The organism is Orrella sp. JC864, from assembly GCF_037026685.1.
Classification (GTDB): Bacteria; Pseudomonadota; Gammaproteobacteria; order Burkholderiales; family Burkholderiaceae_B; genus Orrella.
Genome location: NZ_JBANET010000001.1, coordinates 335,160 through 385,717, shown reverse-complemented (window position 1 = coordinate 385,717; position 50,558 = coordinate 335,160). Strand labels below are relative to the sequence as shown.

Annotated in this window: 39 protein-coding genes and 1 pseudogene (1 of these 40 only partly in view); 13 read left to right on the top strand and 27 right to left on the bottom strand. The window is 70.9% G+C overall.

Translation table 11 applies throughout. From position 1 onward, the window contains the following. Positions 1-560 (bottom strand): annotated as a pseudogene (locus V8Z80_RS01705) (MFS transporter); the annotation flags it as partial. 241 nt (positions 561-801) lie between these two features. On the opposite strand from V8Z80_RS01705, the gene dusA reads away from it, so the two are divergent. After that, the gene (gene dusA, locus V8Z80_RS01700; RefSeq protein ID WP_442951923.1) at positions 802-1,749 is read left to right on the top strand and encodes a tRNA dihydrouridine(20/20a) synthase DusA; all 948 of its coding nucleotides are present in this window, start codon (positions 802-804) and stop codon (positions 1,747-1,749) included. Here dusA and V8Z80_RS01695 read toward each other — a convergent pair. Next, the gene (locus tag V8Z80_RS01695; protein WP_155192491.1) at positions 1,739-2,221 is read right to left on the bottom strand and encodes a CBS domain-containing protein; all 483 of its coding nucleotides are present in this window, start codon (positions 2,219-2,221) and stop codon (positions 1,739-1,741) included. The genes dusA and V8Z80_RS01695 overlap by 11 nt on opposite strands. Next, complete coding sequence (locus V8Z80_RS01690; protein WP_155192490.1) at positions 2,205-3,572, bottom strand: YihY family inner membrane protein; 1,368 nt, start codon at positions 3,570-3,572, stop codon at positions 2,205-2,207. Before V8Z80_RS01690 ends, V8Z80_RS01695 begins: the two co-directional genes overlap by 17 nt. Before the next feature lie 17 nt (positions 3,573-3,589). Between V8Z80_RS01690 and V8Z80_RS01685 the strand changes: the two genes are divergently transcribed. The 3 genes from V8Z80_RS01685 (at position 3,590) to V8Z80_RS01675 (ending at position 6,524) form a co-directional block, all read left to right on the top strand. Then, positions 3,590-3,973, top strand: a complete 384-nt coding sequence (locus V8Z80_RS01685; protein ID WP_155192488.1) for a DUF2069 domain-containing protein — start codon at positions 3,590-3,592, stop codon at positions 3,971-3,973. A gap of 67 nt (positions 3,974-4,040) precedes the next feature. Further along, positions 4,041-5,603 carry a protein adenylyltransferase SelO gene (locus tag V8Z80_RS01680; RefSeq protein ID WP_155192486.1) on the top strand — a complete coding sequence of 521 codons (1,563 nt, stop codon included), beginning with the start codon at positions 4,041-4,043 and terminating at the stop codon, positions 5,601-5,603. A gap of 216 nt (positions 5,604-5,819) precedes the next feature. After that, positions 5,820-6,524 carry a response regulator transcription factor gene (locus V8Z80_RS01675; protein WP_155192582.1) on the top strand — a complete coding sequence of 235 codons (705 nt, stop codon included), beginning with the start codon at positions 5,820-5,822 and terminating at the stop codon, positions 6,522-6,524. Here V8Z80_RS01675 and V8Z80_RS01670 read toward each other — a convergent pair. The 4 genes from V8Z80_RS01670 to V8Z80_RS01655 form a co-directional block, all read right to left on the bottom strand. Continuing rightward, entirely contained in the window at positions 6,506-7,708 is a 1,203-nt protein-coding gene (locus V8Z80_RS01670) for a sensor histidine kinase (RefSeq protein ID WP_336060822.1), read from the bottom strand. The two genes, V8Z80_RS01675 and V8Z80_RS01670, sit on opposite strands and share 19 nt — an antisense overlap. Beyond that, complete coding sequence (locus tag V8Z80_RS01665; RefSeq protein WP_155192483.1) at positions 7,701-9,641, bottom strand: bifunctional diguanylate cyclase/phosphodiesterase; 1,941 nt, start codon at positions 9,639-9,641, stop codon at positions 7,701-7,703. Before V8Z80_RS01665 ends, V8Z80_RS01670 begins: the two co-directional genes overlap by 8 nt. Positions 9,642-9,760: 119 nt before the next feature. After that, on the bottom strand, positions 9,761-11,038 hold the full coding sequence (locus tag V8Z80_RS01660) for a GGDEF domain-containing protein (RefSeq protein WP_336060821.1): 1,278 nt from the start codon (positions 11,036-11,038) through the stop codon (positions 9,761-9,763). A gap of 34 nt (positions 11,039-11,072) precedes the next feature. After that, positions 11,073-11,621 carry a molybdopterin-dependent oxidoreductase gene (locus tag V8Z80_RS01655; RefSeq protein ID WP_155192479.1) on the bottom strand — a complete coding sequence of 183 codons (549 nt, stop codon included), beginning with the start codon at positions 11,619-11,621 and terminating at the stop codon, positions 11,073-11,075. Between the two features lie 578 nt (positions 11,622-12,199). Between V8Z80_RS01655 and V8Z80_RS01650 the strand changes: the two genes are divergently transcribed. Continuing rightward, positions 12,200-13,549: a putative bifunctional diguanylate cyclase/phosphodiesterase gene (locus V8Z80_RS01650; RefSeq protein ID WP_336060820.1), complete on the top strand. Its 1,350-nt coding sequence runs from the start codon at positions 12,200-12,202 to the stop codon at positions 13,547-13,549. A 58-nt stretch (positions 13,550-13,607) separates the two neighbouring features. After that, a complete protein-coding gene (gene aroC, locus V8Z80_RS01645; protein WP_155192477.1) occupies positions 13,608-14,678 on the top strand; it encodes a chorismate synthase in 1,071 nt (356 codons plus the stop codon). 42 nt (positions 14,679-14,720) lie between these two features. On the opposite strand, the gene V8Z80_RS01640 is transcribed toward aroC, so the two are convergent. Then, positions 14,721-17,033, bottom strand: a complete 2,313-nt coding sequence (locus V8Z80_RS01640) for a putative bifunctional diguanylate cyclase/phosphodiesterase (protein ID WP_336060818.1) — start codon at positions 17,031-17,033, stop codon at positions 14,721-14,723. A gap of 140 nt (positions 17,034-17,173) precedes the next feature. On the opposite strand from V8Z80_RS01640, the gene V8Z80_RS01635 reads away from it, so the two are divergent. Further along, positions 17,174-17,998, top strand: coding sequence for a M48 family metallopeptidase (locus V8Z80_RS01635; protein WP_336060817.1), 825 nt, complete (start codon positions 17,174-17,176; stop codon positions 17,996-17,998). A 19-nt stretch (positions 17,999-18,017) separates the two neighbouring features. Here V8Z80_RS01635 and V8Z80_RS01630 read toward each other — a convergent pair whose 3' ends face one another. Together V8Z80_RS01630 and V8Z80_RS01625 are read right to left on the bottom strand one after the other, a co-directional pair. After that, positions 18,018-19,178, bottom strand: coding sequence for an alginate O-acetyltransferase AlgX-related protein (locus V8Z80_RS01630; protein ID WP_336060816.1), 1,161 nt, complete (start codon positions 19,176-19,178; stop codon positions 18,018-18,020). A gap of 7 nt (positions 19,179-19,185) precedes the next feature. Further along, positions 19,186-20,595 carry an MBOAT family O-acyltransferase gene (locus tag V8Z80_RS01625; RefSeq protein WP_336060815.1) on the bottom strand — a complete coding sequence of 470 codons (1,410 nt, stop codon included), beginning with the start codon at positions 20,593-20,595 and terminating at the stop codon, positions 19,186-19,188. A gap of 70 nt (positions 20,596-20,665) precedes the next feature. Between V8Z80_RS01625 and V8Z80_RS01620 the strand changes: the two genes are divergently transcribed. Beyond that, entirely contained in the window at positions 20,666-21,538 is an 873-nt protein-coding gene (locus V8Z80_RS01620; protein WP_336060814.1) for a polysaccharide deacetylase family protein, read from the top strand. 26 nt (positions 21,539-21,564) lie between these two features. Here V8Z80_RS01620 and V8Z80_RS01615 read toward each other — a convergent pair whose 3' ends face one another. The 11 genes from V8Z80_RS01615 to bcsD form a co-directional block, all read right to left on the bottom strand. Continuing rightward, positions 21,565-22,242, bottom strand: a complete 678-nt coding sequence (locus tag V8Z80_RS01615; RefSeq protein WP_336060813.1) for an alginate O-acetyltransferase AlgF — start codon at positions 22,240-22,242, stop codon at positions 21,565-21,567. Beyond that, on the bottom strand, positions 22,239-22,898 hold the full coding sequence (locus tag V8Z80_RS01610; RefSeq protein WP_336060812.1) for an SGNH/GDSL hydrolase family protein: 660 nt from the start codon (positions 22,896-22,898) through the stop codon (positions 22,239-22,241). Before V8Z80_RS01610 ends, V8Z80_RS01615 begins: the two co-directional genes overlap by 4 nt. Positions 22,899-22,909: 11 nt before the next feature. Beyond that, positions 22,910-23,569 (bottom strand): SGNH/GDSL hydrolase family protein, encoded by a 660-nt coding sequence (locus V8Z80_RS01605; RefSeq protein ID WP_336060811.1) that lies wholly within the window; start codon positions 23,567-23,569, stop codon positions 22,910-22,912. 27 nt (positions 23,570-23,596) lie between these two features. Then, the gene (locus V8Z80_RS01600; protein WP_336060810.1) at positions 23,597-27,742 is read right to left on the bottom strand and encodes a cellulose biosynthesis protein BcsC; all 4,146 of its coding nucleotides are present in this window, start codon (positions 27,740-27,742) and stop codon (positions 23,597-23,599) included. Beyond that, complete coding sequence (gene bcsZ / locus V8Z80_RS01595; protein ID WP_336060809.1) at positions 27,718-28,971, bottom strand: cellulose synthase complex periplasmic endoglucanase BcsZ; 1,254 nt, start codon at positions 28,969-28,971, stop codon at positions 27,718-27,720. Before bcsZ ends, V8Z80_RS01600 begins: the two co-directional genes overlap by 25 nt. Positions 28,972-28,991: 20 nt before the next feature. Then, positions 28,992-31,349, bottom strand: coding sequence for a cellulose biosynthesis cyclic di-GMP-binding regulatory protein BcsB (bcsB, locus tag V8Z80_RS01590; RefSeq protein ID WP_336060808.1), 2,358 nt, complete (start codon positions 31,347-31,349; stop codon positions 28,992-28,994). A gap of 30 nt (positions 31,350-31,379) precedes the next feature. Then, positions 31,380-33,746 (bottom strand): cellulose biosynthesis cyclic di-GMP-binding regulatory protein BcsB, encoded by a 2,367-nt coding sequence (bcsB, locus tag V8Z80_RS01585; RefSeq protein ID WP_336060807.1) that lies wholly within the window; start codon positions 33,744-33,746, stop codon positions 31,380-31,382. Further along, positions 33,743-35,965: a UDP-forming cellulose synthase catalytic subunit gene (gene bcsA, locus V8Z80_RS01580; protein WP_336060806.1), complete on the bottom strand. Its 2,223-nt coding sequence runs from the start codon at positions 35,963-35,965 to the stop codon at positions 33,743-33,745. The genes bcsB (V8Z80_RS01585) and bcsA overlap by 4 nt, the downstream gene beginning before the upstream one ends. Next, positions 35,962-36,735 (bottom strand): cellulose biosynthesis protein BcsQ, encoded by a 774-nt coding sequence (gene bcsQ / locus V8Z80_RS01575; RefSeq protein WP_336060805.1) that lies wholly within the window; start codon positions 36,733-36,735, stop codon positions 35,962-35,964. Before bcsQ ends, bcsA begins: the two co-directional genes overlap by 4 nt. Before the next feature lie 9 nt (positions 36,736-36,744). Then, positions 36,745-37,389 carry a cellulose biosynthesis protein BcsP gene (bcsP, locus tag V8Z80_RS01570; protein WP_336060804.1) on the bottom strand — a complete coding sequence of 215 codons (645 nt, stop codon included), beginning with the start codon at positions 37,387-37,389 and terminating at the stop codon, positions 36,745-36,747. 67 nt (positions 37,390-37,456) lie between these two features. Then, complete coding sequence (gene bcsD / locus V8Z80_RS01565) at positions 37,457-37,912, bottom strand: cellulose biosynthesis protein BcsD (RefSeq protein WP_336060803.1); 456 nt, start codon at positions 37,910-37,912, stop codon at positions 37,457-37,459. Positions 37,913-38,511: 599 nt separating this feature from the next. On the opposite strand from bcsD, the gene V8Z80_RS01560 reads away from it, so the two are divergent. Together V8Z80_RS01560 and V8Z80_RS01555 are read left to right on the top strand one after the other, a co-directional pair. Further along, the gene (locus tag V8Z80_RS01560; protein ID WP_336060802.1) at positions 38,512-39,930 is read left to right on the top strand and encodes an undecaprenyl-phosphate glucose phosphotransferase; all 1,419 of its coding nucleotides are present in this window, start codon (positions 38,512-38,514) and stop codon (positions 39,928-39,930) included. 61 nt (positions 39,931-39,991) lie between these two features. Further along, the gene (locus V8Z80_RS01555) at positions 39,992-40,783 is read left to right on the top strand and encodes an SGNH/GDSL hydrolase family protein (protein ID WP_336060801.1); all 792 of its coding nucleotides are present in this window, start codon (positions 39,992-39,994) and stop codon (positions 40,781-40,783) included. A 37-nt stretch (positions 40,784-40,820) separates the two neighbouring features. On the opposite strand, the gene V8Z80_RS01550 is transcribed toward V8Z80_RS01555, so the two are convergent. Both V8Z80_RS01550 and V8Z80_RS01545 read right to left on the bottom strand, forming a co-directional pair. After that, complete coding sequence (locus V8Z80_RS01550; protein WP_336060800.1) at positions 40,821-42,128, bottom strand: hypothetical protein; 1,308 nt, start codon at positions 42,126-42,128, stop codon at positions 40,821-40,823. Then, complete coding sequence (locus V8Z80_RS01545) at positions 42,125-42,913, bottom strand: WecB/TagA/CpsF family glycosyltransferase (RefSeq protein WP_336060799.1); 789 nt, start codon at positions 42,911-42,913, stop codon at positions 42,125-42,127. The genes V8Z80_RS01550 and V8Z80_RS01545 overlap by 4 nt, the downstream gene beginning before the upstream one ends. A gap of 137 nt (positions 42,914-43,050) precedes the next feature. Here V8Z80_RS01545 and V8Z80_RS01540 point away from each other — a divergent pair, with 137 nt between their 5' ends. After that, positions 43,051-43,926 (top strand): SLBB domain-containing protein, encoded by an 876-nt coding sequence (locus V8Z80_RS01540; protein WP_336060798.1) that lies wholly within the window; start codon positions 43,051-43,053, stop codon positions 43,924-43,926. 28 nt (positions 43,927-43,954) lie between these two features. Here the strand turns inward: V8Z80_RS01540 and asnB are convergent, their stop codons facing one another. Beyond that, positions 43,955-45,850 (bottom strand): asparagine synthase (glutamine-hydrolyzing), encoded by a 1,896-nt coding sequence (gene asnB / locus V8Z80_RS01535; RefSeq protein ID WP_336060796.1) that lies wholly within the window; start codon positions 45,848-45,850, stop codon positions 43,955-43,957. 177 nt (positions 45,851-46,027) lie between these two features. Here asnB and V8Z80_RS01530 point away from each other — a divergent pair, with 177 nt between their 5' ends. Beyond that, positions 46,028-46,972: a glycosyltransferase gene (locus V8Z80_RS01530; protein WP_336060795.1), complete on the top strand. Its 945-nt coding sequence runs from the start codon at positions 46,028-46,030 to the stop codon at positions 46,970-46,972. Between the two features lie 54 nt (positions 46,973-47,026). Then, a complete protein-coding gene (locus V8Z80_RS01525; protein WP_336060794.1) occupies positions 47,027-47,734 on the top strand; it encodes a polysaccharide deacetylase family protein in 708 nt (235 codons plus the stop codon). Between the two features lie 15 nt (positions 47,735-47,749). On the opposite strand, the gene V8Z80_RS01520 is transcribed toward V8Z80_RS01525, so the two are convergent. The 3 genes in view from V8Z80_RS01520 to V8Z80_RS01510 are tightly spaced (each overlapping or abutting the next) and all read right to left on the bottom strand, a layout consistent with a single transcriptional unit that may run on beyond the window. Beyond that, positions 47,750-48,946: a GNAT family N-acetyltransferase gene (locus V8Z80_RS01520; RefSeq protein ID WP_336060793.1), complete on the bottom strand. Its 1,197-nt coding sequence runs from the start codon at positions 48,944-48,946 to the stop codon at positions 47,750-47,752. Continuing rightward, complete coding sequence (locus V8Z80_RS01515; RefSeq protein ID WP_336060792.1) at positions 48,943-49,884, bottom strand: glycosyltransferase family 2 protein; 942 nt, start codon at positions 49,882-49,884, stop codon at positions 48,943-48,945. The genes V8Z80_RS01520 and V8Z80_RS01515 overlap by 4 nt, the downstream gene beginning before the upstream one ends. Further along, positions 49,881-50,558, bottom strand: partial view of a lipopolysaccharide biosynthesis protein gene (locus tag V8Z80_RS01510; RefSeq protein WP_336060791.1) — the 3' portion only. 600 nt of this gene lie beyond the right edge of the window; only the last 678 of its 1,278 coding nucleotides appear in the window; its start codon lies beyond the right edge, outside the window; it ends in the stop codon at positions 49,881-49,883. Before V8Z80_RS01510 ends, V8Z80_RS01515 begins: the two co-directional genes overlap by 4 nt.

Genomic DNA, 50,558 nt, shown 5'->3' with positions numbered 1-50,558 from the left:
GCGCGCAGGGCCAGGCCGCCCAGCACCGCCAGGGCCGAGGAGGCGCCCAGCACCGCGTGCCAGCCCAGCGCCGCGCCCAGGCCCTGGACCAGGTGCGGAAAGGCCGTGCCCAGCACGAGCGCGCCGGTCAGGTAGCCCAGCGCCATGCCCAGCCCCTGCCCGTACCAGCTGGCGGCGATCTTGATGCCGACTGGGTAGATGCCGGCCAGGGCCGCGCCCACCAGCAGGCGCAGCAGCATATGGACCGGCCCGGCGTGTTCCTGCAGAAGCAGCTGCGCCAGCGCGGCCAGCGGATAATTGCACAGCGCGCCCGCCAGGCAGCAGGCCAGGAACAGGGTGGCCGGGTTGTGGCGGTCGGCCAGGCGCAGGCGCGCCGAGGCCAGCGTGCCGGCCACGAAACCCAGCTGCACGGCGCTGGCCAGCCAGGCCGGGTGCAGGCCGCCGGGCAGATCGGCCGCAGCCACGTTGCCGGCGAACCACAGCGAGGTGCCGGCGAACTGCGAAAAGACGATCAAGGGCAGCAGGGCCCTGGGCCGGGCCGGCGCGTGGCCGTTTTCCATGGAAGGCGTCTCCCCGTTTTTTGTTATGCCCGGACGGCCGCGTCCGGGCCGCTGCGACATTAGCACGGCGGGCCGCGCCGCGCCGGGCCGCCCGCCCGCGGCCGGGGCCCAGCAAATTTTTCGCCGCCACGGTACATTGTCGGGTTCCGCGGGCCGCTGCCGTGCCGCCCGCCGTGCCCGCCATCCATCCATGACCCCGATTTCCTTCGCTGCCGACGCCTGGCGCCTGAGCGTGGCGCCCATGATCGACGTGACCGACCGCCATTGCCGGTATTTCCACCGGCTGCTGGCGCCGCGCGCGCGGCTGTACACCGAGATGATCACCACCGGCGCGCTGCTGCACGGCAACGTGCCGCGCCACCTGGACTTCGACCCGGCCGAGCATCCCGTGGCGCTGCAGCTGGGCGGCAGCGAGCCGCGGGCGCTGGCGCAGGCGGCCCGCCTGGGCGAGCAATGGGGCTATGACGAAATCAACCTCAATTGCGGCTGCCCTTCGGAGCGCGTGCAGAAGGGCGCTTTCGGCGCCTGCCTGATGGCCGAGCCGGCGCTGGTGGCCGATTGCATCCGGGCCATGCAGGATGCCGTGCAGGTGCCGGTCACCGTCAAGCACCGCCTGGGCCTGGACTACGACGAGTCCTATGGCTTCGTGCGCGATTTCGTCGGCACGCTGTACGAGGCCGGCTGCCGCGTTTTCATCGTGCATGCGCGCAATGCGGTGCTCAAGGGGCTTTCGCCCAAGGACAACCGCGAGGTGCCGCCGCTGCGCTACGAAGCGGCGCTGCAGATCAAGCGGGATTTTCCCGATTGCGTGGTGGTGCTCAACGGCGGGCTGGCCGACGCCGGCCAGGCGATCGCCCGGGCGCAGGGGTTCGACGGCGTGATGCTGGGCCGGGCGGCCTGGCACCAGCCGCGCGTGCTGTCCGAGCTGTCGCACCACTGGTGGCCGCACGAGCGGCTGCGCGAGGACGCCGGCGTGGTCGATGCCATGATGGCCTATGCGGCCGCGCAAGTGGCCGCGGGCGTGCCCCTGCGCGTGATCGTGCGGCCCATGCTGGGCCTGGTCAACGGCCGTGCCGGCGCGCGCGGCTGGCGCCGGCTGCTGTCCGATCCGGCGCGCCTGGCCGCCAACGATCCCGAGCTGATCTGGCACGCCTGGCGCAGCCTGCGCTACGGCGAATTCACAGCATAGGCCCGGCGGGCTTGCCGGCCTCGGCGCCGCCTTCCTCGACCGGCCAGTCGCGGATGTAGGCCTTGAGCATGTTGTTCTCGAATTGCTGGGCCGCCACGATGGCGCGCGCCATGTCGTAGAACGAGATCACGCCCAGCAGCACCGGCCCGTCCATGACCGGGATGTAGCGGGCGTGCTTCTCGAGCATCAGGCGCTGCACCTCGTCGGCGCTGGTGTTGGGCGTGACGCTGACGGGCGCGTCGTCCATGATGGCGCGCACGGTGTAGTCGCCGAAGTCGCCCTGCGCGCGGTGGATGTGCCGCAGGATTTCGCGGAAGGTCAGCATGCCGGCCAGCATGCCGTGCTCCATGATGACCAGCGAGCCGATGTCCTGCTCGCTCATGGTCTGGATCGCCTGCGACACGGGCATGTCGGGCGTGGCGGTGTACAGGGTATTGCCCTTGACCCTCAGGATTTCACTGACTCTGAGCATGGATCGTCTCCGTGGAACCGGTGGCCGGTTCGGGTTTTGCCTGCGCGCTGACCGGGGCCTTCGGTTCGAGCGGCGGCTCGGCGGGCGGCGCAGTATCGATGATGGTTTCCAGTACGGCAGCCTTGCCGCCGACCAGCAGCGGCGCGATGGCTTCCAGGATTTCGGGCTCGTTCTCCAGGCGGCGCTGATTGCGGTCGATCAGGAAGCGATCGACCAGCGGCGCCAGCGTGGCGGTCCGGGGGTCGCAGCTTAACACCCAGACATCCCTGTTGCGAGCCTGTCCGCGCGCCACCAGGCCCATCTCGGAAAGCGATTGCAGCACGTCGGCCAGCTCGTCCTGGTGCAGCCGCAAGGTGGCGGCCAGCGTCTTGCCGTCCAGCCCGGCGGGCACCTGGCCGCGCACCGCGTACAGCGCGCGCAGCACGCCCACCGCGTCGATGAACTCGGCCCCCGGCCGGCGCGAGATGTTCCAGCGTCCCAGCCGGATCAGGGGCAGCGAGGCCGCCATCGAGGCGCCCAGCAGCACCGCCAGCCACGATACGTAGATCCAGAGCAGGAACACCGGCACCGTGGCGAAGGCGCCGTAGATGACCGTATAGGTGGGAAAGTTGGTGATGTACAGGGCGAAGCCGCGCTTGGTGATCTCCAGCAGCACCGCGGTACAGAGGCCGCCGGCCAGCGCGTCCTTCCATTCCACGCGCCGGTTGGGCACCACCACGAACAGGGCGGCAAAGCCCAGCGCCGTCAGCAGCACCGGCAGGAACGACAGCACGATCTCGGCTGCGCGCGACAGCTCGCCGACCAGCCCCATGGATTCGCGCGCCAGCATCGAGGTGGCCCACAGGCTGGCGCCGGCCAGCACCGGCCCCAGGCTGAGCACGGCCCAGTAGACCAGGGCGCGCTGCGGCAGGGGCCGCTGGCGCGTGACGTGCCAGATGTCGTTGAAGGCCATGTCGATGGTCATGATCAGCATGATGGACGTCACGATCAGGAACAGGCCGCCGATGGTGGTCAGGCGCGAGGCCTGCATGGCGAACTGGTTCAGGTAGTCCATGATGTTGTCGGACACGGCCGGCGGCATCAGGTTGTTGGCCAGGAAGGTCTCCAGGGCCATGCGAAAGTCGTTGAAAAGGGGAAAGGCGGTGAACAGCGAGAGCACCACGGCCAGCATCGGGACGATGGCCAGGACGGTGGTGAAAGTCAGGCTGGAGGCGACCTGCAGGAGTTTTTCCTGGCCGGCGCGCGCCAGCGCGAAACGCAGCAGTTTTCCCACCCGGCGGTGCCAGGGCAGCGAGACGTGGGCCTTGGGAACGGCAAGAGTCCGATGGGACGGCGCCGAAGCTTGTTCCATCGGGCGATAATAGCAGTATGCAAGTCGAACTCAACCCCGCTTTGCGGCGGCTGGCCACGGGCAGCCTGCTGGCCCTGTTGCTGCTGTGCGTAGCCTGGGAAACCGTGCTCGCGCCGGTGCGTCCCGGCGGCTCCTGGCTGCTGCTCAAGGCCCTGCCGCTGGCCTTTCCCCTGCGCGGGGTGGCGCGCGGCAGCGTATACACCATGCAGTGGGCCAGCATGCTGGTGCTGCTTTACCTGATGGAAGGCGTGGTGCGGGCCATGTCCGATCCGCCCGGCCTCTCCGTGGCGCTGGCCTGGCTCGAGATCGTCCTGTCGTTGGTCTTCTTTTTCTCCGCCATTTTCTACGTGCGTCCGGCCAAGCAGGCCGCCCGGGGGCGCAAGCCGCCGCGCGCGCCCTAGCGGTCCGCGCAAAGGCCGTCCGCGCGCCGCAGGCCCTGACGCCGGCGCGCAATGCCAAGGAGGCACCATGAATGCAACATCGCTGCAGGCGCTGCGCACCGTCAACAGTTTTGCCGCGCTGCCCGAGGATTTCTACACCCGGCTGGCGCCCCAGCCCTTCAAGCACCCGCCGCGCCTGCTGCATGCCAACGCAGCCGCCGCGGCGCTGATCGGGCTGGACCCTTCGGCGCTGCGCACGCCCGAGTTCCTGGCCGTGGTCTCGGGCGCGGCGCCGCTGCCCGGCGGCGATACGCTGGCGGCCGTCTACAGCGGCCATCAGTTCGGCGTCTGGGCCGGCCAGCTGGGCGATGGCCGCGCGCACCTGCTGGGCGAGGTCGCCGGTCCGCACGGCGATTGGGAGCTGCAGCTCAAGGGCAGCGGCCGCACGCCGTACTCGCGCATGGGCGACGGGCGCGCCGTGCTGCGTTCCTCGGTGCGCGAATACCTGGCCGGCGAGGCCATGCACGGCCTGGGCATCCCCACCACGCGGGCCCTGGCCCTGGTGGTGGCCGACGATGCCGTGGTGCGCGAGACCGTCGAGACCGCGGCCATGGTGACCCGCATGGCGCCCAGCTTCGTGCGTTTCGGCTCCTTCGAGCATTGGGCCGCGGCCCGGCGGCCCGACCTGCTGCGCACGCTGGCCGACTATGTCATCGACCGTCATTATCCCGAGTGCCGCCAGGCCGGGCAGGGCAGCCCCGTGGCCGCGCTGCTGGCCGAGGTGTCGCGGCGCACGGCGCGCCTGATGGCCGACTGGCTGTCGGTGGGGTTCTGCCACGGGGTGATGAACACCGACAACATGTCCATCCTGGGCCTGACGCTGGACTACGGGCCCTATGGCTTCATGGACGGCTTTGACGCCGGCCATATCTGCAACCATACGGATACCGGCGGGCGCTATGCCTGGAACGTGCAGTCCTCGGTGGCGCACTGGAACCTGATCCGGCTGGCCTCGGCCCTGCATGCCATCGAGCCCGACCAGGATGCCCTGCGGGCCGCGCTGGACGGCTACGAGGCCGCCTTTCTCGAACACTGGCACGCGCGCATGGCCGGCAAGCTCGGACTGGCCGCCTGGCAGCCCGGCGACGAAACGCTGCTGGACGACCTGCTGCGCCTGATGCACGAGTCGCGGGCCGACTTCACGCTGTCGTTCCGGCGCCTGGACGGCTTGCCCGAGAACTGCCCGGAGGCCGCCGAACCGGCCGGCCGCGGCGCGGCGGCGGGCCAGGACCAGGGCGGCGAGCAGGGCGGCGAGCAGGGCGGCGGCGCGCCGTGGCGCCGCTTCCTGGACCTGTTCGTCGACCGCCAGGCCGCCGCGGCCTGGGCGCGGCGCTACGTCCAGCGCGTCAGGCAGGACGGCCGACCCGCGCGGGACCGGGTGGCCGCCATGCACCGGCACAACCCGCTCTACGTGCTGCGCAACCACTTGGCCGAGCAGGCCATCCAGGCCGCCGCACGGGGCGATGCCAGCGAAATCGAGACGCTGATGCGCCTGCTCGCCGACCCCTGGCGCGAGCACCCCGGCATGCAGGCCTATGCCGAGCCGGCGCCGGATTGGGCTGCGGAACTGCAGATCAGTTGTTCTTCCTGAACATCTGTTGCTTTTCCTGGACAAGGATGCCAATCGGGGAAAAAAGCGCGGTTCCCCCGCCATGATCGGGGGCTGCCGGACGCGGCCTGACGGCCGGTGGCTGATAGAATTCGTCATCTTTCCTTGCTTGGCGTAGGCAAGAACATGTCGTGGCGGACGTGCGGCTTGTCAATCTGAGGATAAATCCGGCTCGTGCAAGCTCATTTTTCCGAAGACATGTTGCGTATCGGCCTCCTCGAGGACGACGACGACTTTCGCGAGGAACTCGCGCTCGGACTGGGCGGGTTCGGCTTTCACGTGGCCTTCGCGGCCCCCGACTCGGCCCGGTTCATGGCGCAGTTCGAGCAGGACTCCTGTGACGTCGTGCTGCTCGATGCCAACGTGCCCGGCGAGGACGGCTTTGCCGTGGCCACCCGCCTGCGGGCGCGCTACCAGGTCGGCATCGTCATGCTGACCGCGCGCGGGGCGCTCGAGGACCGCGTGCGTGGCCTGGAAGGCGGGGCCGACATCTACATGACCAAGCCGGTCGACATGCTGGAACTGAGCTCGGTCATCCGCAGCCTGTCGCGCCGCATGCGCATGTCCGGGGTGGTGCGGCCCGCGCCGGCGGCCGGGCCGCCGGCCCGCCCGGCCCAGGCCTGGAGCCTGCAGGAAGGCGGCTGGATCCTTACCTCGCCCGAAGGCGCCAGCCTGCACCTGAGCGCCCAGGAGCGCATTTTCATCGGGGCCCTGCTCAAGAGCAGCGGCAGCGTGGTCAGCCGGCAGGCGCTGGCCGAGCTGTTCAGTCCCGGCGATTCCAGCGAGTTCGAACTGCGCCGCATCGACGTGCTGGTCAGCCGGCTGCGGGCCAAGGCACAGGCCGCGGGCATGAAGATGCCGGTCCTGTCGGTGCGCGGCCAGGGCTACGTCTTCGCGGCCTGAAGGCGGATCTCGAAGACCGAGCCGTCCGGTCCGCTGCGCATCAGCACCAGGTCGCCGCCTTGGCGCCGGCACATCTCGCGCGAAAGATACAGCCCCACCCCGGTGCCCTGGGTGTTGCGGTGGATCGAGCGCCGATAGTGGGGGTCGAAGATGCGCTCGCGTTCGGCATCGCTGATGCCCGGCCCGCGGTCGGACACGGACACCGCCACCCGGGCGGCCCGCGCGTCGGCGGCCACCCGCACCAGGATGGGCTGGTCGGCCGGCGAATACTTCACCGCATTGTGCAGCAGGTTGCGCAGCGCCTCGGCGCAGAGCCGCGCGTCGGCCCAGGCCAGGGCCGGCGGCCCGGGCTCGACTCGCAGCACATGGGCGGTATCGGCCTGCATGCGCGCGGCCAGCCCCTGCGCCAGCGCCTGCATGTCCACGGCCTCGCATTGGGGCTGCAGCAGCCGCTCGCCCAGCTTGCCGCTGCCCAGGAAATCGTCGGTCAGTTCGGTGATGCGCTTGACGGCGCGGCGCATGCGGGCCAGCCGGGCGTGGGCGTGCAGGTCGTCTTCGGACGCCGCCAGCGCCAGGGCCTGGGCCGCGGTGTCCAGCGTGGCCAGGGGGGCGCGCAGTTCGTGGGCCAGCAGGCTGCTGGCCTGCCGGTGCGCGTCGATGGCCGCCTGCCATTCCTGGGGCGCGGCGACCGGGCCCGCGGGCGCGGCGGCATCCGGCCCGGGCAGGGCGGGCGGGCGCGCCGGTCCGGCCGGCCGCGGCAGCGGAGCGCCCAGGTAGAGCAGGGCCCGCAACAGCAGGCCGCACTGCCACAGGAAGCCGGCCTGCACGGGCAGCGCCAGCGCCAGGCCGGCAGCCTGCAGCAGCGCGGGCAGGCTCAGCAGGTGGCTTAGCGCGGCCGGCACGATCCAGCGCCGGGGCGGCGCGCCGGCGGCGCAGGCCAGCAGCGCCGTGGCGGCGGCCAGGCCCGGCGCCACCAGCACCAGCGAGAAGTAGGTTTGCGGCGCATCGCCGTACAACGCCAGCGTAAGCAGTTCGACCAGGGCCAGGCCGGCCAGGCTCAGCGCGGCCTGCGAACGCGCCGCCTGCGCGCGCGCCAGCTGCGCCAGGGCGGCGGCGGCCAGCAGCCCCGGCAGCAGCCAGGCGGCCAGCAGGCCGGGCGCAAAAAGCGGGGTGCCGCTATCCAAGGGCTGCCCCGGCCGGGTCAGCCGGCACCGCCACCTCTTGCAGCAGGACCACGTGCAGCGGCGCCAGCCAGTCGCGCAGGAAGGGAATGCCCGGGTCCATGGCATAGACCGCGATGCCCAGGCTGTTGGCGGTATGGGCCACCGAGGCGGCCAGGTGCTGGCTGCCCGGGCTGTCCTGCAGGCCCTGCACGAAATCGTCGTCCAGCCGCACGTAGCTCAGCGGCAGGTGGTGCATGTGCGCCATCGCGCCGAACTGCCGGGTCAGGCGGCGCAGGCCTACCCGTACGCCCGTGGCGCGGGCGATCTCGCACAGCGCCCGCACGTCGGCGTAGTGGTCGATCAGGCCGTGCGCGTCGATCTCCAGCAGCAACCGGCCGGCTTCCTGGGGACTGGCCTGCAGCAGCTCGCGCAAGCGCGGCAGGAACTGCGCCTGGCCCAGCGAGGCCAGCGACAGCAGGGCCGAGAGCTCGCCGTCGTGGCCGCGCAGCCAGTCCAGCGCCAGGCGCATGGCCTGCATGTCGCAATCGGCCGCCAGGCCCAGCCGGATGGCCGGAGGAATGAAGCTTTGCGCGGGAAGCTGCTGGCCGGTGACCGGATCGTGCAGCGACAGCATGGCGCGATGGCACAGCAGGCTGCCGTCCTGCCGGAGCTGGCGGGTCAGCGCCAGCGAGAAGCGGTGCTGGTCCAGCGCCGTCAGCAGCACGTCCTTCCAGGCGTATTCGCCGCTTTCGCCGCGCGGCGGGCGGGCCTTGGCGGCCGCGATGGTCTCGGGCTCGGCGTTTTCGGACTGCATCAGCCCGTGGTCCAGGCGTGCCAGGACGCGGGCCGGCTCCTCGCCGGGCTCGTAGGCCGTCAGGGCCAGCGCCCAGCGGCACAACTGCCCGCTGTCGTCCAGTTCGATGCGGCTGCCGCGCAATTCGCTGCGCAGCACTTCGGCCAGCCGCAGCGCCTGGGCCGGCTCCATGCCCGGCAGCAGCACGCCGAAGTCCGAGCCGTTGAGCCGGGCCAGCACGTTTTCCTGGCCGGGCCGCTGCAGCTGCGCCTGCACGCGCTCGGCCACGCCGCGCAGCCACTGGTCCGTATGCCGGCGCGGCATCCGCCGGTTGATGAAGGCCAGGTCGCGCTGGCGGAACATCAGCACGTGGCCGCGCGCCCCGGCCCCGGCGCGCAGCGCCAGCTGCAGCGCGGCCACGAAGCGCTTGCGGTTGGGCAGCCGGGTGACCGGATCGAGCGCGAGCTCTTCCTGCAGGGTCTCGATGGTGCGGGTCTGCTGGGCCAGGCGCGCGCCGGCCCGGGCCCGCAGCGCCTCGAAGGCGGCTCCCAGGCCGGCCAGCTCGGGGGGCAGGCGCTCGGCCAGGGTGGCGTTGTCCTGGGCGCTCCAGTCCTGGACCTGGTCGCCGATGCGCGAGAGCGTGCGGGCGAGCAGCATGCGCGCGGCCAGGGCGAGCAGCACGGCGGCCAGCATCACCAGCGCGGCCAGCAGCGCCAGGCTGCGCGCCGCCTGCCAGAGCGCCTGGCGCGCCAGCAGTTCGCCGGGCGCCAGGCCCAGCCGGCCCTGGGCCAGCGGCCCGGACGGCACGGGCTGGAACACCGGGGTGGCGCCCACCGGCACCAGGCGTTCGAACCAGCCGGGCAGCGGCGCCTGCGCCGCGGGCCGCGAGGCGCGGAACACCAGTTGTCCCTGGGCGTCGTGCAATTGGGCCCAGCGGTAGCCGTGGGCATCGAAACTGGCCTGCATCACCCGGGCGGCGGCGGCCGGGTCGGGCAGGGCGCCGAGCTGCTCGGCCAGCAGGGCGGCCTCGGCGCGCGTGCGGTGCTCGAGCGAGTCCCGCACAAAGCCCTGCACGGTGCTCAATCCGAGGACGAAGGCGCCGCAGGCCAGCGCCCCCGCCAAGGTGGCGATGCCCAGGGTCAGGTCTCGGAATATGGTCATGACGTGATTATCTCTGCCGCGCGCGGCCCGGTTAAGCGATTTTGCCGCCGCCCGCGGCGGCGCGGCACGCCAGGGCGGTCGATCCGCCTGGGCGGGGCCGGGCGCGGGCCCCCTTTGCACTAGGCGGCGTCGCCGGGGGAGGACAATTCCGTGCCGAAGGCGCGGACGCGGTTGCGTCCGTCGTGCTTGGCCCGATACAGCGCCAGGTCGGCATGCATGACCAGGATGTCCAGCGACATGTCATGCCTGAAGTCCGCCACGCCGATCGAAATTGTAAGGTTGATCGGCTCCTGGCCGGGAACAGGGATCCTCAGGTCCGCCGCCGCCAGGCGCAGCCGCTCGGCCGCGCGCAGGGCGGCGTTCAGGTCGGTGTGCGGCATCAGCACCGCGAATTCCTCGCCGCCCAGCCGCCCCGTGACGTCGGTCTCGCGCAGCGTCGCGGTCATGGCGTCGGCCACGCGGCGGATGGCCGTGTCTCCCAGGTGGTGCCCGTAGCGGTCGTTGATGCTCTTGAAGTGGTCGATGTCGATCAGCAGCGCCGACAGGGGATAGGGGTAGCGGCGGCACTGGATGACCAGCGCCTCGCCGGCTTCCATGAAGGCGCGCCGGTTCTTGAGCTCGGTCAGCGGGTCGGTGTTGGCCAGCCAGGCCAGCTCGTGCGTGCGCTGGGCCACCGCCGATTCGAGCCGCGCGTTGGCCTGGGCGAGCTTGGCGCCGAACTGGCGCGACTGGTGATTGAGGATGAGCAGCCATACCGACAGCACGATGCTGCCTGTGATCAGCCCCGCGATGGTCCATTCGAGCTTGTAGAAGCCGCCGTGCAGGCGCAGCCGGTTCTGGTCCTGGATGTTGCCCTGCTGGCGGTGCACCAGGCTGACCAGCCGGTCCGAGAGCGTGCGCAGCATGGCGGCCTCCCCCAGGATGTCCTGCGCCACCTCGCGGTCGGCCTGCTCCTGCACGGCGGTCTGCAGCCGGGCCAGCCAGGGCATGACCAGGCGCGCGAGCTGTTCGATCAGCTCGCGCGCCTGGGGCAGGCTGTCCAGCAACTGCGTATAGGCGCGCGGGGCCGTGGGCACCGGCTCGATCAGGCTGGCCAGCAATTGCAGCCGCAGCATGAGCTCGCCCGTCCCGCCTTCGCGCGCCTGCACCGAGCGCGCGGCGTCGATCAGCATGTTCAGTTCGGTGGCGATCTGGTAGGAGACCAGGAAGTCGCTGTTGAGCCGCGGCTCGGCCAGTTCGCGCGCATGGTCGCGCAGGCTCACCGTCGCCAGCACCGTGAGCACCGCCATGGAAATCAGCAGCGCCGAGAGCACGACGGTCAGCCAGCGCGGATGCCGCAGCCCCTCGGGCGGGGGCGGCGGAGCCGGTGCGGGATGGTGTCGGGACGGGGAGGGCATGTCGGGACGAGGCGAGGCCGTGTACCTGGGCCGTTCACAGGGCGGTCAGGGACCGGACCTGCCAGACCGTGCGCTGCAGGTAGTGGATGTCTTCGCGCAGGGCGGGGTGATCGTCGAAGGGGTAGATCACCAGCAGCGGCCCGTTGCCGCGCACGCTCATGGGCTTGCCGTTGCGCAGCCAGGCCAGGATGGGGTCGAAGCGGCTCAGGTCCGTGGCCGGCACCAGCGCGCCGTAGCCGCTGAGCGATTCGGCGTAGACGCCGCTGTCGCAGCGCAGATCCTGGCTGCGCAGCACCTCGGCCAGCGTGGGGCCCTGCCAGTGCACGCTCTCGCGCATCTGGAAGTTGGCCGGCAGGGACGTGCGTATGCCGGTCTGCGGCAGGCTGCGCAGCTGCTCCAGGGTCAGCGCCGCCGCCAGGCGGCGGGCCTGGGCGTCCTGGCCGTACAGGCTCAATATCGGACACGCCGCGGCCTGCGCATCCTGCGTCAGCAGGGTGCTGCGGCAATCGGCCCGTGCGGTCCGGCTCCAGGCCAGGGGCAGCACCGACGCGCCTGCAAGCAGCACGGTCCTTCGGGTCGTCACCACTGCTACCTCCATGAGATACCGTCTGGCGGCTGTGGCCAGGCTGGCCGCAGCATCGTCCCGCCGATGCGCGGCGGATCGGCCGCATCGCGCGGCGATGATAGGGGTGGCGGTGGGGGCCGCCCGCGGAAAAACGCCTCTTGCGCGGAAGACACGTCCTGCCTGGGCCGGCGTGTGTGTCTGGTCCGCGCAAAAAGCATCCATTGGTTTCCGCAACCCGGCATTCTGTTACGGTTTGATGGATGGGATCAACAACGGAAAATTTCTTTTTGTTGCATGGCGGGCAGCGGGCCACGCCGATCATTGCCGATTCGCCGGGTAAATCTCCCGTTTGTGACTATTCCTTCCGTTTAATATGACCGCAAAGTCGTGCATAATGGGCTGTTACATACTGCCGCGTACCAGCCAGGCGACGCTGGGATGCCGCCCCGCCACGGACCGTTTTCCATGCAGGTCCCCCGGGGTGGCATCCCAGCGTCGCCTTCTGGCAGGCGCCGGCCGAAAATAAATTTCGGGGCGTATATTTGAGCACGGCCGACTTATCCGCCTTGTGGTTGCTGTTGATGCTGATAGCGGGATTGGCCGCTTTGCTCTGCTGGCAGCATGGCAAGCTGCGGCGCATGCACCGCTCGTTCATCCAGGACAGCCTGACGGGGGCGCTCACCAACGAGGAGTTCCTGCGGCGCCTGCGCCGCTGGATGCAGGAGCATCCCGGCGGCGGGCCGGGGCAGGGTGCGGTCCTGCTGGTCAACATGGACCGCTATACGGAATACAGCTCGCTGCTGCGCCTGGAGCAGGCCGGCGAGCTGCTGCGCCAGATCGCGGACCGGCTGGCCCTGCAGGCCCAGGCCACGCCCGGCGGCATGGTGGGCCGCTGCTCGCAGGACGAATTCCTGGTCTTTCTGCCGCTGACCGGCGGCGACTGGGTCTACGACCGCGTCGCGCAGCTGCACGAATCGCTGGGCTGTCCCTACCTGCTCAGCGGCCAGCGCCTGCTGGTCACGTTCGGGGTGAGCATGGCGCTGTTTCCCGAGCACGGCCGCACCGCCGAGGCGCTGCTGCGCAACCTCTATGTCACCATGCGCCATCTCAAGAGCCAGGGCAGCAACCGCTGGCAGCTCTTCGAGCCGGAGATGCTGGTGCACCAGGGCGAGCAGCAGTCGCTGGAACAGGCCCTGCGCCAGGCCGTGGCCGACGAGGCCTACAGCCAGTTTTCCCTGGATTACCAGCCCATCTGCGAGACGCGCAGCGGCCGGGTGATCGGCTGCGAGGCCCTGCTGCGCTGGCGCCATCCCGAACGCGGGCCGGTTTCGCCGGGCGAGTTCATCGGCCTGGCCGAAAGCACCGGGCTGATCATCCCGCTGGGCTACTGGGTGCTCGAGCAGGCCTGCCAGCGGGCGGCGCACTGGCCGGTGCCCTGGCGCGTGCACGTCAACCTGTCTGTCTGCCAGATGCAGAACGACGAACTGCCCGAGCGGGTGGCCGCCATCCTGACGCGTACCGGCCTGGCGCCGTGGCGCCTGGTCCTGGAGGTCACCGAATCGCTGCTGATCGCGCACTACGACCGGCATGCGCGCATGCTCGAAACCCTGCGCGCGCGCGGGGTAAGCATCGCGCTGGACGACTTCGGCACCGGCTATTCCAGCCTGACCCACCTGCGCAAGCTGCCGTTCGATTGGCTCAAGCTCGATCTCATGTTCATCGCCGAGCTCGAATCGGACGGCAACAGCCGCGAGGTCGTGGCCGCGCTGCTGTCCATGTGCCACGCCCTGGGCCTGTCGGTGGTGGCCGAAGGCGTGGAAACCGACGCCCAGCGCCGCATCCTCGAGAGCCAGGGCTGCGAGGCCATGCAGGGCTACCTGCTGGGCCGCCCCATGTCCGGGGCCCATATCGACGCCATGGCCCAGCGGGCGCTGGCAATGCCATAATCCGGGTTCCGTCCTTCTTCCCGCGCGCGGCCCGCCCGCGCCGCCACGCATCCATCCCATGTCCGGCAATACCCTAGGCAAGCTTTTCTGCGTCACCAACTTCGGCGAATCCCACGGGCCGGCCATCGGCTGCGTGGTCGATGGCTGCCCCCCGGGGATGGCGCTGTCCGAGGCCGACATCCAGGCCGAACTCGACCGCCGCCGCCCGGGCACCTCGCGCCACGTCACGCAGCGCCAGGAGCCCGACCGGGTCGAGATCCTGTCCGGCGTCTACGAAGGGCGCACCACCGGCACGCCCATCGGCCTGCTGATCCGCAACACCGACGCGCGCAGCAAGGACTACGGCAACATCGCCGATACGTTCCGGCCGGGCCATGCCGATTATTCCTACTGGCGCAAGTACGGGCTGCGCGATCCGCGCGGCGGCGGCCGCTCCTCGGCGCGCCTGACCGCCCCCACCGTGGCGGCCGGGGCCATTGCCAAGAAATGGCTGGGCGAGCAGTTCGGCGTGCGCGTGCGCGGCTACATGAGCCAGCTCGGACCCATCGAGATCCCGTTCGAGTCCTGGGACGAAGTGCCCAACAATCCCTTTTATGCGCCCAATGCCGGCATCGTCGCCGAGCTCGAGGCCTATATGGACGCCTTGCGCCGCGACGGCGACTCCATCGGCGCGCGCATCGAGGTCGTGGCCGAAGGCGTGCCGCCCGGCTGGGGCGAGCCGCTGTACGACCGGCTCGATGCCGACATCGCCTACGCCATGATGGGCCTGAACGCGGTCAAGGGCGTGTCCATCGGCGCGGGCTTTGGCTGCATCGCCCAGCGCGGCTCCGAACACGGCGACGAGTTGGCACCCGAGGGCTTCCTGAGCAACCATGCCGGCGGCGTGCTCGGCGGCATATCGTCGGGCCAGGCCGTGACCGTGTCGCTGGCCATCAAGCCCACCTCGAGCATCCGCATCGAGCGCCGCTCCATCGACCGCCAGGGCAATCCGGTGGCGGTGCAGACGCTGGGCCGCCATGATCCTTGCGTGGGCATACGCGCCACGCCGATTGCCGAGGCGCTGCTGGCGCTGGTCCTGATGGACCATGCCCTGCGTGCTCGCGCCCAAGGCCGGGCCAGGCCGGACTGAGGCGCGCGCCAGGCGTGCGCGGAAGTGGCGGGCCTGGCCGCCTCAGGCCGGCAGGCCCGCGCGAAGCGCCCGGTTCAGCGCCTCCACCGCCGCGGCGTCCCGTTCGCTGGGCGCCGGCCGGCCATAAAAATAGCCCTGGACCTCGCGGCATCCTTCTTCCACGACACGGTCCAGGTGGGCACGGGTCTCGACGCCCTCGGCCACCGTGGTCACGCCCAGCCGCTTGCCCAGGTCGGCGATCGCCCGCACCACGGCCGCCGATTCCGGCCGCTGGACGGCATCCTTGACGAACGATCCGTCGATCTTGATCTTGTCGAAGGGAAAGGCGCGCAGGTGGGTCAGCGAGGAATAGCCGGTGCCGAAGTCGTCCAGCGCCACGCGCACGCCCAGGTCGCGGATGCGGCGCAATTCGTCGATGCCGCTGTGCGCGTCATCGAGGATGGCGGTTTCGGTGACCTCGATTTCCAGGCGGTCGGCGGGCAGGCCCGCGCCGGCGAGCGCGGCGAGCACGGCCGGCACGAGCGTGCCCTTGCCCAGCTGCGCCACCGAGACGTTGACCGCGACCCGCGCGCCGTCGGTCCATGCGGCCGCATCGCGGCAGGCGGTGTTGAGCACGAATTGCCCCAGCGCGTCGATCAGGCCGCTTTGCTCGGCGATGGGCACGAATTCGCCGGGCGAGACCCAGCCGCGCTGCGCGTGGTGCCAGCGCACCAGGGCCTCGCGCGCGGTGACCTTTTGCGTGCGCACGTCCAGGATGGGCTGGTAGAAGACGAACAGCCCCTCGTTTTCCTCCAGGGCCTCGCGCAGCCTGGCTTGCAGCCGCGCCCACTCCTGGATGCGGGTTTCCATGTCCTCGCAGAACATCCGGTAGGTGCCCTTGCCCGCTTCCTTGGTCGCGTACAGGGCGATGTCGGCGCGGGCCAGCAGGGTTTCGCCGGTCCGGGCGTGGGCCGGGGCCAGGGCTATGCCGATGGAGACGCCGATCTGGGCCTGGTGGTTGTGTTCCAGCGTATAGGCGGGCGAGAGGGCCTGGATGATGCGGGCGGCGAAGTCTTCCAGCTCGGCCGCGCCGCCGGTGGGCACCAGCACCGCGAATTCGTCGCCGCCCAGGCGGCCGATGGTCACGCCCGGGACATCGCAGACCGCGCGCAGCCGGTCGGCGACCCGCCGCAGCAGCTCGTCGCCCACCCGGTGCCCCTTGGTGTCGTTCACCAGCTTGAAGCCGTCCAGGTCGATGAACAGCAAACCCAGCGTGCCGGGCCGGCCGCGCAGCTCGGCATCCAGCTTTTCGCGGAAGGCGGCGCGGTTGGCCAGGCCCGTGAGCGTGTCGAAGTGGGCGAGCTGGCGGATGCGGCTTTCCGCCTCGACTTCCTTGGTGACGATGGCCCAGGTGAGCATGGGTCCGAGATAGCTGCCGTCATCGGCGGTAATGGCCGAAACCTTCAGGTCCAGGACTTCCGGGCCCAGCCGGATCCGCGCGTTGTGCGGCAGGTTGGCCGGGTCGGACAGGATCCGGCGCTGGTGTTCGGGATGCCGGTGAAAGACGTCCACCGAGGCGCCCAGCAGCGCGTCGGCCTTGATGGGCAGCAGGTGCTCGATGCTGCGGATGAGGCTTTTCGATGTTTCGTTGACGTAATTGATGTTGAAGGTGCCCGGATCGAGCGTCATGACCGCCACCGGCATGTCGTCGATCATGCGCAGCAGTCGGCTTTGCGCCGCGTCCCTGCGGCGGGCCTCGGTCTGCGCGTTCACCATGCGCGCGAAATTCCTGTAGTTGACGGTCAGGATCGCCAGCATGCCCAGCGAGACCAGCGCGATGTTGATGGCGGTGGCCACGAAGGTGGGCCGGCCGGTGCTGGCGAAGAAAAAGACGAAGGCCCCGTTGACGATGACGGTGACGATCAGGGCGGCCGGGCGCAGGTGCATCAGGCTGAAGATGCAGGCGATCACCGTGATGGCCATGTAGAAGGCCAGGTGCGAGCGGGTGTAGGCATCGCCGTAGGGAAAGAGCATCAGGGACCAGGCGGTGAAGGCGATGGCGATGCCGAAGGCCAGCCGGTTGATGCGCCGCAGCTCGCGCAGGGCGGCTTGCGGCGTGGGATCGGCATTGCCGCTGCGGCGCCAGTGCACCACGCGCACGGCGCACACGAGCGTGAGCAGGCTGGGCATCGCCACCGTCAGCCAAGGCGGCGCCAGCGACATGTGCGTGGCGGAAACGGCCCAGGAGCTCGACACGAGGATGAAATACATCATCGGCATCTGCCGGGCGATGGCGCGGTATTGCGCCTTGAGCAGCTCCGGATTCCCGGCCGGGACCGCCAGCGCGTCCCGCATCCTGCGCAGCAAGCCGCTCATATGGGCCTTCCTTTTAGATTGACCTGTAAGAGATTACGACAATATCGGGCAAAAGCTTAAGACAGGCGAGGGAGGCAAGGCGGCGGATCGACACCATCATCCTGTATTCTCTGGTCCGATCCCGCAACCAGGAGATTGACATGATTTTGGTCCGCCGATTCGTCCGTACCGCCGCCGTGGGCGGCACCCTGGCCCTTGCGGCCTGCTCCAGCGTGAACACCACCCAGTCCGGGGCGATCGGGGTGAACCGCTCGCAGCTCATGTCCGGGCTGGTATCGGCGCAGGCGCTCGAGCAGGAGGCCGGCCAGCAATACGCGCAGATCATCGCCCAGGCGCGCGCCCAGAACGCGCTGGACCGCGATCCCAAGCTGGTGGCCCGGGTCAATGCCATCACCAAGCGGCTGGTGGGGCAGGTGGGCACCTTCCGGCCCGACGCGGTCTCCTGGCAATGGGAGATGCACGTGATCTCGCAGGACGAAGTCAACGCCTGGTGCATGCCCGGCGGCAAGATGGCGGTCTACACGGGCCTGGTCAACCGGATCAAGCCCACCGACGACGAACTGGCCGCCATCATCGGCCACGAGATCGCCCACGCCTTGCGCGAGCATGCGCGCGAGCGCGTCTCGCAGCAGATGGTCACCAACATCGGGCTGTCGGTGCTGTCCATCGCCACGGGCTCGTCGGCCGCCTCCGACCTGGGCGGCAAGCTCAGCGAGGTGATGTTCACCCTGCCCAACAGCCGCACCCACGAAACCGAGGCCGACCGCATGGGCGTCGAGCTGGCCGCCCGCGCCGGCTTCGATCCGCGCGCGGCCATCACCTTGTGGCAGAAGATGGAGCAGGTCGGCGGCGCCGGGCAGCCCGAATTCCTGTCCACCCACCCGTCGGCCTCGACCCGCATCGCCGAGCTCAGGCAGGCTTCCGAGCAGGTGATGCCGCTGTACGAGCAGGCGCGCAAGAAATAAGCGGGCGGCCGGGCCGCGCTCAGGGCAGCGCGACTTGCTCGCCGTCCAGCGGCGTCTGCAGGTCGCGCTCGGGGATTTCCCAGATCACCAGGCGCGGCGGCGTCTGGCGGAACGCCGCGCTGGCGAAGTAGGCGTTGGCCCCGCCGGCGAACTTGCCGCCGTCCAGCCCGAAATTGGCCACTTCCACGCCCAGTTCCGCGGCCAGGAAAGGCACGAAGTTCGAGGTGCGCGAATACGAGGAGCCCACCACCACGGTTCGCGGCAGACCCGCATCGCCGAACAGGTCGTCGTCGGCACCGTCCGGCTGCGCGCCGGGCGCCAGGCTCAAGCGGCTGCGCGCGGCCATCTCGGGCGCGGGCTGCAGCGATGGCGCCAGCCAGTCCAGCCCGGCCAGGCGCACCAGGTCGCCCGGACGCGGCGCCGGGGCCAAGGCCTGGATCTCGTATTCGCGGTCTCTTTCGGGCGCCAGCCCGGCTTGCCGCAGCGCCTGGCCCAGGGCCCGGGCGGCCTGCCGCGCGCCGGCCTCGTTCCAGTGCGTGTCCGTGCGCAGGAAGGCCTGGGCGCCCAGCGGCGCGAGCGCCGGCGCCAAGTCCACCGCCGGGACGCCGGCGGCGGCCAGGGCCTGCGCAAAATCGGCGGCGCGCCCGGCCAGGCTGGCCGGCCGCGCCAGGCGGCACAGCTGGGCGGCGGCGATACGGCTCTTGTCCGGCACGATGGCCACGGCCAGGGCGATGCCGCGCTCTTGCAGGCGCTCGCGCACCGCCGTCACCGTGCGTGCGCGCGCGGCGGCGTGGGCCGCGCCATCGGGCTGGGGCATCAGCTCCTCGGCTAGGAACAGCCAGCCAGGGCAGCCCTGGCGCACCTGCCGTCCCAGGTCGCCCATGAACAGCCAGCCGGCCGCCCGCTGCAGTTTGGCCAGGCCGGCGGGCAGCGGCGCCTGGCCCATGTCCTGGGCGATGGCGCCGGTTATTTTGCCGTCCATGAATCCGGGCCAGTCCGGTTTCTCCGGCAGCACGGCGCGTCCCTGCACGAACCAGGCATAACCGTTGGAGAGCAGCCCGGCGGCCAGGATGCAGGCCAGGCCCAGGCCGGCCAGCGGGCTGGTAAGCCGGGCGAACAGGGTCGGCTGCTGCATCGGCGGCTTGGATGGCGGGGGCGTGGCGGCAGGGTCGCGCATCATGGGGCCTTCAGAACTGGAAATACAGGAAGGGAACCGCGCCGCGGCTGGCGATCAGGCTGTACGACAGCACGAAGCCGGCCAGCGGCCACAAGCCCGCCAGCCAGGTCAGCGCCGGGCCGGGCCGCAGCCGGGCCAGCCAGGGATGCCATAGCGGAAACATCACGCAGGCCAGGCCCAGCAGGGCGGCCAGCAGGTGCGCCGGGCGCAGCATGACCGACAGCGTTTCGCCCAGCGCGATGCCGTTCAGGCCGAACTGGCCCTGGTACATGGTCAGCGCATTGTCAAAACCGGCCGCGCGAAACAGCGTCCAGGCCAGCATGACGAACAGCAGCGTCAGCAGCCGCGAGACCAGCCGCGGCAGGCTCAGCCAGCCGGCCTGCGTCCAGGCCCGCGCCACGGCCAGGGCCAGGCCGTGGGCCAGTCCCCAAAGCAGGAAGTTCCAGCTGTCGCCGCCGTGCCAGAGCCCCGCGATGGCCATGGTCAGCAGCAGGTTGCGGTAGGTCTTGTATACGCCCAGCCGGTTGCCGCCCATGGGGATGTACAGGTAGTCGCGGATCCAGGTCGAGAGCGACAGGTGCCAGCGCCGCCAGAAGTCCTGGATGCTCACCGCCAGGTAGGGATGGTTGAAGTTCTCGGGAAACCTGAATCCCATCATCAGGCCCAGCCCGATGGCCATGGCGCTGTAGCCGGCGAAGTCGAAGAACAGCTGCAGCGTATAGGCGGCGCAGCCTATCCAGGCATCGGCCAGGGTGGGCTGCGGCAGCGCGAAGGCCGCATCGACCACCGGCGCCAGCGTATCGGCCACCAGCACCTTCATGCTCATGCCGATCATGAAGCGGCGCGCGCCCAGCACGAAGCCCTGGCGGTCGAAGGGCCGGTCGGCCAGCTCCCTGGCCACCCAGTCGTAGCGGATGATGGGGCCGGCGATCAGCTGCCCGAACATGGCCTTGTAGGCGGCATAGTCGATGAAGCTGCGCTGCGCGCGCACCGTGCCGCGATGCACGTCCACCAGGTAGGAGATGGCCTGCAGCACGACGAAGGACAGGCCGGCCGGCAGCACCAGCCTTTGCCAGGACAGCGGCATCGCGCCGGACCAGGCCAGCGCTTCGTTCAGCATTTCCACCAGGATGTTGGCGTACTTGTACCAGAACAGGATGGAGGCGTTGACCGCGATCAGCAGCGCCAGCAGCGCCACGCGCGGGCGGCGCGTATCGATGCGCTCGATCGCCATGCCGCCCAGCCAGCCCAGCACGGTCAATGCGATCAGCAGCAGCAGGAAATACGGGCTCCACCATCCGTAGAAGATCCAGCTGCCGAGCATGAGCACGCCGTTGCGCGCGCGCTTGGGCGCCAGCGCGTACAGCGCCAGGAACAGCGGCAGGAACAGCGTCAGGAATTCCAGGGAGGCGAAGACCATGGCGGAATTTTTGGTGGATGAAAGGGCTGCGTTAACGCCGCGGCGGCCTTGGCGCGGTTAGACTGCGCGCATGGACATCCTGACCGCGGCCCGCAGCGGGCCAGCCCGAATTCGACGCCGCCTGCGCAGCCTGGCCGCCTGGACCGGCGCGGCGCTGCTGGCGCTGCATGGCCTGTCGGCCGCCCAGCAAGTGGCCATCACGCTGGACGACGGCATGGATCCCCGCAGCGAGCCGCGCGCCGCGCACTGGAACGCGCTGCTGCTCGATGCGCTGCGCGGGCAGGGCGTGCGGGCGATGTTCTTTCCCGCGGGTTTCGTGGTGGACAGCGAGCCGGGCATGGCGCTGGTGCGCGCCTGGGGCCAGGCCGGGCATGCCCTGGGCAACCATACCTACAGCCACCAGGCCCTGAGCCAGGCCGCCTCGCCCCAGGACTTCCTGGCCGACGCGCTGCGCGCGCAGGCGCTGTTGGCCGCGCTGCCCGGATGGTGCCCGCGCCTGCGCTTTCCCTATCTGGACGAAGGAAGCACGCCTGCGCTGCAGCAGGCCGCGCTGCAATGGATGCACGAGCACGGCTACGGCGTGGCCTCGGCCACCATCGCCATCGACGACTGGAACTACAACGAGCGGCTGCTGGCCGAGGCAGGGCAGGGCGAGCCCGACGTGTCCGCGCACCGGCGCGCCTATCTGGACAGGCTCTGGCAAGAGGCCGAGCAGCAGCGCGAACGCTGGCGCCAGATGCTCGGGCGCGAGCCGGCCCACGTCCTGCTGCTGCACGCCAATGCGCTGAACGCCCTGCTGCTGCCCGAGATCCTGGCCATGTTCCGGTCGCGCGGCTGGACCTTCATCGATCCGGCCCAGGCCTTTGCCGACCCCATCTACCAGCGCGCCATCGTGCGCCCGGGCCAGCCGCCCGTGCCGCTGGCCGCCCCGGCGTGCCGCTAGGGCGGCGGATCGGCCTGTGTGTCTCATCAGTTGCCCAGGCTGTCGATCACATGGAACAGCCGCGCGCCGCCGTCCTGCCGGGCCAGGATGACCGTGTAGCGCTCGCCCGCGGCCAGCGTGCCCATCTGCAGCGGCTCGCCGCTGGGCTGGCCGCCGCACAGCGCCTGCAGGCTTAGCGCCACCGGATTGACCTGCCGGCGCACGGCCTGGCCATGCGCCACGTTCTCGAACAGCCTGGCGTCGCGGCCGGCCACCTGCAGCGCGGCCTCGGGGCACTGTGCGTCCAGGTTGTAGAACGCCACCGAGGCCCGCAAGGCATTGAAGTCGTCCGGCTGCTCGTGCAACACGACGGTCTCCAAGCCGCCTTGCGGCGCGCGCGTGGCGATCACCGACACGAATTGGCCGGGCTCGACGCTGACCGACACCTCGCGGCTGTCCTGGCCCGAGCGCAAGCTGCCTTGCACGGGCTTGCCCGCGCCCACGGCCATGAACGGCGAGGCCGGCTGGCCGCTGTCCAGGGTCAGCCGGGCCTGCGAGCCGCGCGCGGTCACTTCCAGGCCTTGGGCGCCGGCGTCGATGAAGCGGATGAAGGAGGAGTCCTGCGCCGGGCCGGTTTCGTACAGGGCCGGCTCGGCGGCCTGCGCCGCGCCGGCGCACAGCGCGGCCGCGCCCAGCAGGGCGCCCAGGGTGGGGAATCGCATCATGGTTTTTTGATCGCTTTGATGGTGGGATCGTGCTCCAGCGCCGAGACGATGGCCTGGCTCCAGGCGGCATAGCCCGCCTGGGTGAAGTGCTGGCCGTCGATCGTGGCCCATTGGCCCGGCTGCGAGAACTTCAGGGAATCGATGTAGCTGCACGGCGCCACGTTCGAGGCCAGGAAACCCGAGAGCAGTTGCGTGCGGGGATGGTTCTTGCCGTACTTGCCGCCTTCGGTGCCCCAGGCCGGCCCGACCCATACGCAAGGCGTGTGCGTCGCGGCCACGGCGCGGGTCAGCGCGGTGATCTCCTGCCAGGCCCAGGTCTTGGGAAAGGCCGGCTTGTCGTACGAGCCCATGGTGTCGCCGATGATGATGACCACCGCATCGGGCTTGTCCTTGGCGATCAGCTCGGCGATGGGCGTGGTCCTGGCTTCGCGGCCCTGTATGACGGGTTTTTCCTTGCCCGCCTGGCGGGCGCCGCAGTCGATGGGCGTGGGCTTGAGCCAGCGCGCCGGGCTGGCGCCGCAGGCGCCCACCGAATACACCTGGGCGCCCTTGGCCAGCAGCGAGGCGTGCAAGGGCTCGCGCAGGTAGTTCGCCAGGGTCATGTGGCTTTCGCCGATGACCAGCAGCGTCAGGCCGGCGAGGATGGATGCGGACATGGCCGGGCTCCTTAGCGGCTTTGCAGCTGCTGCACGCCGGGCAGGGCGGCGATCGCCGAGGCGATGCCCTGGCCCCATTGCTGGTAGCCTTGCGTGGTCAGGTGCTGGCCGTCGGTGGTGGCCCATTGGCCGGGCTTGGACAGCTTGAGCGAATCGACGTATTCGCAGGGCGAGACGTTCGAGGCCAGGAAGGCCGAGAGCTGCTGCACCCGCGTGAAGGTCTTGCCGTAGCTGCCCCCTTCGCTGCCCCAGGCCGGTCCGACCCAGACGCAGGCGGTCTGCGTCGCCGCCACGGCGCGGGTCAGCTGCGTGGTCTGCTGCCAGGCCCAGGCCTTGGGAAAGGACTGCTGCTTGTAGCCGCCGATGGTGTCGCCTTGCACGATCACCACCAGCTTCGGCTTGCCGGCCTGGACCAGCTCGGCGATGGGGCGGGTCGCGCCGCCGCTGGAGAACTTGGCCGGCGCCTTGCCGATGCGCTCGGCGCTGCCGCAGGTGCCGGCGGTGGTCTTGACCCAGTCGCCGGGATTGGTGCCGCACACGCCCACGGTCTGCACCTGCGCGCCGCCGGCTTGCAGCGCGTTGTGCAGGGAGTCGATGAGCGAGCCGGGCGAGATCAGGTGGCTGTCGCCGATCACGAGGATGGTCAGGCCGGCAAGGGCGGAAGCAATCATGTAGCGGATCCTTGGATGGGGCTGCGGTCAGCGGTCATAGGGAGAGCGGAAGGGCGTCAGCGGCAGGGCCATGCGGTCGGTCTGCGGCTGGAACGAATAGCGCAGGTAGACGCCGCCGTTCCATTGGCGGTAGTCCTTGGCGTTGTCCAGGCCCGCGCCGGCGCCCACGAACCACTTGGGAGCCACCTGGTACTCGGCGGCGGCCTGCAGGCTGTAGCCCACCGATGTCTGGCTCTGGCCGGCATGGCGCGCGCGGCCGTTGCCGGTCAGCCCGGCCGCCTGCGCCGCCGCCATCCGGCCTTGCGCCTGGCCCTGCATGCGCGAGCTGGTCGGGAAGAAGTCGGCGTCGTCTTCCTTGAAGTGCTGGACGCCGACCGAAGCCTGGACCTTGTAGGTGTAGCGCTCGTCGCGCTTGGCCCAGGTGACGGGCACGCCCAGGTAGTACATGCTTTGCGGACTGAAGTAGCCGCCGTGGCCGTAGGTGTAGAAGCGCTGGTTGTTGTCGTAGAAGGTGCCCGAGGCATGCAGGCCGGCGGTCAGCATTTCGTTGTCCTTGCGGACCAGGTGGCGGTAGACGCCCGCGGCCACCTCGGTGCGCTGGTTGGACTTGGTTTGGCTGCCCTTGAGGCTGTGCCAGGATCCCGAGGCGTAGACGCCGTGGGTGCCGTAGTCCGCGCCCAGCTGCACCTGCGCGCCGGTGGCCGTGACCGCGCCCCAGCGCTGGCCGGTGCGCGGATCGCGCGTGCCGCCGAAGGACAGCAGGCTGTCGGTGACCGCGCGGCGCGAAACGTCCACGCCATACCAGTAGTGGCGGCTGCCCGGGAACATGCTGTTCAGCGCCACGCCGCCGACCACATTGCTTTTCTCCAGGCCCAGCGGCGTGGTGCCGATGTCGGCCTTCAGGTCCCGGCGTTCGTAGGCCACGGAAAAGCCCGTGCCGCTATCGCGCTGGCGGCCCACCGTGCGTCCGTTGTCCGCCGCTTCGGGGCCGTCGCCCAGCGCGGCCAGCGGCCCGCCGCCGAACAGCAGGCGCGAGTCCAGGTCGCTGCCCAGCTTGCCCGCATCCAGGCGCACGGGCGTGGCGTTGAGCACCAGCTTGCCGTCGCCCAGCGGCAGGCGTACCTCCACCGGCGCCTCGATGGCGGTGAGCTTGCTGGTGCCCGCGCTGCCATTGTTCGAGCGTACGAAGGCGCCGGCCCGGATGTCGGGCGCGCGTTCGGCGCGCACTTGCTGCAGTTCGGCCCGCAGGTCCGGCTGGGTCCGCTGCGGCGTGCCCGCGGCCATGCGCTGCGGATCGGCGCGCTCGGGCGGCAGGGCCGGGGCGGCCGGCCCCGGCCCGGTGCGGCGCGAGTCCGGATAGGGCGTAAGCCGGGCCAGCTGGCCGGGCTGGGAAGGCGCGGGCTGCGAAGGGGCGGGCGCGGCAGGCGGCGCGCCTGGCGCAGGCTGGGCCGGCGCCGGCTGGGGCGCCAGCGGCAAGGGCGCCAAGGCCAGGGCGGTGCCCGGCCGCAGGCTGGCGGGCACCGCCGGGGCGGCCTGCACGGGCTGGCTGGGCTGGACGACGGGCATGGCCTGCGCCACGGCTTGCGCGGGCTGTGTCGCGCTGGCGCGCTGGCCAGGCAGGCCGACGAAGGGATTGTCGTAGACCGATGCTTGCGCCGGCGCCGAGGCGGCCAGCTGCACGGCGGGCTCGCGTTCGGCCTGGGCCCGCACCGCCGCGGCGAACAGGGTCTCGGCGCGGGCCAGCCGCCCGCGCGAGCGGTACAGCCGCGCGGCATTGGCCAGTATCTGCGGGTCGTGCGGCGCCAGGGCGACGGCCTGCTCGGCCGCGCGCTCGGCGCTGCGCGCATCGCCGGCCTGGTTGGCGGTCATGGCCAGGCTCATCTGCAGTTCGGCGTTCTGCGGATCTTTCTCGGTCAGCTGCTTGAAGTAGGCCAGCGCCTTGGCCGAGTCGCCGCTGTCGGCGTACATGCGCGCCAGGGCGGCCAGGGCCAGGCTGTCCTCGGGCTGGCGGGCCAGTACCGGCGCCAGCGTGTCGTAGGCCGCCACCAGGTCGCCGCGCTCGCGCAGCCGGTCGGCCTGCCGGACGGTGCGCAGCTTGTTCAGTTCGTCCAGCTGCCGGCGCTGCTCGCCGGCCAGCGGGCGGGCCTGCACCTGGCGCAGCACCTCGGCGGCCTGGGCATCCTCGCCGGCGCGCAACAGCAGGCCGCCGTAGGGCAGCAGCACGTCCGGGCCGGGTGGCGCCGCCGGGTCCTGGACCAGCCCGCGCATCATCGCCAGGCCGCGCTGGGTGTCGCCGGCCTCGGCATAGGCGGCGGCCACGGCGCTGACCAGCGCCGGATCGCGGCCGGCGGCCGGCTCCAGCTGGGCCAGCAGCGCGCGCGCCTGCTGCGGCTTGCCGCCGCGCGCCAGCTGCGCGGCATGCTGCGCCTGGGCGCGTAGTTGCAGTTGCCGGGCCATGGCCGTCATGCCGGGCGTGCGCCGGTTCGCCGGAATGCGCGCCAGGTCGGCCTCGGCCCTGGCCGCATCGCCGGTCTCGGCCGCGATCAGCGCGCTGGCATACAGCGCGTCGGGCATGTCCGGGTGCGTGGCGAGCAAGCCGTCCACGACGGCGCGCGCCTGGCCGGGCGCGCCGGCACGCAGATACAGGCGCGCCAGGTCGTAGCGGATCCAGGGATTGTCGGCATCATCGCGCAGGGCCGCCTGCAGCGCCGCGCGCGCGCCCTCCAGGTCGCCGCGCTGCTCGGCCGTCCTGGCGCGTCCGGCCGCGACCGCGGCGCGCAGCCGGGCCGGATCGGCCAGCTTGGCGCGCTGTGCGGGCGTGAGCCGGCCGATCAGCTGCATGGCCTGCTCGGCGCGTCCGGTCTGCGCCAGCACGCCCACCAGGCCGTTCAATGCGTCTTCGTCGCCGGGATGGCTGGCGAGCACGGCGCGGTACTGCTTTTCGGCGCCGGCCGCATCGCCGGTTTCCAGGCGCAGGCGGGCCATGGCGTTGTGCGCGGCGGGCGTGCGCGCATCGAGCTTGAGCGCCTGTTCGAGATGGCGGCGCGCGCCGGCCGGGTCGCCGGCATCCAGCGCGGCCACGCCGCCGTTGACCTGCGTCCAGTAGCGGGCCGAATCGAGCGCGCGGCGCCAGTTGCCGCGCGCGCCGGCCCGAGCCACCGCGCGCTCGAGCAGGGCTTGCGCCTGCCGCGGGTCGTTCTGCTGCATGCGCACCACGCCCAGGCCCCCCAGCGCGTCGGCATGCTCGGGGCTTTGCTTGAGCTTGGCCAGAAAGTCGCGCTCGGCCGCCGGCAGATCGCCGGCGTCCAGCGCCTTGAAGGCGCGCGCCAGCAGCGGGTCCTGGGCCGCCGCGCCGCCCGTGCCGGCCGGGCGCACCTGCTGCATCTGCTCGCGGATGGCCGTATCGCCGGGATAGGCTTGCAGATAGGCCTGGAACAAGGGCTTTTCCTCGGGCCGGGGCGGGCCGAGCCAGGTCAGCGCCTGGCGCCATATCTCGGCGGCCGCGCCGCCCACGTCCTGGCGCCTGGACAGGCGCTCGAGCAGGCGGATGCCCTCGGCGCGCTGGGCCTCGCTGCGCACCATGTGCTGGGCCAGCGCCAGCTGCACGCCGGCGTCGTCGGGACGCTGCGCCGCCAGGCGCCGCAGGCCTTGCACCGCGGCGGGCTGGCCGTTCTCGGCATAGCCCAGGTAGCGGTAGTATTCGAGCGCCAGCTCGCCCTGGGGCGGCTTGCCGCCCAGCGCCTGGTCGTATCGCCGGATGGCCTGCGCGAGCTTGGCCGGGTCGTTCTCGATGCTGGCCTGCTCGGCCAGCTGGCGGGCTGCCTCCAGTTCGGCGCGCGCCGGGCCGCCGGCAAGAAGAATGTCCTGCTCCAGCCGCAGGGTGTAGACGCCCTGGGGCGCAAGGCCGCGCAAGCGGGAAAGATAGCCTTGCGCGCCGGCGGCGTCGTTGCGCTTGAGCGCGGCCACGCCCATGCCGTAGAGCGCCTCGGGCTGGGCCGGGTCGAGCAGCAGCAGCTTCTGCCAGGCCTGGCTGGCGCGTTCGGCATTGCCTTGGGCCTGCCAATAGCGGCCCTGTTCGACCAGGGCCTTGTGCGCGTCGGCCTGCGCCCAGCCTGCCTGGTGCATGGCTGCCGCAAGCAGGCCGGCCGCTAGGGTGTTGCGGCGAGCGGACATGTCTTCTCCCACTGAACGCGCAGATGCCCGGTGTCGCTGAACCGGTAGCGCTTGTCGTGCCAGCCGGTACCGAACAGGCTGAGCATGGTGTCGTAATAGGATGGCTGCCGGCCGGCGGCCAGCGCCGCCTCGTTGGCCGAAAGCCATTGCGTCTGGACGCGCGCGCGCAGCTGGCGCGCCTGTTCCGGCTCGCCCTGCCAGGCCAGGTAGGGCAGCAGCGCCGCGCCGAAGCCATAGGGGCCGGTACCCTGCGCCTGGCCGCCGGCCGCGCGCACCGATTCGGGCGGCGCGCCGCTGCGGGCGATTTCCCGCGCCATGCCGGCCAGCGGCCGGCGCAGCGCCTGGCTGGCCGGATCCTGCGGCGCGGTCATGCCCGCCCACAGGTAGGTCCGGATGGCGTCGTAGCTGCCGAGGTCGCCCTTGTCCTCATCGGCCACGAACTGGCCGCCGGTGCCGGCGAAGTCGGCCTGGTAGGCCACCCAGTCCGGCACGAAGCCCTGGGGCGCGCCCAGGGCCTGGATCATGCGCACGGTGTTGGCGGCGATCTCGCTCCACGGTCCCTGCGGCTGCTCGAGCGCCAGCCGCCGCAACTGGAAGAGCGGCAGATAGCTGGGGTTGAGCCGCCAGCGGCCGGCTTGCGGGTCGGCAAAGCCGATGACGCCGGGCAGCAGCATCTTGCCCAGGCCGGGCAGCTGCGCCACTTCCCGGGCCTGCACGTTGGCAAGCAGATGGCGGGCGTCCTGGACGTAGTCGGGACGCTGCCAGAGACGGCCCGCCTCGAGCAGGCTGTAGGCGAACCAGAGATCGCCGTCCGAGGCGGGATTGTCGTCGAGCACGCGCCAGTTGCCCTGGCCGTCCGCGCCCCATTGCCAGGCCGGCAGCACCTGGCCGATATCGCCGCGCGCCAGGTTGTCCACGCTCCAGCGCCACATCTTCTCGAACATGGCCGGATCGTTGGCCACCAGGGCGAAGAACATGCCGTAGGACTGGCTTTCGGAGGAGCTGCGCTGCTCGGGCGTGCTGGCATCGAGCACCCGGCCGCTGTCCTGCACGAAATGCCGCACGAAGCGCTCCCAGTCCTGCCAGGGCTGCGCATCGGGACAGCCGGCCTGCGCCCATGCGGGCATGGCCAGCATGGGCGTTGCGGCCAGCAGGGCCAGCAGGCGGCGGCGGCCGCGCCGCAAGCGTGCAGCGGCCGGGCGCATCGGCGGCGAACTGGTCGGGGTCATGGCCGGATCCTTGCGCGGTCCTATTGGCCGGCCCGGCGCCGGCGCAGCGCGCGCAGCAGGGCCAGGGCCAGGGCCAGCAGCCCCAGCGCGGCAAGCAGCACGATCGCCAGCTTGAGCAGCGAGGCCCCGGGCACCAGGCCCGACAGCCACCAGTCGATGCGCTTGAGCAGGCCCAGCTCGCCGACCGTGTAGGTCTGCTCGGCGACCAGCGAATCGACCCGCTGGCCGCGCACGATCGCCAGGCTGCCCTGCACCGGCTCGGCATGGCTGGCGTCGCGCCGCAAGGCGCGCACCGCATCGCCCAGGCCCTCGGGCTGGTTGCTGGCGAGCACGACGACGCTGCGCCGGGCGGTCAGGGGCGATTCGAAGCCGGCGATCAGCGCGCTCACGCCGCTGCTGGCGTACGACACCGAGGCCCGGACGGGCTCGGCGTTCTGGCGCGGGTCCGGATTGAACCAGCCCATGATGCGGTACACCAGGTCCGAGGTGCCGAAGCGCCGCGTCGAGCCTTCGTAGCCCGCCGGCATGTAGCGGGCCCATTCGCGCAGCAGCGGCTGCTGCTCGCCCGAGACGATGGCCAGGATGTCCTTGCCGGCCTGCTGGCCGGCCTGCGAGGCGGGCGCCACCGTCACGCCCAGGGCCGGGTAGCCCGTGGATTCGCCCATGCGGCCCATCAGGTTCAGGTAGGCCGAGTATTCGGCGGGGCCGGCATCATCGCCCAGCAGCACGGCGGTCTCGGACAGGTCGGCCATGCGGGTGAAAGGAAAGCCCGCCTCGGCGAACACCGCCAGGTCGGGCATGGCGATGAAGTGCGGATAGCCGGAGATGTCGATGGTCGATTCGGGCTCGATCGTGCCGCGCACGTTGTCGATGATGATGTCCCGGCATTCGCCCTGCTTGATGTAGTCGTACATGTAGCGCAGCTGGATCTGCGCGCGCGGCTTGAGCAGCGCCAGCGGCACGTCCACGCGCGCGCGCATGGGCAGGGTTTCGTCGGCCAGGACCTGCTTGCGCAGCGTCTGGCCGTCCTCCAGGCGCTCGAGCGCGAACAGCGGCAGCGACTTGACGAACACGTCGTCCACGGCAAGGAGCAGCGAGGAATTGACCGAGGTCGGCTGCGGGGTGTAGCGGTAGCGCAGGTCCACCGGCACGTCCTTGGCCCGCCAGCCGAACAGGTCCGGCGGCACGCGCAGGTCCAGCCGGATGGTGTCGGGGCTGTAGCCGGACACGCTCAGCCGGCGCGCGTCGGCCAGCTCGCCGAAGGTCACCGGGCGGTCGCTGCGCAGCCAGCGCGGCGCGTCGTAGGGCTGGCGCGGCCGCGGCTGCTCGAATTGCGTAACGGTCGCCACCGGGCCGGCCAGCGTCTGGCTGCCGGCCGCCAGCGCCTGCGCGGCCTGCTTGAGTTCGCCGCTGTTGCGGCCCATGACCAGCAGCAGCTTGCCTTGCGGGTCGTTGGGGTTGGCGGCCAGGGCCAGCGTGGGGCCGCGCAGTTCCGCATGCCCGTAGGCGGCGGCCTGCTGGGCGCTGCCCAGCAGGACCACGGCATGGCCTTGCGCGGGCAGGCTGTCCAGCGCGGCCGGGAAGTCCGCGCCGCGCTCGCCGGCCAGCGCGCCGAACCACGAGGACAGCGCGCCGGCCGCCTCCAGCGTGACCGTATCGGGCTTGCCGCCGAACACGAAGGGCAGCGCCAGCTCGGTGCGGTCGCGCGCATCGAAGAAGGGCAGCGGCAGGATGCCCAGGTCGTCCTCCAGCGCGATGCGGGTGGTGGCCAGCTCGAGCAGGCTCTGGTTGCTGATGTTGGCCCACAGGCTCGAATGCAGCGGGTCCTCGCAATCGAGGGTGTAGTGGCCGATCAGCTGCATGCGCAGCACGTTCTGCGCGCTCAGCAGGTAGGCCGGCAGCTCGACTTCCTGCTGCAGGCTGCGCCCGGCGTGCTCGCGCGGCACGGGGATGGAGGCGGCCAGCTCGTCGTTGACCAGCACGTTGATCTGCGAGAGCTCGCTGATCAGCGCCGGCGAATAGGCGTAGCGCAGCTGCAGGCGCATGCCGGTGGCCACTTCGTCCGCCCGCACGCTAAAGGGCAGGCTGTTGCTGGCATCGACCCCGCGCAGGTTCATGGGATATTGGGCGCCCAGCTCCTTGAAGCTGTATTGGCGGGTGGCCGCGAAAGGCGCGGGCGGCGGCGCTTCGTCCGGCTGCGCGAGCTGCGCCAGCCCGGGCGGGATGTCCGAAGGAAGCAGCGCCGCGCCGGCCGGCGCAGGCTGCGCCGGCGCCGGGCCCGCCGGCATGCCCAGCAGGAACAGCCCGCTCAGGATGGCCGGCAGCATCAGGCGTGGACCGGACGGCTTGCGGACGGAAGCGAAGTGCGTAGGAGTCATCGTCTTTTTCTCGATTAGGCTAGGGCGGCGTCAATCGCGCAGGCGGCGCTGGGCGCGCGCGCGCAGCGAAAGGTAGAGCAGCGCGCCGAGGATCACGGCGCCGGCGAAGGCGATCAGCACCAGCAGCAGCGGGCGGCCGGCGAAGAACCATTGCAGCGCCGTCCAGAACGGCAGCGAGCCGACGTAATAGGTCTGCTCGGCCGCCAGGCTGTCGATGCGCTCGCCGCGCACCACGGCAAGGCTGCCGCGCAGCTTGTCGTCGCGATGGCGCGCCTGCTGCACCGCGGCCACGGCCGCGGGCAGGCCTTGCGGCTGGTTGGCCGAGACCACCACCACGCTGCGGCCGCTGCTCAGCGGCGATTCCAGGCCGGCAAAGATCGCGCTGGCGCCGCTGCTGGAGAATTCGATGCGCTGGTCGGCCGGCGCGCGGCGCTCGCGCGGATCGTCCCCGCCGAAGGCGCGGGCCATCCAGCTCGCCAGGCTGAACCGCTTGTCGTTGGCGGCAAAGCTGCCGGGCAGCCGGTCGCGCCATTGCGCCAGCAAGGGCTGGTTATCGCCCGAGGCCAGCACCAGCAGGTCCTTGCGGCGCAGCTGCTCGATCTGCCCGGCCTGGGCCACGGTGACGTGCGTGGCCGGGTAGCCGGTCGACTCGCCCATCAGGCCCATCAGGTCCAGGTAGGCCGAATAATCGTCGGCCGAGGGGTTCTCCGGCAGGATGACGGCGGTCTCGGACAGGTCCGCCATGCGGGTGAAGGGAAAGCCCGCCTCGCCGAAGGCGGCCAGGTCCGGCATGGCCGCATAAAGCGGGATGCCCGAGATGTCGATGGTCGAGTCCGGGTCGATGGCGCTTCTTACGTTATCGATGATGCTGTTCTGGCATTCGCCCAGCTTGGCGTACTCGTAGACGTACTGGAATTGCAGGCTGGCCAGCGCGGGCAGCAGATAGGTCGGCACGCGCAGCGAGGCGCTGGCCTGCGAGGCCGGCACGCCCAGCACCTTGCTGTAGGCCTGCGCCTGGCTGGCCGAGGTCAGCGGCAGGGCGCGCAGCAGCTGGTGGCCGGCCATCACCTGCAGCGTCGACTGCTCGGCGCCCGGGCGCGGCGTGTAGCGGTACTTCAGCTCGACCGGCACGCCTTCGCTGCGCCAGCCGAACAGGCCCGGCGGCAGCCGCAGGTCCAGCTGGATGGGGCCGGGCCGGTGCCCGGCGGCATTGAGCGCCTGCTCGCTGGCCAGTTCGCCAAAGCGCACCGGCCGGTCGGTGCGCAGCCAGTTGGGCGCATCGAAGGGGCGGCGCGGGGCCGGCTCGCTCAGGCCGGTGACCAGCGCGGTCTGGCCCGACAGCGTGCGGCTGGCCAGGGCCAGTGCGCGCGCGGCCTGCTTGATCTCGTCGCCGTCGCGCCCCATGACCAGCAGCAGCTTGCCGTAGCGGTCGTTCGGGTTCTGCACCATCGACAGCGTCGGGCCGGTGACCGGCGGCAGCGGCGGCAGGCCGGCCAGCGTGTCGTCGCGGCCCAGGATCACCACGGCATGCCCCTGCTCGGGCACCCGGCCCTCGCTGACCGGGAAGCGGGCGCCGCGATAGCTGGCCAGCGCGCCGAACCAGGAGGCGATGATGCCCGCCGATTCGAGCCGGCTGGTGTCCAGGGCGCCGGGCAGCACGATGGGAAGGGCCAGCGCGCGCGGATCGCGCTCGTCGAAGAACGGGCGCGGCAGCAGCGCCAGGTTGTTGGGCAGCTCCAGCGGCTCGACGGTCAGCTCTACGGCGCTGCGGCTGCTCACGTCGGCCCACAGGCTGCTGTGGACCGGATCCTCGCAGCGCAGCGTGTAGTGGCCGATCAGCTGGGTTTCCAGGCGGTTGAAATCGACGAAGGCGCCGGCCGGCAGCTCGACCTCGTGCGTGGCCGGCGCGCCCGCGTCCTCTTGCGGCAAGGCGATGCTGGCGGCCAGCTCGTCGTTGAGCAGCACCTTGATGTGCGAAAGCTCGGGCAGCAAGGCCGGCGAGTAGCCGTACTCGAGCTTCAGGCGCGCGCCCACCAGCCGTTCGTCGGAACGGATGCTCAAGGGCACGCCCTGGCGTCCGTCCACGCCGCGCAGCGCCAGGCCGTTGCGCGCGCCCAGCTCGTGCAGGGTGATCGGATAGGTCCGGGTGCCGGGCAGCGGTTCGGGCTGCGGCTGCAGGCCATAGGGCAGGAGCGGCCCGGGCGGGCCGGGCAGGGCCGTATCGGCTGGCAGCGCCGGCGCGCCCAGGGGCGCCGGCGGGATATCGGCCGGCAGGGACGGTTCGCCGGGCGCCGGTTGCGCGTGCGCGCCGGCCATGCCCAGCAAGGCGGCTGCCAATGCCGATCCCAGCCGTTGCCGCATGGATGGGAACAGGGGCGCATCTACCTTGGACGTCATTGTTCTCTCGTTTTATGGATGTCGGCGCGCAAGCGCCTGGCACGGGACAGCCGGTCGGTGGCCAGGCTGCGCAGCTCCCAAAGCAGCAGGGCGAAGCCGCGCTGGCCGATCCGGCCGATCTCGCGCAGCGATTGCAGCGGCGAGTCGGGCGTGTGGCTGCCCCACATCTGCGCCCAGGTGTCGGCGCGGGCGTAGGTCACCTGGGAAAGCTCGATTTCCTGCTGCAGCGTCAGCGGCCGGAAATTCACGCCCAGCCGCCCATCGCGGCTGAACGCCACCACGGCGGGAAACACGCCTTCGTCTTCCTTGCGGAAGATCGACACGTGCACCGGGGTGCCCAGCTCGACCGGCACGCCCTGAGGCAGGACCAGCCCCACCCCGCCGCGGGAATAGTCGGTGATGCGGCAGGCCAGCTGCCTGCCGCCGGGCAGGCGCAAGGCGCCGGGCAGGTCGACCGCCACGCGCGGCGAGCTGCGCAGCTGGCGTACTTCGCCGGCCACGGCCACGCTGGCGCTGGTGATCATGATGTTGTAGAGCGTCCACGCCAGGTTGATGAGCAGGGTGAGTGTCACATCCAGGCTTGGCGTTCCCAGCGCCAGCTGCGCGAGCCCGGCCAGCAGGCCGGCCAGGTTCAGGACCAGCAGCACGATGTAGGGCCGCGCGAGCGTCCAGTCGAAGTAGGCCTGGCTGATCACGCCGCCCTTGGCCGTGACGTTGAACTGCGCGCGCCTGGGATTGACCAGCGCCTGCAGCGCGGGCCGCATGATGTACCAGGCCAGCACCGATTCGTAGACTTCGTTCCAGAACGAATGGCGGAACCTGCCCTGTATGCGCGAACTGGTCAGGTTCGACAGCAGCAGGTGGGGCAGGGCATAGGCCGCGACCATCACCGCCGGGGCATGGAAGACGTACGCGCCGAAAAACAGGTAGGCCAGCGGCGTGGTCAGGAACACCACCCGCGGCAGCCCGTAGAAGAAATGCAGCATCGCATTCAGGTAGCACAGGCGCTGGCCCAGCTTCAGGCCCGGCCCCAGCAGCGGGTTGTTCAGCCTGACGATCTGCGCCATGCCGCGCGCCCAGCGGATGCGCTGGCCGATGTGGCGCGACAGGTTCTCGGTGGCCAGGCCGGCGGCCTGCGGCAGCGCGAGATAGGCCGTGTTCAATCCCTGGCGGTTCATCTTCAGCGCGGTCAGCGCATCCTCGGTCACGCTCTCGGTGGCGATGCCGCCGATGGCCTCGATGGCCGAGCGGCGCATCACCGCGCACGATCCGCAGAAGAAGGTGGCGTTCCAGAGGTCGTTGCCGTCCTGGATGACGCCATAGAACAGCTCGCCCTCGTTGGGCACGTGCCTGAACGTATCCAGGTTGCGCTCGAACGGATCGGGCGAGAAGAACACGTGCGGCGTCTGCAGCATGGCCAGCTTGGGATCCTTCTGGAACCAGCCCATGCAGATCTGCAGGAAGGAGCGGGTCGGTATGTGGTCGCAGTCGAAGACGGCGACGAACTCGCCGTCGGTGTGGGCCAGCGCCGAGTTGATGTTGCCGGCCTTGGCGTGGCGGTTGTCCGCGCGCGCGATGTAGCCCACCCCGGCCTGCTCGCAGAAGGCGCGAAACTCCGGCCGGCGGCCATCGTCCAGCAGATAGATGTTGAGCTTGTCGGCCGGCCAGTCCAGCGCCAGTGCTGTCAGCACCGACTGGCGCACCACGTCCAGCGGTTCGTTGTAGGTCGGAATGAACACGTCCACGCTGGGCCAGGACGATACGTCGCCGCGCATGGGCGTGGGCTTGCGCTGCAGCGGCCAGGCGCTCTGGAAGTAGCTCAGCAGCATCACCGTCACGGCATACAGCTCGGCGAGCAGCAGGCCGTAGCCGAACAGCATGTCCAGCCAGTGCTCGAAGCCGATGGTCGAGGTCAGCCGCCAATACATGTAGCGCAGCGAGACGGTCACCGCGATCATCATCATGACCAGGGTCGCCAGCCGGCCCGCCGTGCGGTACAGGAGCAGCGCCGCGGCAAAGCAGATGGCCGAGAACAGCGTCTGCTGCAGCGGGTCCAGCTGCACGGTCACGGCAAAGCCGAACAGCAGCAGGGCCAGGACCAGCCACAGCGCGCGCATCAAGGCCGTGCGCCACAGCGGCAGTTCCAGCAGCCTGTCGCCCCAGCGGGCCAGCGCCTCGGCCAGCCGGCCGTTCTTGCCTTCGCTACCTTGTCCGCTCATGGCCGCGCATCCGCTTGGTCCAGCCTGCGGCCGAGCCACTGGGCGCAGGCCAGCAGATCCTGGCGGCCCTGTCCGTGGGGGTCGTGGTCGATCGCGGACAGGCCGTAGGCCAGCGCCTCGCTGACCGACTGGTCCTGGTGGACCAGGCCGATGACGCGCTCGCCCAGGGCGTTGCGGGTGACCTGCACGATGTCCTTGTCGAGCTGGCGCGCGCGGTCCACCTGGTTGACGATGTAGGCGTGGTCGATGAAGCCCATCCGGCCCTTGCAATAGCTGGCGATCAGGCCTTCCATCATGGGCAGCGTGGCATACGAGGCCGCATCGGCCAGGCTGACCACCACGACGAAGTGGGCCGCGGCCAGCGCCTGGCGCATGTAGACGGAAGGGCCCGGCGGGGTGTCGACCAGGACCAGGGAGTTCTCGGCCAGCCCCAAGCCGTTGAGGTTGCGCGCCAGCCAGTCCGGCTCGGCGTCCAGGCGCCGCTCGAAGGCCTGGCGGTCGGCCTCGTTGACCATGCCGAAGGGCAGCACGTATACGCCCGAGCGGCCTTGCACGCAGGCGTGGCGCCAGCCCGTGCGCGCCAAGGTGGCGCGCGACAGGCCCTCGATGTTCTGCAGGTCGGTGCCCAGGTGCAGGCGCAGGGCGTTCTGCGGGTCCAGGTCCAGGGCCAGCACGGCCTTGCCGAAGTGGCGCAGGGCCACGCTAAGGTTGGCGCAGACCGTGGTTTTTCCTACGCCGCCTTTGGCGGAAACGATGGCGATGATCTTCACGGGGCGGTTCTAGGGCCGGTTGGGAAAGGAATTGGAAGCGCTGCCTTCGGCGCCTTGCGCCAGCTTGGCGAACAGGCGCTTCAAGGGAGTGGCGGCGGCGGGCTGCGGCGGCGCGGCGGCGGCGGGCGGCTGCGCGGAAACGGCCGGCGGTTCGACGGCCGGAGGCTGCGCGACCGCCGCCGCAGGCTCTGCCGCGACCGGCTCCGGTGCGACAGGCGGCGGCGCCACGACAGGCGGTGCCGCGACAGGCGGTGCAACGACAGGCGGTGCAACGACAGGCGGCGCCACGACAGGCGGCGCCACGACAGGCGGTGCCGCGACAGCGGGCGGCTCGACAGGCGCGACGGACACCGGCGCGGCATCGCTGCGCGGCGCGGCGGCCGGTTCCGGCGCGTGCTGCGCGCCCTGCGCGATGCCGGCCGCGTGGCGCGGCGGCATGAAGGCGGCCAGCGGCGCCGGTTCCGGGTGCGGGTCGGCCGTCACCTCCACGGCCGGCGGCAGGCAGGCCTGGCCGGGGTCGATGGCGGCCAGCAAGGGCCAGCGCTCGCGCGAGGCGCGCGCTTCATTGCCGCGGCCTATTTCCTGGTATTGCTCGGGGGACCCGCCGAACCGTTCATAGAGGTTGGAAATGTCGTCCGATCGATCGTTGCTCATGGCGCTCATGCTCCTGCAGCCGCGGCCCTCCTGGCCGCGCGGGGCGGCCGAAGGCCTGTTGTCGGGATTACTTGCCGAAGCGGTATTCGATGCTGCCCAGGCCGTCCGGGGCGCCGGCCTGCCTGACCCGCAGGTGCTCGTCGGCGCCGGACTGGCGCAGCCAATGCTCATAGGCGCCTTCCAGGAAGGCCGGCGTCCAGGCCTGGTGCTCCTCGCCGAAGTTGGCTCGCAAGGGCGCGCAGAAATGCCGCAGCACCAGGCTGTCCTCGGCCTCCTCGATCCGCAGCCAGCCCCAGCCGGTGTCGCGCCAGACGGTGTTCATGGCCTGCTCGATTTCGGCCACGGTCTGGGCCGGGGGCAGCGGGCGCTGCTGCGCAAAGCGCATGCCCGTGCGGCGCATGATGCCGTGCAGGTTCTTGGGCGCCAGTTGTTCGGCCAGCTCCGTGGCGAACAGCGTCAGAAAGGCTTTCCATTGGCGTGAGCTTTGCTGCTCGCTCAGGTACGTCAGAATGGCTTGGTCCACGGGCTACCTCGGTCGGGGCAAGGTGTTCAGGGGGAAGGAAGGAGCCGGACAGGCGCGGCCGCGCCGCTGGCGGGACCAGGCGGCGGCGGGCGTGTCGGTACAGGAGGGAATCGCTGCGAGGCTACGGGGCAGCGGCGCGCGCGCAACGCGGCGCCGGCGGGCATGCCGGAGCCAAGACGGGACGGGCCGGCGCGCAGCGTGTTCGGATGGGCGGCACTGCCACCCCCAGGCGAACATGACTTGCATGGCGTTCTTTGGCCATCTGGCAAGGCGGAGCTGCGGCTTTCCGGCCGCATTCTTGAAGCATAACCTTGCGTCTCGGTCGGCTGGCAGACTAGTACTAGCGCCAGCACAAACGTTAGGATTTTATACCAGCATTCAGAAAATATAGTATTTGTTTACAATTTACTCCGGAAGCGGGCGCCGTGCCGACCGCGCATCCCCGCGCCCGGCGTGCGCGCGCGGTTTGCCGACATGCCGCAAAATGCACATTGCCGCCATTGTTTTGCAGGATAAACTTGCGCACCGCACGGCGCCGCGCGCACCGCATCCCGGACGGCGCGCAGCAAGCAGATTCCGGCCCCAGCCCGCTCTTTCCCATGTTCCTTCCCGACAAGCCCAGCCATAGTCAAAGCCTTTTCCTGGCCGTCAGCGGCGCCGTGACCGCGCTGCTTTGCGCCGGCGTGCTGCGTTGGCGCATGGCGGCCCACGGCCTGCAGGGCGACGGCTATCTCGACCTAGCGCCCGTGCTGGTGGGCCTGGGCACGTTCGTCGTCTTTGCCAGCTTCGGCCTGCTGATCAGCGCGCGCAGCGTGCTGTGGATGATGAGCCGCGCGGCGATACGCTGGCTGCGCGTGCTGTTCCTGGCCATGGCGGCGCTGTTCTTCCTGCCCGAGCACACGGCCGATCCGGGCGCATTGCGCCTGGTGCTGGCGCAGTGGTCGGCCATCGTGCTGCCGGCAGTGCTGCTGGCCCTGGCCTTGCTGCGCCGCTGGATCCACATGGTCAACAACACCCCGGGCAATCTGCGTCATGCGGTGTTCCTGGGGCTGGGTCCGGAGGCGCTCAAGCTGGCCATGCGCGTGGACCGCTCGCCCATCCTGGGCATACGCGTGCATGGCTACTACGCCGACCGGCCGATCGAGAAGGTGGCCGAGGGCCTCTACGTGCCGCCTTACCTGGGGCAGTACAGCGATGCGCTGGGCGCCATGGAGGCGGACCAGTACGACATCATCTTCGTGGGGCTGGGCATCGAGCAAAGCGGCGCGCACGCCCAGGCGCTGATGAACCGCGTCTATGATTCCACCGCCTCGATCTACTTCATGCCCGAGTCGCCGCTGCTGGGCGAGTTCACCGTCAACAGCGCCGATATCGCCGGCGTGTCGCTGCTGGCCTTGCACGAAACCAAGATGCTGGGCCTGTCCAAGAACGTCAAGCGGGCCATGGACCTGGCGCTGGGCAGCATCGCCCTGGTGCTGGCCGCGCCGGTCATGCTGCTGGCCGCGCTGGCGGTGCGGCTCGATTCGCCGGGGCCGGTCATCTTCCGCCAGCGGCGCTACGGCGAGGGCGGCGTGCCCATCACGGTCTACAAGTTCCGCTCGATGCGCGTGCAGCAGCCCGGCAGCGAACAGGGCGTGCTGCGCCAGGCGCGCCAGCGCGACGACCGCGTCACGCGCGTGGGGCGCATCCTGCGCAAGACGTCCATCGACGAGTTGCCGCAGCTGTTCAACGTCCTGCAGGGCTCCATGAGCCTGGTGGGGCCGCGTCCGCACGCGGCCGAGCACAACGAGCTCTATCGCAAGCAGATCCGCGGCTACATGCTGCGCCATACCGTCAAGCCCGGCATCACGGGATGGGCCCAGGTGCACGGCCTGCGCGGCGAGACCGAGACCCCGGAAAAAATGCAGCAGCGGGTCGCCTACGACCGCTACTACATCACCAACTGGTCGGTGTGGCTGGACATCAAGATTCTGTTGCGCACGGTGCTCATGGTGCTGTGGGACCGCAACGCCTACTGAAACCCCAAGGGCGGCGCCGGGCAGGCGGCCCGGCCCCCGTTCCCTCTTTCGCGAGGCCCGCATGCTGGGATCGTTAGCCAGGACATTGCCGGCCGCGCTCGGTGCGCTGCTGCTGGGCGCGGCCGCCCTTGCCGCCGCCGCACCCGCGGGGCAGGAGCCGGACATGCCGGCGGGCTATGTTCCCGGGCGCCCGTATGCGGTGGTGGTGGGCGACTCCATCGCCGAAGGCGAACCGGCCCTCAAGGGCAGGTTGAATCATTTCGGCCAGTTCAAGGGCGACCTGCCTTCCTCGCCCGGACAGCTGTCCTACGAACTGGCGGCGCGCTATGGCGTGTTCCATTTCAATCACGGCATGGGCGGGCAGACCTCGGGGCAGGTGCGGGCGCGCTGGCCGCGCGACGTGCTGGCGCAGGAGCTGGAGGTGGGGGACGGGCGGCCCGGCCGCACGCTGCCGGCCGGCACCTTGCCGGTGACCGTCTACCTGCACGTGGGCATCAACGACCTGGTGCACGGGATTTCCCTGGACGAGCTCAAGGCCAATTTCACCTACTTCGCGCACAGCACGGCCCAGGCGCGCATCGCCCTGGTGGTGGACAACATCGGCGCCTACCTGGGCATGACCGACCAGAACATCGCCGTGGCGCGCGATTTCAACCGCTGGCTGGCGCAGGACCTGGCCCGGCGCTATCCCAACGTGACGGTGATCGATTACCTGGATTGGTCCAGCGGCGGCACTGGCGACTACCGCCACCTGGCCCCGGGCCTGTTCGCCGACGGCGTGCACCCTTCGCCGGCCGGCTATGCCAGCCTTGCCGACTACGTGCAGCAGCGCCTGGCCGAGATGAGCCGCTAGCGTCCTGTCCAGGCGGCCTGCCTGTCCGCCCTGGGCTTCAGCACAGCAGGTATTCGACGTGGCGCCAATCGCATTGCGAGGTGAAGAACAGGTCTTCGGGCGCCGAAGGGCTGTTGTCGGTGCGAAACTCCAGCCCCACCCGCACGATGTTCTGCGCATAGCTGCTGGCCGCGCTCGAACCTTTCTCGCGCTGCCGGTAGGCATCGAACACCATGCGCCAGCTGCGGTCGGCCTGCCAGGCCAGCCGGCCGCCGTAGCGCCAGATGGTGCTTTGCGTCTGCAGGCCCGAGAAGCGGGTGTCGTCCTGGGTTTCGCGGGCCACGCTGAGCCAGGCCGAGGTCTTGGGCGTGGCCTGCCAGCGCATGGCGATGCGCCCGCCCGTCAGGATGGAATAGACCACGTCCGGGCTGTCATCGTTGCTGTAGGGGCGCCGCCATGCATATACGTCAAGGCGCGTCTTGGGCGAATGGCGGTAGGCGTAGCGCGCGTCCAGCGTAAGCAGCGAGGTGTCGCGCGCCGACAGGTGCGCGTAGGTGCGGCGCAGCCAGCCCACGCGGGCCTCGAAGACCGATTTGGGGCTGAAGTCCCATTCGCCGGCCACGAAGAGCTCGTCGTCGCGGTAGCGGTCGTCGATCTGCAGGCGCCACGCCTCGGTGCGGTCGATGTAGTCCACCTCGTTGTGGCGATAGCCCGCGGCCAGCCAGCTGCGGTCCAGGCCGGTATAGCGCGCGCCGGCCTGCCAGCCCGATTCGTCGCGGTTGTACAGCGTGCGGCTGGCATCCACGTCGTAGCGGCTGGATCCGCCGAACACCGACACCAGCGGCAGGGTCAGGCGGTCGGTGATCCGCAGCCCGGCCTCGGCTTCCCAGCGCCGGCGGGTCTCCATGTCGCGCTCGGGCCAGGTGCGGTTCAGGTAGTCGTAGAGCCGGTCGCTGTAGTCGTAGCGCAAGCGCCCGGCGAACAGCTCCGTGGCGCGCCAGGGCAGGGCGCCGGTGAACTGCCTGGGCTGGTGGTTCAGCTGGCGGGTGTCGCTATAGCGCGCATCGCCGATATTGCCCGACAGGTCCAGCCGGGTCTGGTGCGAGAGCAGCGGAATGCGCACCGCCGCGCCAACTGAATTGACCAGCACCTGGCTGCCCTGGCGGCGCGTGTCGGCATCGGACAGGCGCGCCGGGTTGCTCTGGTACTGCGGCATGCTGCGCAGCTTGAGCACGTAGTCGATGGCCGTGGGCGCGCCGGGCGGGCGCGCTTGCAACGGCGCGCAGCATAGCAGGCCGGCCGCGGCCAGCAGGCACTGCCGCCTTGCGCGACGCAGCCTGTCGGCGATGGGCCGCGCCCGGCTCATTCCCCGCCCTTGGCGCGGCGCCGGCCGGCGCGCCACTGGCGCCAGCACAGCAGCAGGAAGCGGGGGTCATCGACCAGGTAGCGGCGCCACAGCCTGCGCGGGTTGCCCAGCAGGCGCCAGAGCCATTCCAGGCCGGCCGCCTGCACGCGCCGGGGCGCGCGTTTTTGCAGGCCCACGGCGAACTCCATGGCCGCGCCCACGCACAGCAGGATGCCGCCGCGCAGGCTGGCGGCGTGGTGCAGCGACCAGTTCTCCTGCTTGGGCATGCCCAGGCAGACGAACAGGATGTCCGCATCCAGCTCGCGGGCCCACTGGGCGGCCTGTTGCCCTTCGGGCCCATGGGCGTCGAACTGCATGGAGGGGCAGCGGATGGCGATGTCCAGCCCGGGGTAGTGCTGCGCGAAACGTTCGGCCAGCAAGGCCTGCTGGCCGGGCATGCCGCCCAGCAGGCCGACACGCCAGCCATGCGCTTGCGCCTGGCGGCACAAGGCCGTGAAAAGATCGGCGCCGGTGACGCGTTCGGGCAGGGGCGCGCCCAGCAGGCGGCTGGCCCAGACCAGGGGCATGCCGTCGGCGAACAGGAAGTCGGCCTGCGCATAGCGCCGCTTGAAATCCGGGGCGCGCTCCAGGCGCACCACGTGGTCCACGTTGGGCGTGACCACCACCTGCGCGCGGCCGTCGCGGCGCAGCGCCGCCTCGCCCAGCAAGGCGACGGCCTGCTCGAACGTGGCGGCCAGGATATCGAGATCGAACAGGCGCCGGGTCGGCATCTTGGGCGTGGGCATTGCGGGGGCTGGTCGTGGCGGGCTTGCGGTCACGGCATTGTATTGAGAAAACGCGGGCCGCGAGGCCTCGTGTCTCTATAATGGCGCCGGGTTCCCACCCATTCCTGCGAACCATTCCCAAAAACCGGAGAACGACCTTGGCATGCTCGAGCGCGCGGTGGATTATCGTCCTGGGCATCGTGGGCATGCTGGCCGGTACGGCGATGGCCGCCGCGCAGCCGGTCCCGCCCGTGCATCGTTTCGACGCCACGCCGGTCCAGTCCGACGGGATGGAAACCGGCGGGGTGGTGCGCAGCGTCGGCCCGGGCGACACGCTGGGCATCAACGTGTTCGGCCAGCCCGAGCTGGGCGCGCAGGTCACCATCGATGCCGACGGCCAGATCACCGTGCCTTTCCTGGGCGTGCTCACCGTCCAGGGCCTGTCGCCCACGGCGGTGGGGCAGCTGATCGCCGACGGCTTGCGCAGCAAGGGCTATCTGCGCGATCCGCAGGTGGGCGTGGAGGTCGTGCGCGTGCGCAGCCGCATCGCCTCCATCCTGGGCGAGGTCAACCGGCCGGGGCGCTATCCCATCGAGGGCCGCCTGACGCTGCTCGAGCTGCTGGCCATGGCCGGCGGCCTCAAGGACGGCGCCGCCGATACCGCCGTCATCCTGCGCGGGCAGGACGACGGCCCGGCCCGCCAGCGCATCGAGCTGTTCGTGGGCAACCGCCAGCAGCCCGCGCGCGAACTCCAGGACCTGGCGCTGCAGGCCGGCGACATCGTCTACGTCAGCCAGGCCCCGCATTTCTTCATCCACGGCGAAGTGACGCGCTCGGGCTCGTATCCGGTCGAGCCCGAGCTGGACGTGATGCGCGCGCTGTCCATCGCCGGCGGCATGACCGACCGGGCTTCCGCGCGGCGCATCACCGTCAACCGCAAGGCCCCCGACGGCACGATGACAAAGCTGAAGGTGGGCCTGGGCGATCCCATCCTGCCCGGCGACGTGATCTTCGTGGACGAGCGCATCTTCTGACGCGGCCGCTTCGGGGCCGCGCGGCGGGTCAGGCCTGCATCTGGCGCACGCGGAACCAGCGCACGAAGTTGATCCAGCGCCAGGCCTGCCAGCTGAAGGGCCGGCGGCCCGCGATGATGTCGTCAAAGGCCCGCAGCAGGGCCTCGGTGTCCAGGAACGGGATGTCGGCCGAGTCGGCCAGCCACAGGCGCGCCTGCGGCGCGAAATCCTGCAGCCACTGGCGTTCGGGCGTGACCAGGCCGATCTTGTCGCGCCGGGCCAGCACCGCGTCGGGCACTAGCCCGCGCAGGGCCGCGCGCAGCACATGCTTGGTTTCGCCCTGCATCGAGATCAGGTAGTGCTCGGGCAGGGACAGCAGGAACTCGGCCATCTCGCGCGTCAGGAAAGGCACGCGGTTCTCCACCGAGAAACGCATCGCGTTGCGGTCGCCCTGGCGCAGCAGGGCGGGCAGGCCGCGCTGGCTCAGCGCGCGGGCCAGGGCTTGCGCGACGCGCCGGCCCCGTGCCGGCGGCATGGGCGCGGGGCGGGGATAGGCCAGGTCCACGCCGGCCTCGCGCAGCAGCCCGGCCGACAGCCAATCGGGCTGCGAGGGCGTGCGGCCCAGCCGCTGGCGCAGCGCCCGGTAGGCATCGTCGCCCAGGAACAGCGAGGCGGTGTGGCGCAGCAGGTGGCCGGTATCGCGGCCCGGCCAGCGCCGCCAGGCCATCAGGAAGGCCGCGGCCTGGTCGATGCGGCCGTTCTCGATCAGGCTTTGCAGGCGGAAGGCGGGATAGCCGTCGTAGCCGGCCAGCATTTCGTCGGCCCCCTGGCCCTCGAGCATGACGGTCAGGCCGTGTTCGCGGGCGGCGCGGAACACCCGGTACTGGGCATAGATGCTTGTGCTGCCGAAGGGCTCGCCCTGCGCCTGGATCAGGTCGTCCAGCTGGGCCGCCAGTTCGCCCGGCTGCACCAGCACGGGGTGCGCGATGGCGCCTACATGGCGGTTGATCTGGTCGGCCCATTGCGCTTCCGAGTGCGGCGAGCCTTCGGCGATGAAGCTGACCGTATGGATGGGCAGGTCCGGTTCGAGATGGCGCATGGCGCACACGATGGCCGAGGAATCCAGGCCGCCGGACAGCGCCGCGCCCAGCGGCACGTCGCTGCGCAGATGCAGGCGCACGCTGGCCAAAAACAGCCGGCGCAGTTCTTCGGCCGCCTCGTCAAAGCCGATCCGCAGCGGCGCCGGCACGGGCGGGCGCCACCACGCGTGCACGCTGGGCGCGGCGCCCGAGCCCGGCTTCCAGCGCAGCAGGTGCCCGGCCTGCAGCCGCCGCACGCCTTGCGAGAAAGTCCGTTCGCTGAAGTCGTAGACGCCATGCGCCAGGTAGTCGTAGGCAGCCTGCCAATCCAGGCGGGCCGTGCCGGCCTGGACCTGCTGCATGGCGCGCAATTCCGAGGCGAAGCACAAGGCGCCGTCCTCATGGCGCCAGAACAGCGGCTTGATGGCGAAGGGATCGACCGCGCAGGTCAGGCTTTGTTCGAGGCTGTCGAAGACGGCAAAGGCGAACATGCCGGTCAGCCGCGGCAAGGCGCGCTCGCCCCAGGCCTGCCAGGCGCACATCAGCACCTCGGTGTCGCTGTCGCTCTCGAACGCGTAGCCTTGCCGGGCCAGCTCCTGGCGCAGCTCGCGGTAGTTGTAGATTTCGCCGTTGAAGGTGATCCAGTAGCGCCCGTCGCGGCTGCGGCGCGGCTGGTGCCCGGCTGGGCTCAGGTCCAGGATGGACAGGCGCGTGTGGCCCAGGTACAGCGTGCCGCCGCCCGCCGGCCAGGCCTGCAGGCCGCGGTCGTCGGGGCCGCGATGCCCGAGCGCTTCGATCCCGCGCTGCAGGCGTTGATTCAGGTCGCTGGGGGGCTGGCTCCACCAGCCGCCGAGTATGCCGCACATAAACCGTCCATATCCATTGTGGCCCGCACAGGCGCCTGGGCGGCGCGGGCTGTCGCCGGGCATGTGCATCATAATGGCAGGCCGTGGCCGGCGCATCACCGAATCGTTGGCGTGGCGCAGTAGAATCGGGCTGCCGTTCCGTGCCCAACCCCCGCCCCGCGCCAGGAAAGCCTACCCATGAGCCAGCAACCGCTAGCCTCCAGCGACTTGAACCCCGTACAGGCTCCGCCGGCCGTGGACCCGGTGGTGATCCCCCTGGTGGTGATATCGCCGGTGCGCGACGAGGCGCAATACCTGCGCCGCACCATGGACGCGATGGTGGCGCAGACCCTGCGGCCGGTCGAATGGATACTGGTGGACGACGGCTCGAAGGACGCCACGCCGCAGATCGTGGCCGAATACGCCGCCAAGTACGATTTCATCCGCCTGGAGCCGCGCCAGGACCGCGGCTTTCGCAAGCTGGGCGGCGGGGTGATCGCCGCCTTCAACTTCGGCAAGTCCCGGATACGCCACGCCGACTACCGCTACATCGCCAAGCTCGACGGCGACATGTCCTTCGGGCCGCGCTATCTCGAGAAGATGATGGCGATGTTCGAGACCGACCCGCGGCTGGCCGCGGTCTCGGGCAAGGTCTACCGCGACGAAGGCGGCCAATACATCGAAGAGAGCCACATCGAAGAGCAGGTTGCCGGCCAATTCAAGCTGTACCGGCGCGAGGCCTTCGAGGACATCGGCGGCTTCGTCGAGCACCTGGCCTGGGACGGCATCGACATCCACCAGGCGCGCTTCAAGGGCTGGCGCACGCTCAGCTTCTACGATCCGGACGCCTGGCTGTGGCATCATCGCATCATGGGTTCGTCCGACCGCAGCATCTACGTGGGCCGCGTGCGCTGGGGCCGCGGCAACTGGTACATGGGCTATCACCCGCTGTATGCGCTGGCCGCCGGCGTGAACCGCATGCGCGAAAAGCCGCGCGTCATCGGCGGGCTGCTGATGATCTGGGGCTACGTCTGGGCCGCCGTGCGCGGCTTGCCGCGCTACGAGGACCTGGAATTTCGCCGCAAGCTGCGCGCCTGGCAGATGCAGCGGCTCAAGCGCTTCCTGCTGGGCGGCGGGCACTGAACCGTGCGCGGCGGCCCGAACCCGCCGGGGCTGGCGCCCCGGGCCGGCAGGATCATGGCGCGCTGGCTGGCGCGCCGGCCCCAGCCGCTGCGCGGGTCCGCGCCCGTGCTGACCGTTACCTTCGACGACGTCATCGGCAGCGCTTGCGAGGCGGGGGCCGAGATTCTGCACAGGCATGGCGCTCTGGCCACCTACTATGTGGCCGGCGGCCTGACGGGCACGCTGGAGGACGACCGCGCCGTCCACAGCGTGGACCAGCTGCGCCGCCTGCACGAGCAGGGCCACGAGATCGCCTGCCACGGCTGGTCGCACCAGCGCTACACCGGTCTGGGCGCGGCCGAACTGCGCGCCGATCTGGCGCGCAACCGGGCCTTTCTCGCGCAGGTGACCGGAGCGGCGCCGAGCAACTTCGCCTATCCCTTCGGGGCGCACGACTTGCGCACCAAGCGGCTGTGCGCCCGGCATTTCGATACCTGCCGCATCCTGGGCGGCGGCTTCCACCGGCGCCAGGCCGACCTGGCCAACCTGGGCAGCTGGCGGCTTTACGGCCACGGCCGCCAGGCGCAGGCCTGGGAGCCGGCGTTGCGCGGGCTGGCCGGCGGGGGCTGGGCCATCTTTAATACGCATGGGGTAGAGCCGGACTGCGGCCGCTACGGCTGCACCCCGCAAGACCTGGAGGCCTTGCTCGCCCGCGCGCGCGAGCTCGGATACCTCATCCTGAACATGCGCCAGGCCCTGGCGTACTGGCGCGGCGCGGCCTGACGGCCTGGCGGCCCATCAGGCCGCGGGCCGGCCGCCGGCCGCGCGCAGGCGCTGCGCCAGCGCGCGCAGCAGGGGCTGGCGGCGCGCCCAGTCGCGGGCCCGCCGGCGCGCCAGCGCCAGCCTGCCGCGCAGCGTCATGGGCATGGCCCACGAATACAGCGCCAGGCTGTGGTCGCTCCAGTCTTTCTTGTAGGCCTCGTCGCCGACCGTCAGGTCAAAGACCCGCAGGCCTGCCTGCACACCGGCCTGCATCATGGCGTATTGCAGCGCGCGTCCGCAGGCATAGCGCGCCCAGCGGCCCGCCTCGTAGGTGGGGACCAGCCAGTAGTAACGGCCCCGGTAGGCCGCGCCCCAGTGCGTGGCCACGATCTGCTCGTCCACCTTCAGGCTGGACAGGCACACCCGGGCGCCGGTGCGCGCCTCGATCCGCAGGCCGGCGTAGAAATCCAGATAGCCCGGCTCGGCATACAGGTCGCGGCTGCCGCTGGCCTGCCAGCGCCGCGACTTCTGGCGGGCCAGCGCCTGCATCACGGGACCGGCGCTGTCGGCATCATGGCTGGGCGTGAGCACGACCTGGCCCTGCTGCTGCAGCTGGCGCATCAGCCTGCGCATGTCGGCTTGCCGCCGCGCCGGGACGCGCGCCTGCAGGGCCTCTACGGTGTCGGGCAAGGTGGCGGCATGCGCGTTCTCGGTATGCCGGGCGTGCGGCAGCGCGGCCATGGGGTTGTCCACCTGTCGCCCCGCCTGGCCGGGCGCGTCCAGGCGCTGCGGCATGCGGCGCAGATCGACGAGGTCGGCCGGCCCCGCGGCGCGCAGCACCTCCCGCCACAGCCGGGCGTAGGCCTGTGGCGGCATCGGGCCGAACACCTCGGCGTCCAGCAGCGGCGCGCGGTAGTCCGAGACCACCTCGCCCAGGAAATCCAGCACCCGCAGCCCCTGGCGGCGGTACAGGGCCAGCGGCCACAGGGCGATGCTGCGGCCTTGCGCGTCGCGGCATTCGACGATGCGCGGCTGCACGCCCTGCGCCGCGCCCACCGTGGCCTGCCAATGGCGGTTCCATTCCCAGGTCTGGAATACGTAGGCGCCGGCGCGCGCCAGCAACCAGTGCCAGCGTGCTTGCAGCGCATCCAGGTCGTGCGACAGATGCAGCGTGCAGCCCGGCAGCACCTCGCCGGGAGCCGGGCATGCCGGGGCCGCGCCCGCAGGGCTCAATGCCGGTACTCCTGGTAGCGGTGTCCGGCCAGCGCCGCGAGCTTGCCGGCCTGCGCCGCCGCGGTGCGCAGCCAGCGCACGGCGCGCGTGCGCGACCCAGGCAGGGTCAGCAGCGCCAGCAGGCCGGCGGCCAGCAGCTGCGCGCCCGCGCGCAGGCCCAGGTACAGGCCCAGCGCCCAGCGCGTCGGACCGTTGCGCCGCTTCATCTCGGCGCGCACGAAGGTCTGCCCGCCGCGATAGGCGCGCTGCAGGATCCAGCCCAGCCGCGCCCGCTCGGGCGGGACGTCTTCGAGCACGGCGGCCTCGTCGCACCAGACCAGCTTGCGGCCCTGTTCCAGCAGCTTGCCGAACAGCACGGTATCGGAGCCGCCGGTGCGGCCATAGGCGGCATCGAACGGGCCCGGCACGGACATCAGCGCCTCGCGCCGCACCAGCACGTTGCCGGTGCGCGCATCGCGCGCGGTGATGGGCGTGCCGCTGCGATAGCGCGGGCGGTCGAAATAGCCGCCCTCGCGCATCCAGGCCGGCGTGCCCGGCGCGTAGCGCGGCAGCACCGGGCCGAACACCGCGTCGGCGCCGCAGGCCTGCTGGGCGGCCACCAGGTGCAGCAGCCAGCCCGGCTCGGGTTCCTCGTCGTCGTCCACGAAAACGATCCAATCGCCGGTGGCGGCATGCACGGCGGCGTTGCGCGCCAGGGCGATGTTGGGCGTGCGCTCGTGCAGCGCGCGCACCGGCAGGCCGGGGTGGTCCTGCCAGCGCGTCAGGACGGCGGCGGCCGAGCGCTGGGGGTCGTTGTCCACGACCACGCATTCGAGCGCCTTGCCCGCGGTGTCCTGGGCAAGGATGGCGGCCAGCAGCGCGTCGAGCTGGGCGGGCCGCTTGTAGGTACAGATGCAGATGCTCAGGTCCGCCGGGCGGGCGGTGGCGTGTGCTGTCATGGGGGCGCAGTCCTGGAAACGATGCGTATGCCGGCCAGCCACACCAGCGCCAGGCTCAGGCATTCGACCGCGGCGAGCGCCATGATAGCGCCCAGGGTGCCGTAGCGGGGGATCAGCAGCAGCGCCACCAGCATGAACAGGAAGCTGGTGACGGCCACGCCCAGCATGTAGCGGTACCGGTCGGCGCCCATCATCAGGGCGGTCCCGACCCAGCGGGCGGCATAGATGGCGAAATAGGCGCCCCAGACCAGCACCAGCGGGCCCACGTTGGCATAGCGCGGCCCCAGCACGTGATGCTGCAGCCAAGGCAGCGCGGCCCACAGCGCCAGCACATAGGCCAGCGTGAGCAGCTCGATGCCCAGCACCGAAGCCCACAGCAGCCGGCGCAAGGCGGCCCCGTCGCCCGCGGCGATCTGCGCGCCCATGACAGGACGGGCCACGCGCGACCAGGCCACCACCGATAGCGAGATGGGCATGAGCAGCAGCCGCGACGCGTTCAGGTCGGCGGCCGCCTCGGCGCCCAGCCACGCCGCCGATACGTAGAGATAGCTGTAGTTGATGCCCCAGGCGAGCAGGGCGCCGGGCAGGCCCAGGCGCCCCCGCCGCCATGACTCGGCCACGGCCTGCGCGTAGCCCAGGGCCCCGGCGGCCTCGCCGGCGGCGGGCGCGGGCCG

Bases quoted from the DNA above. Each gene is read 5' to 3' on its own strand.
- dusA (WP_442951923.1), top strand. From the start codon at position 802: ATGATCGACGTGACCGACCGCCATTGCCGGTATTTCCACCGGCTGCTG.
- V8Z80_RS01695 (WP_155192491.1), bottom strand. From the start codon at position 2,221: ATGCTCAGAGTCAGTGAAATCCTGAGGGTCAAGGGCAATACCCTGTAC.
- V8Z80_RS01690 (WP_155192490.1), bottom strand. From the start codon at position 3,572: ATGGAACAAGCTTCGGCGCCGTCCCATCGGACTCTTGCCGTTCCCAAG.
- V8Z80_RS01685 (WP_155192488.1), top strand. From the start codon at position 3,590: ATGCAAGTCGAACTCAACCCCGCTTTGCGGCGGCTGGCCACGGGCAGC.
- V8Z80_RS01680 (WP_155192486.1), top strand. From the start codon at position 4,041: ATGAATGCAACATCGCTGCAGGCGCTGCGCACCGTCAACAGTTTTGCC.
- V8Z80_RS01675 (WP_155192582.1), top strand. From the start codon at position 5,820: ATGTTGCGTATCGGCCTCCTCGAGGACGACGACGACTTTCGCGAGGAA.
- V8Z80_RS01665 (WP_155192483.1), bottom strand. From the start codon at position 9,641: ATGACCATATTCCGAGACCTGACCCTGGGCATCGCCACCTTGGCGGGG.
- V8Z80_RS01660 (WP_336060821.1), bottom strand. From the start codon at position 11,038: ATGCCCTCCCCGTCCCGACACCATCCCGCACCGGCTCCGCCGCCCCCG.
- aroC (WP_155192477.1), top strand. From the start codon at position 13,608: ATGTCCGGCAATACCCTAGGCAAGCTTTTCTGCGTCACCAACTTCGGC.
- V8Z80_RS01640 (WP_336060818.1), bottom strand. From the start codon at position 17,033: ATGAGCGGCTTGCTGCGCAGGATGCGGGACGCGCTGGCGGTCCCGGCC.
- V8Z80_RS01635 (WP_336060817.1), top strand. From the start codon at position 17,174: ATGATTTTGGTCCGCCGATTCGTCCGTACCGCCGCCGTGGGCGGCACC.
- V8Z80_RS01630 (WP_336060816.1), bottom strand. From the start codon at position 19,178: ATGATGCGCGACCCTGCCGCCACGCCCCCGCCATCCAAGCCGCCGATG.
- V8Z80_RS01625 (WP_336060815.1), bottom strand. From the start codon at position 20,595: ATGGTCTTCGCCTCCCTGGAATTCCTGACGCTGTTCCTGCCGCTGTTC.
- V8Z80_RS01620 (WP_336060814.1), top strand. From the start codon at position 20,666: ATGGACATCCTGACCGCGGCCCGCAGCGGGCCAGCCCGAATTCGACGC.
- V8Z80_RS01615 (WP_336060813.1), bottom strand. From the start codon at position 22,242: ATGATGCGATTCCCCACCCTGGGCGCCCTGCTGGGCGCGGCCGCGCTG.
- V8Z80_RS01610 (WP_336060812.1), bottom strand. From the start codon at position 22,898: ATGTCCGCATCCATCCTCGCCGGCCTGACGCTGCTGGTCATCGGCGAA.
- V8Z80_RS01605 (WP_336060811.1), bottom strand. From the start codon at position 23,569: ATGATTGCTTCCGCCCTTGCCGGCCTGACCATCCTCGTGATCGGCGAC.
- V8Z80_RS01600 (WP_336060810.1), bottom strand. From the start codon at position 27,742: ATGTCCGCTCGCCGCAACACCCTAGCGGCCGGCCTGCTTGCGGCAGCC.
- bcsZ (WP_336060809.1), bottom strand. From the start codon at position 28,971: ATGACCCCGACCAGTTCGCCGCCGATGCGCCCGGCCGCTGCACGCTTG.
- bcsB (WP_336060808.1), bottom strand. From the start codon at position 31,349: ATGACTCCTACGCACTTCGCTTCCGTCCGCAAGCCGTCCGGTCCACGC.
- bcsB (WP_336060807.1), bottom strand. From the start codon at position 33,746: ATGACGTCCAAGGTAGATGCGCCCCTGTTCCCATCCATGCGGCAACGG.
- bcsA (WP_336060806.1), bottom strand. From the start codon at position 35,965: ATGAGCGGACAAGGTAGCGAAGGCAAGAACGGCCGGCTGGCCGAGGCG.
- bcsP (WP_336060804.1), bottom strand. From the start codon at position 37,389: ATGAGCAACGATCGATCGGACGACATTTCCAACCTCTATGAACGGTTC.
- V8Z80_RS01560 (WP_336060802.1), top strand. From the start codon at position 38,512: ATGTTCCTTCCCGACAAGCCCAGCCATAGTCAAAGCCTTTTCCTGGCC.
- V8Z80_RS01555 (WP_336060801.1), top strand. From the start codon at position 39,992: ATGCTGGGATCGTTAGCCAGGACATTGCCGGCCGCGCTCGGTGCGCTG.
- V8Z80_RS01550 (WP_336060800.1), bottom strand. From the start codon at position 42,128: ATGAGCCGGGCGCGGCCCATCGCCGACAGGCTGCGTCGCGCAAGGCGG.
- V8Z80_RS01545 (WP_336060799.1), bottom strand. From the start codon at position 42,913: ATGCCCACGCCCAAGATGCCGACCCGGCGCCTGTTCGATCTCGATATC.
- asnB (WP_336060796.1), bottom strand. From the start codon at position 45,850: ATGTGCGGCATACTCGGCGGCTGGTGGAGCCAGCCCCCCAGCGACCTG.
- V8Z80_RS01530 (WP_336060795.1), top strand. From the start codon at position 46,028: ATGAGCCAGCAACCGCTAGCCTCCAGCGACTTGAACCCCGTACAGGCT.
- V8Z80_RS01525 (WP_336060794.1), top strand. From the start codon at position 47,027: ATGGCGCGCTGGCTGGCGCGCCGGCCCCAGCCGCTGCGCGGGTCCGCG.
- V8Z80_RS01515 (WP_336060792.1), bottom strand. From the start codon at position 49,884: ATGACAGCACACGCCACCGCCCGCCCGGCGGACCTGAGCATCTGCATC.